This window comes from Ruminococcus flavefaciens (assembly GCF_900108555.1).
In the GTDB taxonomy this organism is placed as follows: domain Bacteria; phylum Bacillota; class Clostridia; order Oscillospirales; family Ruminococcaceae; genus Ruminococcus; species Ruminococcus flavefaciens_P.
This window is the reverse complement of the sequence record NZ_FNWV01000004.1, coordinates 1-57,671: the sequence shown is the minus strand read 5'-3', so window position 1 is coordinate 57,671 and position 57,671 is coordinate 1. Positions and strand designations below refer to the sequence as shown.

The 57,671-nt window shown below is 43.8% G+C and carries 56 protein-coding genes and 1 rRNA gene (1 of these 57 running past the window's edge); 21 read left to right on the top strand and 36 right to left on the bottom strand.

All coding sequences use genetic code 11. The features are described from left to right. From BLW60_RS06930 to BLW60_RS06910, 5 genes are all read right to left on the bottom strand, one after another. A protein-coding gene (locus BLW60_RS06930; protein ID WP_074715775.1) for a sensor histidine kinase crosses the window boundary here: on the bottom strand, positions 1 to 520 show its 5' end (the start). Its footprint begins 947 nt before the window's first position; the window shows 520 of its 1,467 coding nt (coding positions 1-520); it begins with the start codon at positions 518 to 520; its stop codon lies beyond the left edge, outside the window. A 136-nt stretch (positions 521 to 656) separates the two neighbouring features. Beyond that, positions 657 to 1,364: a response regulator transcription factor gene (locus BLW60_RS06925; protein WP_074715773.1), complete on the bottom strand. Its 708-nt coding sequence runs from the start codon at positions 1,362 to 1,364 to the stop codon at positions 657 to 659. Between the two features lie 142 nt (positions 1,365 to 1,506). Beyond that, entirely contained in the window at positions 1,507 to 2,190 is a 684-nt protein-coding gene (locus tag BLW60_RS06920; protein WP_081348158.1) for a sporulation initiation factor Spo0A C-terminal domain-containing protein, read from the bottom strand. A 19-nt stretch (positions 2,191 to 2,209) separates the two neighbouring features. Then, positions 2,210 to 2,506: a hypothetical protein gene (locus BLW60_RS06915; RefSeq protein WP_074715771.1), complete on the bottom strand. Its 297-nt coding sequence runs from the start codon at positions 2,504 to 2,506 to the stop codon at positions 2,210 to 2,212. 26 nt (positions 2,507 to 2,532) lie between these two features. Continuing rightward, a complete protein-coding gene (locus BLW60_RS06910) occupies positions 2,533 to 3,441 on the bottom strand; it encodes a zinc-ribbon domain-containing transport protein (protein ID WP_074715769.1) in 909 nt (302 codons plus the stop codon). A gap of 339 nt (positions 3,442 to 3,780) precedes the next feature. Between BLW60_RS06910 and BLW60_RS06905 the strand changes: the two genes are divergently transcribed. Beyond that, positions 3,781 to 6,243, top strand: a complete 2,463-nt coding sequence (locus BLW60_RS06905) for a glycoside hydrolase family 9 protein (protein ID WP_074715767.1) — start codon at positions 3,781 to 3,783, stop codon at positions 6,241 to 6,243. A gap of 111 nt (positions 6,244 to 6,354) precedes the next feature. On the opposite strand, the gene BLW60_RS16785 is transcribed toward BLW60_RS06905, so the two are convergent. The 5 genes from BLW60_RS16785 to BLW60_RS06885 form a co-directional block, all read right to left on the bottom strand. After that, complete coding sequence (locus BLW60_RS16785) at positions 6,355 to 6,528, bottom strand: hypothetical protein (protein ID WP_175460903.1); 174 nt, start codon at positions 6,526 to 6,528, stop codon at positions 6,355 to 6,357. A 30-nt stretch (positions 6,529 to 6,558) separates the two neighbouring features. Further along, a complete protein-coding gene (locus BLW60_RS06900; protein WP_074715765.1) occupies positions 6,559 to 7,266 on the bottom strand; it encodes a PspA/IM30 family protein in 708 nt (235 codons plus the stop codon). A 159-nt stretch (positions 7,267 to 7,425) separates the two neighbouring features. After that, on the bottom strand, positions 7,426 to 7,695 hold the full coding sequence (locus tag BLW60_RS06895; protein ID WP_074715763.1) for a hypothetical protein: 270 nt from the start codon (positions 7,693 to 7,695) through the stop codon (positions 7,426 to 7,428). 99 nt (positions 7,696 to 7,794) lie between these two features. Continuing rightward, on the bottom strand, positions 7,795 to 8,937 hold the full coding sequence (locus tag BLW60_RS06890) for a sporulation protein YqfD (protein ID WP_074715761.1): 1,143 nt from the start codon (positions 8,935 to 8,937) through the stop codon (positions 7,795 to 7,797). Beyond that, positions 8,903 to 9,220, bottom strand: a complete 318-nt coding sequence (locus BLW60_RS06885) for a YabP/YqfC family sporulation protein (RefSeq protein ID WP_074715759.1) — start codon at positions 9,218 to 9,220, stop codon at positions 8,903 to 8,905. Before BLW60_RS06885 ends, BLW60_RS06890 begins: the two co-directional genes overlap by 35 nt. Before the next feature lie 58 nt (positions 9,221 to 9,278). On the opposite strand from BLW60_RS06885, the gene BLW60_RS06880 reads away from it, so the two are divergent. From BLW60_RS06880 to groL, 3 genes are all read left to right on the top strand, one after another. Beyond that, positions 9,279 to 10,394 (top strand): hypothetical protein, encoded by a 1,116-nt coding sequence (locus tag BLW60_RS06880; protein WP_074715757.1) that lies wholly within the window; start codon positions 9,279 to 9,281, stop codon positions 10,392 to 10,394. A 161-nt stretch (positions 10,395 to 10,555) separates the two neighbouring features. Then, the gene (locus BLW60_RS06875; RefSeq protein ID WP_074715755.1) at positions 10,556 to 10,828 is read left to right on the top strand and encodes a co-chaperone GroES; all 273 of its coding nucleotides are present in this window, start codon (positions 10,556 to 10,558) and stop codon (positions 10,826 to 10,828) included. 160 nt (positions 10,829 to 10,988) lie between these two features. Next, a complete protein-coding gene (gene groL / locus BLW60_RS06870; RefSeq protein WP_074715753.1) occupies positions 10,989 to 12,611 on the top strand; it encodes a chaperonin GroEL in 1,623 nt (540 codons plus the stop codon). A gap of 388 nt (positions 12,612 to 12,999) precedes the next feature. Here the strand turns inward: groL and BLW60_RS06865 are convergent, their stop codons facing one another. The 25 genes from BLW60_RS06865 to BLW60_RS06745 form a co-directional block, all read right to left on the bottom strand. Continuing rightward, positions 13,000 to 13,620, bottom strand: a complete 621-nt coding sequence (locus BLW60_RS06865; RefSeq protein ID WP_074715751.1) for a hypothetical protein — start codon at positions 13,618 to 13,620, stop codon at positions 13,000 to 13,002. Between the two features lie 10 nt (positions 13,621 to 13,630). After that, complete coding sequence (gene purD, locus BLW60_RS06860; RefSeq protein ID WP_074715747.1) at positions 13,631 to 14,917, bottom strand: phosphoribosylamine--glycine ligase; 1,287 nt, start codon at positions 14,915 to 14,917, stop codon at positions 13,631 to 13,633. A gap of 24 nt (positions 14,918 to 14,941) precedes the next feature. Continuing rightward, the gene (locus BLW60_RS06855) at positions 14,942 to 16,069 is read right to left on the bottom strand and encodes a hypothetical protein (protein ID WP_074715746.1); all 1,128 of its coding nucleotides are present in this window, start codon (positions 16,067 to 16,069) and stop codon (positions 14,942 to 14,944) included. Positions 16,070 to 16,083: 14 nt separating this feature from the next. Beyond that, complete coding sequence (locus BLW60_RS06850) at positions 16,084 to 17,031, bottom strand: hypothetical protein (protein WP_074715744.1); 948 nt, start codon at positions 17,029 to 17,031, stop codon at positions 16,084 to 16,086. Then, positions 17,028 to 18,026: a hypothetical protein gene (locus BLW60_RS06845; RefSeq protein WP_074715743.1), complete on the bottom strand. Its 999-nt coding sequence runs from the start codon at positions 18,024 to 18,026 to the stop codon at positions 17,028 to 17,030. Before BLW60_RS06845 ends, BLW60_RS06850 begins: the two co-directional genes overlap by 4 nt. Before the next feature lie 121 nt (positions 18,027 to 18,147). Beyond that, positions 18,148 to 18,669, bottom strand: a complete 522-nt coding sequence (locus tag BLW60_RS06840; protein ID WP_074715741.1) for a hypothetical protein — start codon at positions 18,667 to 18,669, stop codon at positions 18,148 to 18,150. 11 nt (positions 18,670 to 18,680) lie between these two features. Then, complete coding sequence (locus BLW60_RS06835; protein WP_074715739.1) at positions 18,681 to 19,202, bottom strand: hypothetical protein; 522 nt, start codon at positions 19,200 to 19,202, stop codon at positions 18,681 to 18,683. Between the two features lie 197 nt (positions 19,203 to 19,399). Continuing rightward, positions 19,400 to 20,005 carry a DUF5057 domain-containing protein gene (locus tag BLW60_RS06830; protein WP_074715737.1) on the bottom strand — a complete coding sequence of 202 codons (606 nt, stop codon included), beginning with the start codon at positions 20,003 to 20,005 and terminating at the stop codon, positions 19,400 to 19,402. Positions 20,006 to 20,066: 61 nt separating this feature from the next. Continuing rightward, the gene (locus BLW60_RS06825) at positions 20,067 to 21,248 is read right to left on the bottom strand and encodes a phosphoribosylaminoimidazolecarboxamide formyltransferase (RefSeq protein WP_074715734.1); all 1,182 of its coding nucleotides are present in this window, start codon (positions 21,246 to 21,248) and stop codon (positions 20,067 to 20,069) included. Positions 21,249 to 21,338: 90 nt separating this feature from the next. Next, complete coding sequence (locus BLW60_RS06820; protein WP_074715732.1) at positions 21,339 to 21,851, bottom strand: hypothetical protein; 513 nt, start codon at positions 21,849 to 21,851, stop codon at positions 21,339 to 21,341. Positions 21,852 to 21,890: 39 nt separating this feature from the next. Then, entirely contained in the window at positions 21,891 to 22,361 is a 471-nt protein-coding gene (locus BLW60_RS06815; RefSeq protein ID WP_074715730.1) for a hypothetical protein, read from the bottom strand. Positions 22,362 to 22,406: 45 nt separating this feature from the next. Beyond that, positions 22,407 to 23,120: an IMP cyclohydrolase gene (locus BLW60_RS06810; RefSeq protein ID WP_074715728.1), complete on the bottom strand. Its 714-nt coding sequence runs from the start codon at positions 23,118 to 23,120 to the stop codon at positions 22,407 to 22,409. 32 nt (positions 23,121 to 23,152) lie between these two features. Continuing rightward, positions 23,153 to 23,719 (bottom strand): putative ABC transporter permease, encoded by a 567-nt coding sequence (locus BLW60_RS06805; RefSeq protein WP_074715726.1) that lies wholly within the window; start codon positions 23,717 to 23,719, stop codon positions 23,153 to 23,155. Between the two features lie 4 nt (positions 23,720 to 23,723). Beyond that, positions 23,724 to 24,347 (bottom strand): phosphoribosylglycinamide formyltransferase, encoded by a 624-nt coding sequence (purN, locus tag BLW60_RS06800; RefSeq protein ID WP_028517969.1) that lies wholly within the window; start codon positions 24,345 to 24,347, stop codon positions 23,724 to 23,726. Between the two features lie 38 nt (positions 24,348 to 24,385). Next, the gene (locus tag BLW60_RS06795) at positions 24,386 to 25,267 is read right to left on the bottom strand and encodes an expansin EXLX1 family cellulose-binding protein (protein WP_081348155.1); all 882 of its coding nucleotides are present in this window, start codon (positions 25,265 to 25,267) and stop codon (positions 24,386 to 24,388) included. Positions 25,268 to 25,407: 140 nt separating this feature from the next. Next, positions 25,408 to 26,445 (bottom strand): phosphoribosylformylglycinamidine cyclo-ligase, encoded by a 1,038-nt coding sequence (gene purM, locus BLW60_RS06790; protein WP_074715722.1) that lies wholly within the window; start codon positions 26,443 to 26,445, stop codon positions 25,408 to 25,410. A 59-nt stretch (positions 26,446 to 26,504) separates the two neighbouring features. Continuing rightward, on the bottom strand, positions 26,505 to 27,929 hold the full coding sequence (locus tag BLW60_RS06785) for an amidophosphoribosyltransferase (protein WP_074715720.1): 1,425 nt from the start codon (positions 27,927 to 27,929) through the stop codon (positions 26,505 to 26,507). 4 nt (positions 27,930 to 27,933) lie between these two features. After that, positions 27,934 to 28,653, bottom strand: coding sequence for a phosphoribosylaminoimidazolesuccinocarboxamide synthase (purC, locus tag BLW60_RS06780; RefSeq protein ID WP_074715717.1), 720 nt, complete (start codon positions 28,651 to 28,653; stop codon positions 27,934 to 27,936). Between the two features lie 75 nt (positions 28,654 to 28,728). Further along, entirely contained in the window at positions 28,729 to 28,935 is a 207-nt protein-coding gene (locus BLW60_RS06775; RefSeq protein ID WP_074715715.1) for a DUF6440 family protein, read from the bottom strand. Positions 28,936 to 28,940: 5 nt separating this feature from the next. After that, entirely contained in the window at positions 28,941 to 29,597 is a 657-nt protein-coding gene (locus BLW60_RS06770) for an HAD hydrolase-like protein (protein WP_074715713.1), read from the bottom strand. Next, positions 29,594 to 30,250 (bottom strand): DUF4272 domain-containing protein, encoded by a 657-nt coding sequence (locus BLW60_RS06765; protein ID WP_074715711.1) that lies wholly within the window; start codon positions 30,248 to 30,250, stop codon positions 29,594 to 29,596. The genes BLW60_RS06770 and BLW60_RS06765 overlap by 4 nt, the downstream gene beginning before the upstream one ends. A gap of 38 nt (positions 30,251 to 30,288) precedes the next feature. Then, complete coding sequence (gene purE, locus BLW60_RS06760) at positions 30,289 to 30,789, bottom strand: 5-(carboxyamino)imidazole ribonucleotide mutase (protein ID WP_074715709.1); 501 nt, start codon at positions 30,787 to 30,789, stop codon at positions 30,289 to 30,291. An 18-nt stretch (positions 30,790 to 30,807) separates the two neighbouring features. After that, positions 30,808 to 32,013, bottom strand: a complete 1,206-nt coding sequence (locus tag BLW60_RS06755; protein WP_074715707.1) for a hypothetical protein — start codon at positions 32,011 to 32,013, stop codon at positions 30,808 to 30,810. A gap of 14 nt (positions 32,014 to 32,027) precedes the next feature. Beyond that, complete coding sequence (locus BLW60_RS06750; protein WP_074715705.1) at positions 32,028 to 33,119, bottom strand: WG repeat-containing protein; 1,092 nt, start codon at positions 33,117 to 33,119, stop codon at positions 32,028 to 32,030. A 21-nt stretch (positions 33,120 to 33,140) separates the two neighbouring features. Further along, positions 33,141 to 34,160, bottom strand: a complete 1,020-nt coding sequence (locus tag BLW60_RS06745; protein ID WP_074715703.1) for a glycosyltransferase — start codon at positions 34,158 to 34,160, stop codon at positions 33,141 to 33,143. Between the two features lie 536 nt (positions 34,161 to 34,696). On the opposite strand from BLW60_RS06745, the gene BLW60_RS06740 reads away from it, so the two are divergent. The 12 genes from BLW60_RS06740 to BLW60_RS06685 all read left to right on the top strand — a co-directional run bounded on the left by BLW60_RS06740 (position 34,697) and on the right by BLW60_RS06685 (position 51,096). Continuing rightward, the gene (locus BLW60_RS06740) at positions 34,697 to 37,117 is read left to right on the top strand and encodes a hypothetical protein (RefSeq protein ID WP_074715701.1); all 2,421 of its coding nucleotides are present in this window, start codon (positions 34,697 to 34,699) and stop codon (positions 37,115 to 37,117) included. Positions 37,118 to 37,188: 71 nt separating this feature from the next. Continuing rightward, positions 37,189 to 38,280 carry a hypothetical protein gene (locus BLW60_RS06735; RefSeq protein WP_074715698.1) on the top strand — a complete coding sequence of 364 codons (1,092 nt, stop codon included), beginning with the start codon at positions 37,189 to 37,191 and terminating at the stop codon, positions 38,278 to 38,280. Positions 38,281 to 38,363: 83 nt separating this feature from the next. Next, positions 38,364 to 38,564 carry a hypothetical protein gene (locus tag BLW60_RS06730; RefSeq protein WP_074715696.1) on the top strand — a complete coding sequence of 67 codons (201 nt, stop codon included), beginning with the start codon at positions 38,364 to 38,366 and terminating at the stop codon, positions 38,562 to 38,564. Positions 38,565 to 38,758: 194 nt separating this feature from the next. Continuing rightward, complete coding sequence (locus BLW60_RS06725) at positions 38,759 to 39,799, top strand: LacI family DNA-binding transcriptional regulator (protein WP_074715693.1); 1,041 nt, start codon at positions 38,759 to 38,761, stop codon at positions 39,797 to 39,799. A 4-nt stretch (positions 39,800 to 39,803) separates the two neighbouring features. Continuing rightward, the gene (locus BLW60_RS06720; protein ID WP_074715691.1) at positions 39,804 to 40,343 is read left to right on the top strand and encodes a DUF5662 family protein; all 540 of its coding nucleotides are present in this window, start codon (positions 39,804 to 39,806) and stop codon (positions 40,341 to 40,343) included. A 58-nt stretch (positions 40,344 to 40,401) separates the two neighbouring features. After that, on the top strand, positions 40,402 to 42,225 hold the full coding sequence (gene uvrC / locus BLW60_RS06715) for an excinuclease ABC subunit UvrC (RefSeq protein ID WP_074715689.1): 1,824 nt from the start codon (positions 40,402 to 40,404) through the stop codon (positions 42,223 to 42,225). 534 nt (positions 42,226 to 42,759) lie between these two features. After that, on the top strand, positions 42,760 to 43,959 hold the full coding sequence (locus tag BLW60_RS06710) for a type II secretion system F family protein (protein WP_074715687.1): 1,200 nt from the start codon (positions 42,760 to 42,762) through the stop codon (positions 43,957 to 43,959). A gap of 21 nt (positions 43,960 to 43,980) precedes the next feature. Beyond that, complete coding sequence (gene pilM / locus BLW60_RS06705) at positions 43,981 to 45,567, top strand: pilus assembly protein PilM (RefSeq protein ID WP_074715685.1); 1,587 nt, start codon at positions 43,981 to 43,983, stop codon at positions 45,565 to 45,567. Between the two features lie 20 nt (positions 45,568 to 45,587). Continuing rightward, positions 45,588 to 46,397, top strand: coding sequence for a hypothetical protein (locus tag BLW60_RS06700; protein WP_074715683.1), 810 nt, complete (start codon positions 45,588 to 45,590; stop codon positions 46,395 to 46,397). 69 nt (positions 46,398 to 46,466) lie between these two features. After that, positions 46,467 to 49,526 (top strand): hypothetical protein, encoded by a 3,060-nt coding sequence (locus tag BLW60_RS06695; protein ID WP_074715681.1) that lies wholly within the window; start codon positions 46,467 to 46,469, stop codon positions 49,524 to 49,526. 15 nt (positions 49,527 to 49,541) lie between these two features. Then, positions 49,542 to 50,051 (top strand): type II secretion system protein, encoded by a 510-nt coding sequence (locus BLW60_RS06690; protein ID WP_074715679.1) that lies wholly within the window; start codon positions 49,542 to 49,544, stop codon positions 50,049 to 50,051. A 16-nt stretch (positions 50,052 to 50,067) separates the two neighbouring features. Beyond that, positions 50,068 to 51,096 (top strand): type II secretion system protein, encoded by a 1,029-nt coding sequence (locus BLW60_RS06685; RefSeq protein WP_074715677.1) that lies wholly within the window; start codon positions 50,068 to 50,070, stop codon positions 51,094 to 51,096. Between the two features lie 55 nt (positions 51,097 to 51,151). Here BLW60_RS06685 and BLW60_RS06680 read toward each other — a convergent pair whose 3' ends face one another. After that, complete coding sequence (locus BLW60_RS06680; RefSeq protein ID WP_074715675.1) at positions 51,152 to 52,024, bottom strand: prepilin peptidase; 873 nt, start codon at positions 52,022 to 52,024, stop codon at positions 51,152 to 51,154. 135 nt (positions 52,025 to 52,159) lie between these two features. Between BLW60_RS06680 and BLW60_RS06675 the strand changes: the two genes are divergently transcribed. The 5 genes from BLW60_RS06675 to BLW60_RS06645 all read left to right on the top strand — a co-directional run. After that, entirely contained in the window at positions 52,160 to 53,842 is a 1,683-nt protein-coding gene (locus BLW60_RS06675; protein WP_074715673.1) for a GspE/PulE family protein, read from the top strand. Positions 53,843 to 53,872: 30 nt separating this feature from the next. After that, positions 53,873 to 54,970: a type IV pilus twitching motility protein PilT gene (locus BLW60_RS06670; protein WP_081348153.1), complete on the top strand. Its 1,098-nt coding sequence runs from the start codon at positions 53,873 to 53,875 to the stop codon at positions 54,968 to 54,970. 831 nt (positions 54,971 to 55,801) lie between these two features. Then, positions 55,802 to 56,275 (top strand): type II secretion system protein, encoded by a 474-nt coding sequence (locus BLW60_RS06655; RefSeq protein ID WP_081348152.1) that lies wholly within the window; start codon positions 55,802 to 55,804, stop codon positions 56,273 to 56,275. Between the two features lie 209 nt (positions 56,276 to 56,484). Beyond that, the gene (locus tag BLW60_RS17260; RefSeq protein WP_074715667.1) at positions 56,485 to 57,102 is read left to right on the top strand and encodes a type II secretion system protein; all 618 of its coding nucleotides are present in this window, start codon (positions 56,485 to 56,487) and stop codon (positions 57,100 to 57,102) included. A 429-nt stretch (positions 57,103 to 57,531) separates the two neighbouring features. Next, a 16S ribosomal RNA gene (locus BLW60_RS06645) occupies positions 57,532 to 57,671 on the top strand; the annotation flags it as partial.

The following is a 57,671-nucleotide window of genomic DNA, read 5'->3' as shown; positions in this document are numbered from 1 at the left end:
CGTCTGATCTGCTGTATATCTTTGCATACATATGCATTGGAACGATATCATTTTTGCCTTTCAGGAAAAAGCTGCTTCCGTAAAGCATATACGGTTCATTTGCCGAGATATTCTTTGTTTCAAGATCAAGGAAATCGTTGGCATCGAGCTTTTCCATTTCCGAAGCGGAGATCTTATCGCTGTTTTTTACTACCTTTTTGGGCGTTTCTTTATAGTCAGCGTCTGAGAGGACGCAGTTGCCGTTATCATCATAGATGTATATCATCAGGTGGTATTTGCTTGAAAATTTCTTATGAAGAGTTTTCGTCACCTCTGAGCGTGTATCGTGCGTCTCGGAATAGTTATCCTGCATACAGCTTATAAACAGATCTCCGATAGACTGAAGCTCGTCAAGTTTTGATGATTTATATATCGAAGAGCTTATAGTTATAATGATAACGCTGATAACGATATTTACTGACAGAACAATAAAGATCAGAAATATAAAAAGCTTGTCATATGAGCTTTTTTTTGTTTTCAAGCAGGATCACCTCTATACAAAATAAGGGGACGGTCGGTCCCCTTGATGATTTGAAATTATCTTCATTCCTCGTAAATACGCTCACTCCATGCGTATCGAAAAATATCGGACATTTGCTGTCTGATATAATAAGAGCTTATTCCTCTTCGTCGGCTTCAAACTTATATCCTACACCCCATACAGTCTTGAGAGTCCACTTATCGGAAATGCCCTCAAGCTTTTCACGCAGACGCTTGATATGAACGTCAATGGTACGCGAGTCGCCGTAGTACTCAAAGCCCCATACTTCGTCAAGGAGCTGGTCACGGGTATAAACTCTGTTCGGGTTGGAAGCAAGGTAATAGAGAAGTTCGAGCTCCTTAGGAGGAGTATCTATATTCTTTCCGTTAACTTTCAGCTCATAGCTGTCCATATTTACAGAAAGCTTGTCGTAATGCACTTCCTTTGACTCAGGCTCAGCCATACCTGTTCCAACGCGGCGTGTTACAGCGTTGATACGGGCAATGACTTCCTTAGCATCGAATGGCTTTACGATGTAATCGTCAGCACCAAGTTCGAGACCGATGACCTTGTCGATAGTCTCACCCTTAGCAGTTATCATAATGATCGGGACGTTTGAGATCTTTCTGATCTCACGGCATACCTGCCAGCCGTCCTTTCCGGGAAGCATTATATCCAGCAGCACCATATCGGGGCTGAGAGCCTTGAATTTAACAACAGCATCATCGCCGTCGTGACAAAGAAGGACACTGTAGCCGTCTTTTTCAAGATAAAGTCTGAGAAGATCACAGATGTTCTTGTCATCGTCAACTATAAGGACTTTTGGATTTTTTTCGTTAGCCATTTGGTTAATACCTTCCTTCCGTATTAAACATTATATTAAGTTAATTATAACTCAGATCGGTGAAAATGTCAATCAAAAATTACCATTTTTTGAATATTTGAACTGAGTTTGATGTATATTTTGTTAAAATAGCATATTTCTCTCATATTCGGCTGAACATATCGCAAAGTGCGCATATAAGCTCGGTATTTGTGGGCTTTTCAACGAGTCTGTGTTCGGTCAGCCGTGCCGAAGCACCGCTTTTAAAGGCGTGATCGGCGAGATTTCGCATAGCTCTTTCCACAAGAGAAGCTTTTGTTGAATATGCCTGAGCTATCTCCTCGTATATTCCGTTCATATTGCCCCAGAGCCTTTCGGGAGCATTTATGGTTATTTCCGCAGCCTTTGCAAGATAGTAAAAACCGCTGAGTCTGCGCGGAAAGCCCAGTTCTTCGAGAAGAAGCTCAAGGTGTGAGATAAGACTTTTACCACACTCTGTATACCGTATGACCGTGCGGCAAAGGCTGCTTACGGGATACGGCATTGTAAAGCACCTTACAGCACCTGCCCTGCGAAATCTTTCATGCACAGAAGCAGAAGAGGCGTAAAGTCCTGCAAATACCGATATACCGCTTTCATATATATGCCTTATCAATTCCAGCAGATCATCGTCAGGTCGGAAAGCGAATAATATGATACCGCATATGTTTCCGTCAGACAGCCTGCTTTTTATGCTTGCTATCGAGCTTTTGCAGCATTCCGACGGCATACCCATGTTCATAAATCTGCGTGCCAGCAGCCTTCCGAGGCTCTGAGACTCATCGCAAATCAGTAAATATCCATTCATTTTTCACGAGCCGTATGGTCTACTTTTTCTGCTGTGAAAGGGCTGTTATGTTGCTTATAGCCCAATCGAAAGTATCTGTTGTTATTATGCAGCCGCCGCAGTCTCCGCACCGGCTGTCGCTGTCATCGTCGCTGCTGTCGGAAGCAGCTCCTGCATAATGTGCGGCGGTAGTTTCCTCCACCTGCCGGTTGCTGTCATAGCTGAAATCTTCATCGCCTGCAAAATTGCCGAAATTCAGAGCCTTTGATTCAACAGGCATAGTCAGCAGGCAGAATGATGAGAGTATCAGCAGTATAAATATTCTCAGCCTTTTCATATTATCCCCCGATAAATATAAAAGCTTTATCTCTTAGTATGCTGTGAGATACCCTTGATACTGCTTACTGCCCAGTCAAATGTATCTGTAGTAAGAACAGAGCCGCAGTATTCGCAGACTGTGTTCTGATTTATGTCGATATGAGCACCGCAGTACGGACAGGTCTGTGAGGTCGTGCCTGTAGACTTTGATGTTGTCACGCCTGTTGTGCGGACGAGAGTCCATTCGTATGTCATGAACTTCTCATGAGTATTGTCGCCGCGGACAATAGCACCTGTATTGTCATCGGTAACGTAATCCACGATACGTGTATCGAGTTGGATAACGATCACATCAAGACCGCTCTCCTGCCTCCAGCCGAGTATCTCAGTATTAAGCACAGCTATGCGTTCAACATGGTTGGTCTGATTGTTCTGACGGTACTTGTCAAGCTGTCTGTCCATCTGAGCGAACATAGCACTTGTCATGTAAGGTCTGAGAGGTTCTATGTTCTTATTCTGCCACTCATTCTGGAAGCGTACATAGAGATTTGATACCTTTTCGATGAAATCGGGATTTGAGAAATCAGGATCAATATCCAGATACTCATAAATGCTGCGCAGATCATTCTCAGGCTTGAGAGTATATGTATGATGTTCGTTTTTATTTTTCTTGCTGGCAGAGGACATTCCCATGACAGTAAATACAGCTATTGCTCCAACAGCCAATGCAAAACCATTTAAACCGCCGCCGCCCGAGCTGTGATAGTCATCATCATCGTCCCAGTCGTAGCTGTTTCCGCTGTCGTAATCGTTGTCCCAACCGCCGCTGTCCCAGCCGCTGTCGTAATCCGAATCGCCTGCGAAATCGCCAAAATCCGCACGAGTCCCCAGCGGTATGACTACAAGACATAAAAGCATCAGAGCAAACGCAAGAGACTTTAAGAATTTTTTCATTGATATTCCCCCATATATCATATAATAACAATATTATATCATATGATTTTCAATAAATCAACAGACGGGGCAAAAAAGTTGCTGCCGAAAGAGTTTTCAGAGCAGAAAAAAACTGGCGGTATCACGCGCCTTGTCAGCTTTCACAAATTAGCAGCTCTGAAATTGGCTATTGTGATAAAATATTGCGGCTTTTGTCGTTATACAGCCTTTTTCTGTAGTTTATACCCTTGACAATTCCGCGATAATATGGCATAATCTAAATTGTATAGCTATGTATACTCGTGAGGAAGCTGTGTATTGTTTATACACAGCAATAAAAAATGAGAGGAGAGTTTTACTATGCTTAAAAAGTTTACAAGCGGACTGCTTTCCGCTGTAATTCTCGGAGCGTCAGTGATGTCCTCAGCACCTATGGCTGTTATTGACACAGCAACAGCTGCTGACGGAAAGTTCAACTACGCTGACGCACTTGATAAGTCTCTGTACTTCTATGAGGTCCAGCAGGCAGGACCGCTCCCTGAATGGAACAGAGTTGAATGGAGAGCCGATTCTACTATGCAGGACCCTGTACTGGGCGGCTGGTACGATGCGGGCGACCACGTAAAATTCAATCTGCCTATGGCTTATTCGGCATCAATGCTTGCATGGGGACTTTATCAGTACCCCGAGGGAGTTGAAAAGGCAGGACTTAAAACTACATACGTCAACAACCTTGAATTCGTTCTTGATTATCTTGCTGACTGCGACAAGGGCACTGAGATAGTATATCAGGTAGGTATCGGTCAGGACGACCATACATGGTGGGGACCTGTTGAGCTTCTCGAATACGGTATGGAAGACAACTCACACAAGATCTCCGAATGCCGTGCAGCACTGAAAGCATCAAAGGGCTGTACAGCTGTATTCGGTGAAATGGCAGCTGCTCTCGCATCAGGTGCAGCAGCACTTGACGGCGATATCGACGCTTCAAAGAAGGCTGACTACATAAAACACGCCGAGAATATCTACAGCATTGCAAAGCAATCTCCAAGCGATGATGTATATAACGCCAGCGACGCTAAGAACTTCTACCGTTCAGAGCATTGCTACGATCAGCTTTTCTATGCTGCAAACTGGCTCTATATCGCAACAGGTGAGCAGAAGTATCTTGACGAAGCTAAGGGCTTTATTTCCAAGCTCCCTGAGATGCGCGGCGAAGGCGGTACTGCATACGGCTGGGCACACTGCTGGGACGATAATACACAGGGCGGTATGCTGCTCTATGCTATAAATACAAACGATTCAACTGCTATCGCACACGTTAAGAAGCACTGCGACCGCTGGGTAAACGGCGACGAAGCTACCAAGATCGAAGGCGGTCTCCGCTGGCTCAGCAACTGGGGCTGTATAAGATATGCGACCGCATCTGCTTTCATAGCAACTGTTGCAAGCGATACAGTTCTCAAGTCAGAGGCTGACAAGTACACTGACTTTGCCGAGACACAGGTAAACTACGCTCTCGGTGACAACCCTCTCAAGCAGAGCTATGTTGTAGGCTTCGGCGACAAGTATCCACAGAACCCACATCACCGTACATCACACGGTTCATGGAAAAACTCGGTATATGATCCTTCACACTCACGTCATATCCTCTACGGTGCTCTCGTAGGAGGTCCGAATAATGACGGATCATACAAGGACAGCCGTGACGACTTCATCAACAACGAGGTGGCTACAGACTATAATGCAGGCTTCACTGCAATGCTCTGCAAGCTGATCGACAAGTACGGCGGTACAAAGGATCCAAGCTTCCCTGCAAAGGAAGTTCACGACAGTCCCGAGTTCTACGTTGAGGTGCTTTCAAAGGGCGGCGATTCAAGCGGACAGACTATCAGCTTCAAGGTAACTAACCATTCTGCATGGCCTGCAAGAGTACAGGACAATATCTCATTCAGATACTACATGGATCTCAGTGAAATCATCGCACAGGGCAAGAAGCCTGAGGATCTCGTTATCCGATGCGACCGTGACCAGTCAGCTATGTACTCAGGCAAGGGCTATAAGACAGCTGAGATATCAAAGCCTATCCAGTACAGCGGTAATATTTACTACATCGAGGTTAATCTTCCTGACGGACGAGTAGTTCTTCCTATTTCCGAAGGACAGCAGCAGTGCGAGATACTCCTTGCACTTGTAATGCCTGATTACGGCAGCGGCTGGGATTCTTCCAACGACTTCTCAGCTCAGGGACTTGGCAAGACAGCAAAGGGTTCTGACGGTTCAACTATAGGTGTTATGACACCTTACGTACCTGTATACGTAAACGGCAAGCTTTACTACGGTGAAGAGCCTGACGGCACAAAGGCTGACGGTCTCGGCAGCACAGGCAGTGATACTCCAAAGGTAACTACATCAACTACTACAAAGCCAAAGGAGACAACTACAACTACCACAACAACTTCAAATACTGCACCAACAACGTCATCTACAACTACAACTGTTACTTCTGTCTATACAACAACCAGCATAATGGTATCAACTCCTACAACTACAGATGCTGCTACAAGCCTTCCTAAGGTAACTAAGTACGGCGATGCTAACTGCGACGGAGAAGTTGATATGTCTGATATAGTTCTTATCATGCAGAGCCTTGCAAATCCGAACAAGTACGGACTTAAAGGTACAGACGATCATCATCTTACAGAAACAGGTTCTGCAAATGCAGACGTTGATACTTCAAGCAAGGGTGTTACATCAAATGACGCACTCCGCATACAGGAGTTCCTGCTCAATAAGATAACAAGCCTTGATCCGACCAAGTAATGACAAATTTAAAAGCTCCCCGATTTATTCGGGGAGCTTTTTATCTGCCTGTAAAATATATAATACGCAATAAAAAGCTCCGAAGCATAGTGCTTCGGAGCTTTAACTTCTTTAGATACCGCAATCTTCATATTCTTTCCACTTCTCATAGTAGAGCTTGTTGCTCCAGCTGCGGAAGAGAATATATGCTACTGAAACCATTCCAATGAATAGTGCACAAAGTATGGGCATTGACTCCCTTAACATTTTTTTTGCGGAATATACATTTTCTTTTTTGCGGCTCATAAAATAAATTCCTTTGCTTTTAGTTTTTTATCAGTCAGCGTCGTTTGAAGCTGCGCCGCCGTTCATCTCAGCCATGAGTCTCTGGAGCTCAGCATCTACCTTAGCGTCTGAAGCAAGCTGATTGAAAGTATCCTTCAGCTCGTCACCTGATCCACCGCCGAGTGCATCGCCTGCGATCTCAGTGAAAGCAGCAGCCTCAGCTTCCTTGCGTACGACCTTGTCTTCCATTCTCTGGAACTTCTCAAAAGAGGAGTTAGGATCGAAAGTACCTGCTGCCTTAGCAAGGCTCTTCTGAGTATCAGCCATCTGTGAGCGAGCGATGAGCATTGCCTGACGGCTCTTAGCCTCTTCGAGCTTAGCCTTGAGCACCTCTACCTGATCGCCGATAGCGTCTGTCTGTGAAGAGATGGAATCGTACATTTCCTTATAGTTTGCAACGTCCTCGTCAGCCTTGACCTTTCTTGCGAGAGCCTGCTTAGCAAGATCCTGATCTCCCTTAGCGAGAGCAGCCTTAGCCTTAGCTTCCCAGTCAGCTGATATCTTCTGAGCATCAAGGTACTTCTTCTCAGCGAGGCGTTCGCTTGCCTTAGCCTTGCCGTAGTTCTGAGTAGCCTTTGTGAGCTCTGTCTGCATATCAATGATGATCTGCTTGACCATCTTCTCAGGATCTTCTGCTCTGTCGATAAGATCGTTTACGTTAGCCTTGAGAAGGTCGCTTAATCTTCTGAATACACCCATTTTTATAATCCTCCTGTTTCATGTAACAATGTGTTTCAGGTACACCCCTTGTACCACAAGATTATTATATTGTAAAAGTTTGTGGTTGTCAATAAAAAGTCAGACGATTTCATCTGATTTTCATTTATCAGGCTCATGTGTGAACGCATTATTACCAATTTATTCCCCGTTTTTTTCCAGTTCATTAATATATTGTCCCAGCTGTTGAAAGTCGGTATTTTCAGAACTCAGACATTTATCCGTGTCGGTGCCGAGGAATTTTTCACGGAGATCGAGCAATTTATTCCTGCGCTCGAAAGCTTCGGCAGTCATGACTATCATATCCTGACATTTATCGTTTACGAGTTTCATAGGTTCTGAAGTGATAGAACACAGTTTTACGAAAAGCTCATAATTCTCACTAAAGTCATCGCTTTTGATCGATATCATGGAAAGTCTCTCCTTTCAAGGAAAAAATTGATCCCCTGCTTACTATTTTACATTGAAAAGAGAGCTTTGTCAATATTTTTTTGTAAAAAATGACGGCTTTTATTTTATAAATATATCTTTTTGCTGAGCGATACTGCTTTCGAGGGTGTATTTTACGTTAAGTGTAAGGGTATCATTAGTTTTGACGGTATCAATGGTCCGTGAGATCATGCGTGTATCGCCGTCAAGGAAGTTATTTTCGTAAAGGTATACTCTTTCCATGAGCCGCTGTGACAGTTCTTCCTCGGTGAATGTATTTTCCACAGGTGAAAGCTCGGTGATATCCGTCCTGTCGATACCGATCGGCAGCTCTTTGCCGAAAAGTTCAAGGCGTTTTTGTGAGTTTACTGCATCACTGTGCGCGTAGTCGTTATGTCCGAACGAAAGCGGTATATCGAGACTGAAAAGCCTTAGCCTGCGAAGCTTCTTCCTTTTGCCTGTAGGAGCAAGCTCCTGCGAAATGAAAGGAGCTGAAAAGCTGACAGTTTCCTCATAAGTACCTCGGATATCTCCCATAGCGTGATAAATAAAGGTCTTGCCCTTCGGACCGTCGGAGACTCCGCTGATGAGCAGAGTACCTTTGGGAACGTAGTCCCCGACTATGTGTTTCAGCTCACCGCTCTGTACAAGCACCGAGGATATGACTGCATCACGGCTTGCGACTATATTGCAGGGGACACGTTCAAGAGACATATCGGGCTTGGGTTCGGCTTCGCGTATCTGCACTGCTATACGGCTTCCTGTGTGTCTTATGCCTGCCCAGGCGATACCCTCGACCATTGTTTTGAGTCTGTTCTGACATTCACGCAGGTCAAGGCGGTAGAGGGGAGTGCCTGCTTTTACGTCAAGCTCTGCAAGTGCGGAGAGGATAATATCATCACTTATTGAAGTATTGCCTTCTATCTCTATAGTGACGATAGTCTGAGAGAAATAAAGCACCGACAAAGCTGAAAATATAAGTCCCATAAACAGTCCTATCCTTTTCCGATAGCGGCGAAGTCTTGCGGAAAGGCTGTCGTATTCGGCAGCTTTCAGCTCTACGCCGCACTCCTTTGCAAGCTCACGTATCCTTTTCATATCCCTGTTAAAAACATCACCGCGGAATATTTCGCCGCGGCAGTACTGCCCTCTGCATTCTATGCGGTTTTCATGCATAAGATTTATGAATTTATAGAGTTTCTTCCCCTGTGCGTTTATCCTCATAGATCCTCTTAATTTCACGCTCATTATGCTTGTTCCTTTCTGTAAATTCTATCTTTTCGATATATCCGCGTATGACAAGTCCGCCTGTACGGAAGTCATAGGCTCTCAGACCGTTCCCGTGTATACTTATATAAAGTCCGCCTGAGACCAGCCGCATATAGACCTCGTTATATTCCTCTATCCTGCGGCAGTTATCTATTATAAGCTCCTTGTTGTCGGAAATGTGTATCCCTGAGTTTAAATAGAGAGTTTCACGGGTAAGCTCCGCAAGCCATTCAAACATAAGCTCCACTCCTGTATATTTTTTCACTTCCAATAATATGATTAAAGGGGTGATGATTATGAGGATATTTGCAGAAAAAGCTGCAAAAACGGTGAAGCTTGCGATACTTGCGGCAGCTGTCCTGTTCTGCACATTCGATACAGCTGCCGCAGCAGAAGCGGTCTATGGCAGCGTTCTGCGCTGCATAAACGTTGTGATACCGTCACTTTTCGCCATGATGATAGTATCTGCACTTATTGTAAGGAGCGGAGCTCTTACAGTTATACCGAAGTGTTGCGGACGTATAAGCAGGTTCATTTTCGGAATGGAAGGGAATATTTTCCCCATATTTACTTTCGGAATGTTCGCAGGTTATCCTGTGGGAGTAAAAATGCTCTGCGAGGAATACAGTGCAGGGAGACTGTCAAAAAAACGTGCGGAGCTGCTGTCCGGACTGTGCTTCGGAGCAGGTCCTGCCTTCACGTTCGGCTGTATATCACATCAGCTCTACAGCTCCGACAAAGCAGGCACAGCAATACTGATATCCAATATTTCCGCAAACTTTATCCTTGCCTTATTTATGTCCTTTTTTCTGAGGAAAGATGCCGAGGAGAGCTTTAAGAGGCAGAAATTCAGTCTGTCATCGGAAATGCTCACAAGCTCGGTAATTCAGAGCGGCAGAGCAATGGGTGATATATGCATTATGATAATGGCTTTTTCGGTGGTGAATGCGGTACTTATTCGCATCGGGGCGGCAGCAGCAGTTGGTGAGCTCCTTGCGAAGCTCACCAGCCTCGACCGCAGGAGCGGCGAGGCTTTAGTCGCCGCATTCCTTGATATTACAAATGTATCAGCATTGCCCTGCGGCGACTGGCTGCTGCTGCCTTACATAAGTGCGCTGGTTTCCTTTGGCGGAATATGTGTTATATTTCAGCTCTCGGCAGTTTCATCAGGCAGGATATCGCTGAGACCGCTGATAATTATGCGAATTGCCGCAGCTTTTATCAGCTTCTTGATATGCAGGCTCATACTGCCCTATTTCATGGAATACGAAACAGTGGAAGTATCAGTTGTAACAGTGAGCAGAAACAGCGGAGGTTCGCCCGTATCGTCAGTAATGTTAGTGCTGATGACTGTGATGCTTATGTGTGAAATGAGCGAAAAAAGCAATAAAAAACCAGCCGAAAGCACATAAAAATTCACTTTACAAGGCGTGATTTGTGTACAGTGACAAAAATTGTGAAAGCTTGCAGAAAAGGCTTGATTTATTGTAAAAAGGTGGTAAAATATAATTAGCACTCAAAGAGAAAGAGTGCTAAACATTGATTTGTAATTAATTATCAGGAGGTATATATCATGACTATCAAACCTTTACAGGACAGAGTTGTCGTAAAAATGGTCGAGGCTGAGGAGACTACAAAGAGCGGTATCATTCTTTCAGGTTCAGCCAAGGAAAAGCCTGAGGTAGCTGAGGTCGTTGAGGTAGGTCCCGGCACTTCTGACATTAAAATGGAAGTTAAGAAGGGCGATAAGGTCCTCATTTCTAAATATTCAGGAACAAACGTAAAGCTCGAGGGTAAAGAGTACATCATCGTAAAGATGGAAGATATCCTCGCAACAGTAAAATAATGCGTAATAAGTTGAGAGTGGAGAATTGAAAGTTGAGAGTTAATGTATCGGCTTACGCCGATTGATTGGAAAATTTTTCAATCTGTCCCCGTCAGGGGACACAACAACTCTCAACTCTAAACTCTCAACTGTAAACTATATTATAAAGGAGTTAATTATAATGGCTAAGGATATAAAGTACGGCGAAGACGCAAGAAAAGCACTTCAGGCAGGTATCGACAAGCTTGCTGATACAGTAAGGATAACAATGGGACCTAAGGGCAGAAACGTAGTTCTTGACAAAAAGTTCGGTGCTCCGCTCATCACAAACGACGGTGTTACTATCGCTAAGGATATCGAGCTTGAGGACGCTTTCGAGAACATGGGCGCACAGCTCGTTAAGGAAGTTGCTACAAAGACAAACGATGCAGCAGGTGACGGTACAACAACTGCTACACTTCTCGCACAGACTATCGTTCGTGAGGGTATGAAGAATATCGCAGCAGGTGCAAATCCAATGGTACTCAAAAAGGGTATCGCTAAAGCTGTAGACGTTGCTGTAAAGGCTATCGTTGACAACTCAAAGGCTGTACAGGGCAGCGAGGATATCGCAAGAGTAGGTACAGTTTCTTCTGCTGACGAGGCAGTAGGTAAGCTCATTGCCGAGGCTATGGAAAAGGTAACTGCTGACGGCGTTATCACTCTCGAAGAGAGCAAGACAGCCGAGACATACAGCGAAGTTGTTGAAGGTATGCAGTTCGACAGAGGCTACATCTCACCATATATGGTAACAGATGCAGACAAGATGGAAGCTGTTTACGATGACGCTTTCGTTCTTATCACAGACAAGAAGATATCTTCTATCCAGGAGATACTCCCACTTCTCGAGCAGATCGTAAAAATGGGCAAGAAGCTCGTTATCATTGCTGAGGACGTTGAGGGCGAAGCTCTTACAACAATTATCCTCAACAATCTCCGCGGCACATTCAAGGTCGCAGCTGTTAAGGCTCCGGGCTTTGGTGACAGACGTAAGGAAATGCTCAAGGATATAGCAGTTCTTACAGGCGGCGAGGTAATTTCTTCCGAGCTCGGTCTTGAACTCACAGAGACAACTATCGACCAGCTTGGTCAGGCTAAGCAGGTAGTTATCCAGAAGGAGAATACTATCATCGTTGACGGTGCAGGCGACAAGAAGGCTATCCAGTCAAGAGTTGCACAGATCAGAAAGGCTATCGAGACAACAACTTCTGATTTCGACCGTGAGAAGCTCCAGGAAAGACTTGCAAAGCTTGCAGGCGGTGTTGCTGTTATCAAGGTAGGTGCTGCTACAGAGATCGAGATGAAGGAAAAGAAGCTCCGTATCGAGGACGCTCTTGCAGCTACAAAGGCAGCTGTTGAAGAGGGTATCGTAGCAGGCGGCGGTACAGCATTCGTAAATGCTATGCCTGCTGTAAACAAGCTTATCCCAACACTTGACGGTGATGAAAAGACAGGTGCTAAGATAATCCTCAAGGCACTTGAAGCTCCTGTACGTCAGATCGCTGAGAACGCAGGTCTTGAAGGCAGCGTTATCATCGACAAGATAGTACGTTCACGTAAGGTAGGCTACGGCTTCGATGCTTACAACGAGGTATATACAGACATGATACCTGCCGGTATCGTTGATCCTACTAAGGTTACAAGAAGCGCACTCCAGAACGCTGCATCAGTAGCTTCAATGGTTCTTACAACTGAGAGCCTTGTAGCTGATATCAAGGAGGACACTCCTGCAGCTCCTGCAATGCCCGCAGGCGGAATGTATTGATAATTCGCTTGCGAATTATCAATTAGGAATTCGGAAAGCGGAATTCAGAATTATAAAATTTAAAGGCGAACCGAAAGGTTCGCCTTTTTTGTAGGGAACGCCATCTTCGGCGTTCCGTAAAAGTGGTATAAAATATCAAGGCGGCCTCGTATAAACGGTGAGTCTCTTTTGTAGGGGCGAGTTCCGCTCGCCCGTGTTTCTTTTGACTATGCTACCGCCCCTAAACTAACCACTAACAACTACACACTAAAAAACGCCTGCACTGTGAAAACTCACAAATGCAGGCATATATTATTGTGCGATATATAGAACTCAAAAAATATTTTTCTGAAATTCAACGCTTTTGCATTGAATTTCTTCCTTTTTCGGACTATATATGAAAGCGTTCTCAATCATCAACGATAGAACTTGTAAATTCCGCAACTCTGGCTTTATCGCCGTGGCAGTCCACTTCGATATCCTCACGGGCAATAAGTTTGCCTATGGAGAAGAACAGCAGAGCGAATGCAACAGAATTTATCATGATACTGAAATAAATACGCAGTCCGATGATATTGCCGAGCATTCCGCAGAACATGATAGAAATGCTGATTATAGTGAAAAGCTCCAGCTTCTTTTTATCGGGATCAAGCTGTAAGAATGTAAGGCAGGTGAGTCCCGAGAAAGCTGAATGTACCATAGCCAGCAGGAGCGAATACGGCTGATAGAAGTCGAGCCTGTAGGAATTGAGCTCCAGTACCATCATTAAAGCTTCAACGATGATATATATCGTAATGCATATTTTCATCATAGTCCTAAATCTCATAGCCGTTGATATGAGCCAGTCGCCCCACAGGAAAAGGCAAAATCCGCCTATTTCCACGCTGTATGCGATTATTTCGAGTATCTTTGAAAAAACTGATTCATAGTCGAAGGTCTTGTAATATATCAGGCATATGATGCTGAATGCAAAAAACAGCAGATTTGCGATAAAACAGTACTTTATACCGTTATTTAAACGTTTATGCATGATATGCTCCTTAGCTGAGAGCCTTCAGAGCTCTCTGACCGATATCTTTTCGGAAATGAGCCCCCTCAAAGCTTATCTTTGATACACCCTCATAAGCCTTATCAAGTGCAGCCTGAAGAGTATCGCCCTTTGCGGTAACGCCTATGACACGACCACCGTTTGTAAGAAATTCGCCGTTTTCACTGAGCTTAGTACCTGCATGATAAACGAAACAGCCCTCGACCTGACCTTTATCGTCAAAGCCGTTCATAACTATGCCCTTAGGATAGCTTTCGGGGTAGCCGCCGCTTGCCATGATAACGCAGGCACAGCTTCCCTTATGCCACTTTATGTCCACCTTGTCCAGTTCGTGGTTGTAAATAGCCTCGAATATCTCATAGAGGTCAGCGTCAAGCATAGGAAGTACTACCTGAGTTTCGGGATCACCGAAACGGCAGTTGTATTCAATTACCTTTGGTCCCTTGGGAGTTATCATAAGTCCGAAGTAGAGACAGCCTTCAAAAGTGCGTCCCTCAGCGTTCATAGCGTTCATAGTAGGAATGAATATCTTTTCCATACATTCCTTAGCAATATCCTCAGTGTAGCATGGGTTAGGTGAAACAGTACCCATACCGCCTGTGTTAAGTCCCTGATCTCCGTCAAGAGCGCGTTTGTGATCCATAGAGGATATCATAGGAACTAAAGTTTTTCCGTCAGTGAAGCTGAGGACAGATACCTCAGGACCTGTGAGGAATTCCTCGATAACTATACGTGCGGAGCTCTTGCCGAATTTGAGCTCGTCGATCATCTCGTGTACAGCAGCAACAGCTTCTTCCTCATTCTGAGCGATGATAACGCCCTTGCCGAGAGCAAGACCGTCAGCCTTGATAACAGCAGGGTAGCTATTCTGCTCCTTGAGGTAAGCGATAGCCTTATCGGACTCTGTGAATACCTCGTAGAAAGCTGTAGGGATATTGTACTTCTTCATAAGCTCTTTGGAGAATACCTTAGAGCCTTCTATAATAGCGGCATTAGCTTTAGGACCGAATGTCATGAAGCCCTCTTTCTGCAAAGCGTCTACCATACCAAGTACGAGGGGATCATCAGGAGCAACTACTACCATATCGGGCTTGAGCTGTTTTGCAAGAGCAACTACTCCGTCAACATCTGTTGCACCTACATTGAAACATTCAGCATACTTGGATATACCGCCGTTTCCGGGAGTGCAGTAGATCTTGCCTACCTTAGGGCTCTCAGCCAGTTTCATTATAATAGCGTGTTCGCGTCCGCCGCCGCCTACTACTAATACGTTCTTCATTGGGAAATTCCTCCTTGGGGATATTTATTCATTTAAAATTAACTGCTCAACAAGCTCATCAGACTCCGCTTTGAGCTGATCGTAGTTATCCTTTGACAGATTGGTGAAGATACAGGCAATACAGTCATCAAGTTCATAGAATACATATTCAAAGTATGTGGCAGGATTATTTACCTTTACATACCTTGCCTTATGACCTCTGAATTCGGTTTCTTCGTTTGCGAGAATATCTTCTTTTTCTATGTCTTCAAGTACTTCTTTGACTTCTTTTTTTATGGTAGTATCAGATATATTTGCATCAAATGCGGTATAAGATGTTCCGCTTGCAAGAGTATCTTTATTGTAGAAGCTTACCCAGTAAAGTCCTCTGTCATCAGGCGCAATTTCAGAACCGATATACCAGTTCCCACTTTCGGATATTCTGAAATATGGGCACGAAAAGGTCTTGGACTCATAAGCAGGTTCGTCAGCGGCAATGCTTCCGAGAATACTTTCCTTGACTATTTCCAGCCATTCTCTGCCTTTTTCGTTTGAAGCCTGTAACATTATACTTATGAAACAGCCATCAGGACTGCTTATTTTGTAATTTACAAACTCTACAGAGCTGTCATTTTTGCTGATGCCTGTTATCTCATAGGCATCAAGACCGTTAACGGTGATAATACCGCCGTTTGCGTCGGCTGCCGTGAACTTCATACTCTCGAGATCGCCTTCAAACAGGTCAGATGAATGAATATGCAGCTGTTTTCCTGAACATTCGACAGCTGCAAGAGCATTGCCGTCAGCTTCTGCGTATTCGCCGTCAGGAATGAAAATGGAACTGTATGTGTCACGTGGGTCCACATTGCTTTTTTCTTCCTCATCGAGCATACGCATTTTATCGACAGGGAGCTTCATACTGAAATAAGAGATGCGGAATTCATCTTCGTCGAGGCTGATGTTCAGGTCGGGTTCTGACATGGGAACATATTCAAAATCACTGTTTTCAGTTATATTTTCTTTCGTATCTTCATTATCCGCAGCAGATGCTTCTGTTGTATTTACGGTGGTATCCGTTTCTGTATCCTTCTCTTCGATAAGAGATGAAGGTCCGCAGCTGCAAAGCAAAAGAGCTGAGCAGAATAATGAAGTAATAAAAAGTTTTTTTCTCATGTCCCCTCCGAGTTTTATTTTATCGTTATGCCGTCAAGCATTTCGCTTATGGCTGATTCGTCCTTGTCTATCAAGCCCTCGGCAGTGATAAGGTAATTCTTATCGCCTTTGACAAAGCCATATTGCTCGTACTTTATTATATCTCCATCTTCACCAAAATTTTGTTTAAAGCAGAGATACTCACATTTAATTCCGAAAAGTTCTTTTTGACCACGTACAGGATCAAAAAAATATTCACTGTCGCTTTTAAATTTTTCATATCGTTTGTCAAGCATTTCGGACGGAGGATCTGTTTTGCCTGACTCAGACACAGACAAAAATACTGCTGGGTAGGAAGAGTTGAAATAATCATCTCCCTCGGTATATCTTATCTTGATATCAATCAGAGATTTATCATTGTTTATCTCATTATCTGCGGCGAAATATTTATGACCTGTCTTTATGCTGAAGTAGGGATAGTCGTATTCTTCGGGAAGATCAGCAATTCTGAAATCCGAGGTGTACTTTACCGTCTTCATGATATTCTTTATAGCCTTTTCTGAAAGGAATCCTTTTATGGCAGAACAGCTGGTCTTTACATCTAAAAAGCGGGTATCAGTTCCTGCAACATATTGTATCAGCGGTTCTGACTTAGTATTTGTGGTATGCTCTGAATAACATTCAAGCCCTGAACCAATATCAAAAGCCTTTGCCTTGTCTTCGGAACTTTCTGTGTAAGCTTTTACTGTACAGTTATAGGTACAGTCATCGAAATATATTCGGCTGTGAAAAGGACCGCTGAACATCATATCATATAGTCCGAGTTCATCATCATCCAAAAGCTTAAAGCCTTTCGGTACTTTAAAGCTGAAATTGTCGGTTTTGTACTCTACCGAAGGGTGAGTCATATAGTATGTATATCCTATAGAACCTGCTGCTGCAAGAACAAGGATAGATGAGAGCGTTATAATTATTTTTTTCATTTCTGCACCGTTTCCTTTATTGTTATGCCGTCAAGCATTTCTTTTACGTCAGCTTCGTCAATGTCTTTGCAGTATGATGCTTCAATACGGTAGGTATATTTACCATTGTTGAAAAAATAATAATCGAAGCAATTATATTTATCCATTACAGAGTGGACGAGCTCGCATTTTAAGCCGAACATATCCAGCTGATCTCTCGTCACCTCATCGTAGAATCCGTCGGGACGGGTATCTTTTACTGAATCCTCTGTTTCAAGGAAACCGTTATATACATCATCTGCAAGGTCAACAGGTGATTTGCCATTATCGTAGACCTTTATTTCAAGAAACGGATAATTTATTTTATGAAAATCGTCTGTATTAGCATATCTTTCATCTAAATAGAGTATGTAATCGGATTTTGCAGATGAATAAGTTTCATGTTCATAGCAATAGTATTTTGAGCCTGTGTATACGCTTAAATACTCACAGTCATACACATCTGGCTTGTCCGCGAGGCGGAAATCAGAGGTGTATTTTACAGTTTTTGCGATCTTTGCAAGTACAGGTTTTATGATCTTTGCCTTTAACGGAGTGCAATCGCAGTATATATTAAAATAGTTTGTATCTGTTCCGAGAATGTACCCGATCTGTAAGCTCTTTTCATCATTTTCGTCCCCAAAAACGGGCTTTGCTGTACAGTAATAGCCATCATACGGGTATCCTTCGAGCTTTTCAAACTTTACGTCTTCACTGATTCGGTAAACGTAATCTTTTACCGTTTCGAGATCGCAGTTTGTATCTATGTCTCTAATGAATATTGTCTCGCCCCAAAATTTGTAAGTTCCCGAATAATTGACTGTATAGTCGATGCACTCGAAGCCGTCAGGCAATTTAAAGCTGAAGTTTTTAAGTTCATGCTCCTCGGACGGGTGAGTGATGTATAAGTATGCACCGAACAACGATGCGACCAGAATGAGCACAATAGATGACAGAATGATAATAATTTTTTTCATAGTCAAATTTCCCCTTTTGATTTTTCCCTTATATCATTATATTATAACGAACGGCACAGAACCCCTTCTGCTCATTCGCTAAAAGCGTATTTTTATGTTAAAAACGCCGAAAAATGCACGTTTATGCACTTTTCTCCTCTAATTTCCTGCTTTCTGCAAGATTTCCTCCGTATATCTCTATTGAGGCACAGCAGCATACCATAACGAATGCAGCACAAACCAGGAAACCTGACAAGCCTCTTAATGAGTTTACCTGTGTTACGATGTCCATGATGTCTTTGCCGTATTTTTCCTTGATATTGTTGCGTATGATACGGTTTACCAGCATTGAGCAGCCGTAATCTGTAAGGAAAAGTAATACTGCAAGGACAATGGTGATTATGCCTCGTTTTTTCTTGAGATCCTTGTATGCACAGTTTATTGAAGCCAGTACGCATATAGGTGCGGAAACGATAAGGGCTTCCAGCATAAGTCCGAACTTGATATTGGCAGGAAGAGTCTCACTTTTTACGGTCTCTCCGAAAAGAGCCGTATACAGTGAGAGATGATTATACATTATGAAAAATATGTCGAGAGCGAGTTTGATAATACAAAATAAAGCTGAAGTAAGTAATGTGATCTTTAGTGTGTTTGATTTCTGCATTTTTATGCTCCTTATTTGTATTTTAAATGCTTAACGTGACGGTCCTCGTCTATACCGAGTGCAGCAGCTGTGCATATAAGCACCAGTGCGCCCACAAGGAGTATACTGAAGAAGAATGTCACGTATTCTGTTCGCTGTATCAGCCAGCGACCCGAAACATGGCTTTCAGCCATTGAAGTATGTGATATGAACAGAGCCATAACGTGCTCTATGATAAAACCTATAAGCCATAGGGCAGGGGCAACTTTAAGCGTTCGCTTGCATCGTTTTGCCGAGAAAGCCCAGCCCATGCAGCTGAATATATAGATCAGAAACGGCAGCCATACTATCTGAAGCGCACACAGCAGTGCTTTGCATTTGCCTGACATACCTATATCGGGGTGATTATCCTTGATGGAATCGCTTAGGAGAGCATTGAAAACAGGCCCCGAAGTCAGATAAGCGATAACAGAGATGATAATGTAAAATATGGTGAAAGCGGCTGCGGTTATGTATAGTTTCTTTAGTGAGATAGAATTATAATTGCTGCTCATATATATCCCCCTTTTTTCTGAAAATATCAGTATTGCTGCGCAATTATCGCATTATATAACATTATATCACATAATTCTGAAAATAGCAACAGACGAAAAGAAAAAAATATCGCATAAATATCTGTTTTTTTCATAGCTTCGAGAAAATTCGTCTGACGGTACGATATCAGGAGATATGGTGAAATAGCGGCACGATGTCAGTTTTCTCTTATGCTTGAGAGTATCTCGGTTATTTTGCCTTCTACGTAGCCGAAATTGGTGCTCTCTGCATAGACGCAAAGGTATTTGCCGCCGAAGTCCGCAAGATAAGACCTGCAATGCAGATCATCGTTTGCAGCCCATTCATAGTAATAGAAGGTACATTTTGCAGTAGCAGTTGTACCTGTGAAAATGATATTATCATTGTTTTCGGAGCTTATGGCTTCCTGAGCGGATTTGCCGTCCGTGTTCTCAGCAACATAGATCTTTAAGCCGCAGGTGGTGAAATCCCTGTCAGTGACCATTTTCAGGTCGCAGGGCATAGCTCCGCCCTCAGTAACAGTCTCAGAGCTGTCATACTTCCATATATTCGGTTCGGCATACATTGAGAAAGAGTGGCTTTTGTAGTTGCCGTTTTTATACTCTGTATTTTCGATCACAGGTGACATGGGAACAGGCGGAGCAGAAGTTGTTCCCTCAGTTGAGGCTTCGGAAGCTGCCGAAGCGTTAGTATCTGAGGTATCGTTCTTTTTATCAAGGCAGCTGCAAAGTGATACTGCCATTAAAGCAGCTGCGATAACAGCTGTGAAATGAAGTTTTTTCATATGTATATCTCCATAATACAAGGCTGCGGTCAGATGTTGACCGCAGCCTGAGCATTTTATATCAGTGGTGGAAAAGGCGGATACCTGTGAACGCCATAGCGATATTGTACTTGTTGCAGGTCTCGATAACGTTATCATCACGGATAGAACCACCCGGCTCTGCGATATACTCAACGCCTGACTTCTTAGCTCTTTCGATGTTGTCACCGAATGGGAAGAAAGCATCTGAACCGAGGCATACGCCTGTATTCTTAGCGAGCCAAGCTTTCTTTTCTTCTCTTGTGAATACAGCAGGCTTTACCTTGAAGATACGCTGCCACTCGCCCTCGCGGAGAACGTCCTCGTACTCATCGCCGATGTAAACGTCGATAGCGTTGTCGCGGTCTGCACGGCGGATATCATCAACGAACTGGAGTCCCATTACCTGTGGAGACTGTCTCAGCCACCAGTTGTCAGCCTTCTGACCTGCAAGTCTTGTGCAGTGGATACGTGACTGCTGACCTGCACCGATACCGATAGCCTGACCGTCCTTTACGTAGCAAACAGAGTTTGACTGTGTATATTTAAGTGTGATGAGAGAGATAAGGAGATCGTCCTTCTTGTCATCGGGGATATCCTTGTTCTCGGTAACTACATTAGCGAGGAGCTCACGGTTGATGTCAAGCTCATTGCGTCCCTGCTCGAAGGATACGCCGTATACCTGCTTTGTCTCGATCGGAGCAGGCTTGTAGTTCTCGTCCATTTTGAGTATGCAGTATGTACCCTTTCTCTTTGACTTGAGTATCTCAAGAGCCTCGGGATCATAGTCAGGAGCGATAACGCCGTCTGATACCTCGCGCTGTATCATCTTGGCTGTGCATACGTCTACCTTGTCGGAAAGAGCGATGAAATCGCCGTAAGAGGACATTCTGTCAGCACCTCTTGCTCTTGCATAAGCACTTGCAAGGGGAGTGAGCTCGCCGAGATCGTCTACCCAGTAGATCTTCTTCAGATCATCGCTGAGAGGTCTGCCGATAGCAGCACCTGCCGGAGATACGTGCTTGAAAGAAGTTGCTGCGCACATACCTGTAGCAGCCTTGAGCTCCTTAACGAGCTGCCAGCCGTTGAAAGCGTCAAGAAGATTGATATAGCCGGGCTTGCCGCAGAGCACTTCGATAGGGAGCTCGCTGCCGTCTGCCATATAAACTCTTGATGGCTTCTGATTTGGGTTACAGCCGTATTTTAACTGCATTTCATTTGACATGGTAAATGTCCTCCTTATATTAATTCATAATTAATAATGCTTTATGTATAATTATTCAGCACAAAGGCTTTATATAGAAAAATCAAAATATCAGGCAGTGAATATAGCGTATATGATCGCGGAAAGAAAAGCTGTTCCGCAAAGGATAATAAATCCTGTACCGAATACCTTTATGAAGCTGCCTTTTTTAGGTGTATTTGCGTCAATAGGCTTGGGGTAGTCCGCACATCTGAGAAGAGAAATGATAAGCAGACCGAAAAGAGCAGCCAGTATGAGCGTAACTCCTATAGCAATGTAAGCGTCTTCCGTGTCACTGCTAAGTACCGCACATAAGAAACCCACAAAGGACATTGCACCTGTGATAAGGTACAGCCTATTGCGTTTTTTCTCCCATGCTGCAAGCTGATGCTTATACTGCTTTTCAGCATTGAGATGCTTGTCCAGGTCGCTTACTTTATCCCGTAAGCCCACTACCTCAGCTTCGGCTTTTGCTTCATCAAAGCATACCTCGCAGCCGCAGTAAGGGCAGACTCCGAAGTATTCATCTTTTTTACGTTCAACTGCCGCACCGCAGTGAGGGCAGTCTATAGTAACTACATTCATTTTATCACTTTCCCCTAATATAGCCGCTATACGGCTCAGTTAACTGTCCTGATTTCTTTTTATTCTTTCAAGCTCTTTGCGGATATTGTCCGCCCAGTCAGTATCATCGTTGGTGATATGATACACTCTGAAACCGTATGCGATACCGTTTTCATAGACGGACTTTTCATCGTCCACATGAAGGTCGATACGGTAAACAGATGGATATTTTGAAGGGAAGTTTGCTCTTCCTCGTGCAACTTCCTTTTCGTGACGGACGGCGTTGACTATACTGTCTATCCTTATGCCGTAGTGCTTGAAAATACCGCGGATATACCTGTCTGTCCTGTTTGAGGTGGTGTATATCCAAAGCTCTGTATCAAAGTCGTTTATCCATTTTAGAAGCTCCGCAGCACCTTTTCTGAGCTTGTCCTTGTATATTTTGTTATACGGGAATTTCAGATCGGGCTCTGTGGGGACTTCCGCAGGATTTACGAAAAGAGTCTCGTCAAGATCAAATGATATCTTCATAATTATTCAAGATGTTTACGGCGTGAATAATCAACAGATAAAATATTACTTGTTCTTGTTGATTATACGAGTCTCCTCTGTATTATCTTCAAGATTTACGTAGCGAACAAAGAGAGATACCTTGTTGTCAGCGTTGAGGTTGTTCCAGAGCATATCTGTGAACTGGTCGATACTGCCGCTGATGCCTACAAGCTTAGGCTCGCCCTCAAAGCTCGGAAGCGGATTGCCGTCACCCATATATGTATGAATGAAGTGTCCCTCACCTGCGATAGGATTTGTGTAACTGAATGTGTATCTCTGACATGACTCAGGGTTGCCGTTTGCACTCTTGAGGATAGACATTGCGTAGTTGAAGCCCTTGTCCTCGAAGTGGAGTATTCCTGAGATACGAGGTGTATAGTTAGGAGCATCGTCCTCGAATTCGCGTGTGCGGAGGGACTGCTCGAAAGTCTGCTGCTTGTCCATGAGCTCGTAGATAGTATCGGTCTGATCGCCGTTTGTAACGATGAGCTTATTGCCGAGAACTCTTACGGGAGCGTAGATGATAAGGTGGGGATCAGTGAGCTTTGAAGGATCGAAAGCCTCTGTGCGGATACCCTTGCCTTCCTCGATGAAAACGCGGTTGCGGCTGTTTTCGCTTCTGCCCATGATGAAGTATGCAGTAACAGCGTACTTTCCGCAGTCGGACTTACCGATGACGATACCTCTTCCTGGGTAAGCGTTTGAACTGAGTTCCTGTGCTAAATCAAGCTTTTTCATAATATTAATAACTCCTTTCGGATAATGGTCTGTCAGTATCTTATTATCAGTGTGAGTATGAAGTCTGTGACAACTCCCACAAGTACGATAAGTGTGATGATATTGAGTGTTTTGCGTTTTGGTTTTGCGAGAAACCAATCATAGAATGGCTGTACGAAGTACATGAACAGCAATCCGCCCATACCAAATCTGAGTGAAGGGGAGAGAGCTATTCTTGCCTGAAAGTTTATGTCATAGTCTGCATAAGTGTCCCACGGCCACGAACCTGTGAAGAATTCAAGGACATAAGTGCCTGCAAGTTCTACGGTGGTGGCGACTAACATACAGCCGAAGAATATGATGAACGGACGGGCTATCTGCAAGCCGATGCCGCCTTCCTTCTTCATGAATTTTCCGAAGAAGAGCAGGAACAGCAAAGCTCCCACGGCGTATATCGGGCAGTATGGTCCGAACATTATTCCAAGATTTGTGAAACCCCATTTGTATACTACGACTTCGAGGAATACCTCGTATATCCAGCCGAGTACAGCGTACATCCAGAAGCAGAGAAACAGCTTCTGTACAGTTTGTTTTTCCAATAATTCCTTAATCTTTTTCATAGTTTTATTTTACATAAGCCTTTCCGTCAACTATCTCTATCCTGTCCTGACAGAAGAGAGATACCGCCTGAGGAAGAAGCTTCCATTCAACGTTTTCCATGATCCTGCGCTGGAGTATCTCGGGAGTATCGTCCTTTTCAACGTTTACTACTCCCTGTAGGATTATAGCACCTGCATCAGCTTCTTCGTTTACGAAATGTATTGTTGCGCCGCTGACCTTTACGCCGTAAGCGAGAGCAGCTTCGTGGACTTTGAGTCCGTAATAGCCCTCACCGCAGAATGACGGGATAAGTGCAGGGTGAACATTGATTATCTTGTATGCGTAAGCCTTTGTCACGCACTCATCAAGTATAGTCATAAATCCTGCAAGTACCACAAGGTCGGCTTTTTCTTCATTGAGTGCATTGAGTATAGCCTGACTGTAGGTCACACTGTCAGAGTATTCCTTTCTCGGGATAACTCTTGTAGATATATCGTTGTTTTTTGCGCGTTCAAGAGCGTATGCACCTTCCTTTGAGGAGATGACACAGGTTATCTTTCCGCCCTTGATGATGCCTGATTTTTCGGCATCTATGAGTGCCTGTAGATTAGTGCCGCCGCCTGAAACGAGAACAACTATATTTTTCATGGATTTTTTCTCCTATTATTTTATTGCAAGAGTAAAAATTATTCGGGGAACTGAACGTGTCCCTGTATTATTTCCGTATCGTCATATGAAAGGGGGATATCCTTGTCGATGACCACCTGACCGTAGATATCGGTTATGCGGAAAGTGAAAGGACCTTTTCCCATGTCACGGGACTCGAAATAATTGTACGGGCGGCGCGGTATCTCAACGAATTCGCCGTCTGCATTGAGGTATTCCAGCTTTGTTATGGGGTAGCGGTGATTGCGCACCTGAACGCCGCACCAGAATTCCGTACTGCCCTCTTTGTATTTGAATGAGATAGGAGCAGTCTCCGCGGTATCAAGGGGGATTATCTTCCAGCTTACGGGAACTCTTCCTTTCTCAACAGGAGCGATGAGCGGGAAAGCGTCCGTATAGAGGTCGAGGTCGCCCTTTTTGCCTTCGGGGAGCTCGTCTGTAACAAGCATTTTTATAGTGCCAAGCTCTCCTGTAACTTCAAGGTATGCGCCTGCAAGCTGAGCTTCGTTGTAATCATAGTGATTCATGGCAACTATCCAGTAATCGTGGGATACAGGGTCAAGCATAGCGTGACCGCCTGTATATCCGCCGCCGTAGAAAGTGCCCTCGCCTGTATGTACAGTGCCCTTTGGTTCGAGGATACAGTCCTCGTTTATAGGGTTGGTCTGTACTTCAAACTCTGTGGGAGTCTTACCGTTTACGCCCAGCAGGAATTTCTGGAGAGCATTGATCTCTGCTCTTGATATCTCGCTGTTTTGCCTTGCGGTTATCATATCAAAGACGTCAACGATACCGTCGGAGTTGAAGTCCATATCTATAGTTCCAACTGCATCGCTGTATAACGGTGTAGCTGTCAGTGCAGCTGAAAGCAGCACTGAAGCCAGAAGAATGTGTTTTTTCATAAACATCACGACCTTTTAAAATTTCCAAATCCCATACCCCATGTGTCGGTTTCAGTGTTTTTTGCTTTAAACAGTCAAAAATAATGAATTCGGATAATTTTGCGGCTAATGTTATGAATTATGATAGGATAAATACTCTATCAGCAGATGATAACGCCTTCCTCAGACTCAACGAGCTCGCCGAGTACGTAAGCGTCCTCGCCTGCTGCCTTTATAGCTGCGATAGCCTTGTCAGCGTCGTTTTTGTCAACTGATACTATCATGCCTACGCCCATATTGAATGTATTGAACATATCTCTCTCAGGGATATCGCCTGTTCTCTGGATAAGATCGAAGATAGGAAGTACCTGTACAGAGTTTCTTTCGATCTTTGCAGCAAGGTTCTTGGGGAGAGAACGCGGGATATTCTCATAGAAGCCGCCGCCTGTGATATGTGAGATAGACTTTACCTTAACAGCATCAAGAAGGCTCATAACAGCCTTTACATAGATACGTGTAGGAGTGAGGAGACACTCACCGAGAGTAGTACCGAGATCATTGAAGTGCATATTGAGGTTCTGCTCGTTTACGTCAAATACTCTTCTTACGAGAGAGAAGCCGTTTGAGTGAACACCGCTTGACTTGATAGCGATGAGAACATCGCCTGCCTTCTGAGTATCGGGCTGGAGGATCTTGTCCTTGTCAACAACACCAACTGAGAAGCCTGCGAGATCGTATTCGTCCTCGGGCATAAGACCGGGGTGCTCGGCTGTCTCGCCGCCGATAAGAGCACACTGCGCCTGAACGCAGCCCTCAGCAACACCTGAAACGATAGTTGCTATCTTTTCGGGGAAATTCTTGCCGCAAGCGATATAATCAAGGAAGAACTGTGGCTTTGCACCGCAGCAGATGATATCGTTTACGCACATTGCAACGCAGTCTATACCTACAGTATCATGCTTGTCCATGATAAATGCAAGCTTTATCTTTGTACCTACACCGTCTGTACCCGAAACGAGTACAGGCTTGCTGATACCTGTCATATCAAGCTCGAAAAGTCCGCCAAATCCGCCGATGCCTGACAGCGCACCCTTTATCATAGTACGTGCGATATGCTCCTTCATCAGCTCAACTGACTTGTAGCCTGCGGTAACGTCAACGCCTGCTTTTTTGTAGCTTTCTGAAAAACTGTTGTTCATTGGTTTACCTCCATAGTCGCCCGTCTCCCTGCCGACAGGCAGGGAGACGGATTATAAGTTTATTCTTTGCCGTTCCAGCAATATGTGCAGAGTCCGCATGAGTCAAGACCTACAGCCTTTTCTGTGCCCTCAAGTGTCTGGAATTCAAGTGAGGTAAGGCGGAGTCTCTTGCATATCTCATCTCTGAGTCTGCGGCCTCTTTCTGTAGCTGAGTTGCTGTATTCCTCAATGTGCTTTATTCCTACAGGACCTTCAAACTCGTCGATTATCTGACGTGCGATAAGCTCCATTTCGGAAGTGCTTCTTGAGAAGTTGAGGTATTTGCAGCCGTACATTATAGGCGGACAGGCAGAGCGCATATGAACTTCCTTAGCACCGTGCTCATAAAGGAACTCAACAGTCTCTCTCATCTGTGTGCCTCTTACGATACTGTCGTCAACAAAGAGGAGCTTCTTGCCGTTGATAAGATCGTGAACGGGGATAAGCTTCATCTTTGCTACCTGATTTCTCATGCTCTGGTTTGTAGGCATGAAGCTTCTTGGCCATGTAGGGGTATACTTGATGAAAGGTCTTGCGAAAGGTATACCGCTTCTGTTAGCATAGCCGATAGCGTGAGGCGTACCCGAATCAGGCACACCGCAGATATAGTCAACGTCAGGAAGTCTGCCGTTCTTGATATCGTTTTCAGCCATTATCTCGCCGTTTCTTGTACGCATAACTTCAACGTTAACGCCCTCGTAAACAGCGTTTGGATAGCCGTAGTAAGTCCAGAGGAAGGTGCATATCTTCATCTTTGAAGGATCGCCCTCTGCAAGTGTCTTACATTCGTCGGAAGTAAGCTCAACTATCTCGCCTGCGACCAGCTCCTTATATGTGGTATAGCCCAGCTTCTGGAAAGCGAAGGACTCTGTTGAAAGGCAGAAGCCGTCACTTCTCTTGCCGATGATGATAGGAAGTCTGCCGAACTTGTCTCTTGCAGCGATTATGCTGTTCTTTGTGAGGATAATGAGCGACATAGTGCCCTCGATCTTTTCCTGTGCATAGCGGATACCCTCAACGAAGCTGTTCTTCTGTGCGATAAGAGCACCGATAAGGTCACCTGAGTTGATATTTCCGCTGCTCATTGACTCAAAGTTAGCACAGCCCTGTTCAAGGAGCTCGTTAACGAGAGCATCTGCATTGCGGATTATACCTACTGAGCATACAGCATAGATGCCAAGCTTTGAGCGGACGAGGATAGGCTGAGGATCTGTATCGCTGATACAGCCGATACAGAGCTTGCCTCTCATATTCACAACATCATTCTCGAATTTGGTACGGAAAGGGGAGTTTTCGATACTATGGATATTTCTCTGAAAACCGTTTTCCTCCGACCATGATGTCATACCGCCTCTTCTTGTACCGAGGTGTGAATGATAGTCGGTTCCGAAAAATACGTCGGTAACGCAGTCGTTTTTAGAGGCTGCACCAAAAAAACCGCCCATATGATTATTCTCCCATAAGTCTCTTCATGATTTCCTGATAAGCCTCTTCAACGCCGCCCATATCTCTGCGGAAACGGTCCTTGTCGAGCTTTTCGTGAGTTGTAGAATCCCAGAAGCGGCAGGTATCAGGTGAGATCTCGTCGGCGAGGATAATTGTGCCGTCGGAAGTCTTACCGAACTCGATCTTGAAGTCGATGAGGTCGATGTTGAGTCCCTTGAAGAACTTTACCATGAACTCATTTACCTTGAAAGCGTACTTAGCGATAGTGTCGATATCTTCCTTTGTAGCGATACCGAGAGCGAGTGCATAGTAATCATTGATGAAAGGATCGCCGAGATCGTCGTTCTTGTAGCTGAATTCAAGGATAGGGCAGAGGAGCTTCTTGCCTTCTTCAACGCCCATTCTCTTTGAAAAGCTGCCTGCTGCAACGTTTCTGATGATTACCTCAAGGGGAACGATAGAAACCTTCTTAACGATAGTTTCGCGGTCACTGATCTCCTCAACAAGGTGAGTAGGTACGCCTTCTTTTTCGAGCATCTTGAACATATAGTTTGTCATCTTGTTGTTGATAACGCCCTTGCCAGAGATAGTGCCCTTCTTTTCGCCGTTGAAAGCTGTTGCATCGTCCTTGTAATCTACGATAACGAGATCAGGATCGTTTGTAGCGTAAACCTTTTTTGCCTTGCCCTCATAGAGCTGTTCCTTCTTTTCGATGTTTGACATTTTAAAATTCCTCCTTGAGAATTATATAAATGATTATATATGCAATTCCGCATCATTACGGAAATTGTAGGCTTATTAATCTTTAATAAGGTCTTTTGCGATAAGAGGTTTGTCGAACTTATCTCTCATCATTATGATGTCTGACTCTCTTGCTGTCGAAGTCATATAGCAGACGCCTGTTTCGTTGTCTGCAAATACAACGATCTGTTTTGATGAACCGATAGTCTGTGAGGCTATCTCAGTAAAACGCTGTTTTTCTTTTTCCTTATTATTGCTGAACATAGTATTCAATCCTTTCCTAAAAGTAGATCTGTGACTTGTTGTGGTGTATCTGCGATGTAGTCCGCGCCTGCTTCGGTAAGCTCCTCTATAGAGCCGAAGCCCCAGAGGATACCCATGCATTTCAGACCTGTTTTATGTGCGCCGTCTGCGTCCTGCTTACGGTCGCCTATCATAAGTACGCGGCTTCTGTCGGTGATATCCGCTTTTGCGAGAACGTACTCGATGACCTCGTGTTTGTAGTTGCGTGTGCCGTTTATATTTGCACCGCCAACTATCTCAAAGTACTGAGCAAGCCCGAATTTCTCGAATATGCGAACTGCGTACACCTCGGGCTTGCTTGTGGCGACCATAATCCTTTTGCCGCCCTTTTTGAGCCTGTCAAGCATTTCGGGGATACCGTCATAAACGCGGTTCTCGAAAAGTCCCACAGTGGAGTACCTTTCTCGGAATATCCTTACAGCCTCGTTTACCTGCTCCTCGTTCATGCCGCAGAACTCAGCAAAGGACTGATACAGCGGCGGTCCGAGAAATTTATTCGTATCCTCGGGCATCTCATAGCCCATTTTGGTGAGAGCATATTCTATACATTTAACTATGCCCTCGGTGGAGTCTGTGAGAGTGCCGTCAAGGTCGAATAGAAGAGTATCAAAATTTTCTATCATGTGTGTAGTTCTATATCGTGCCAGTCGTCTTTATCGGAGATGAGCCATTCAAGACCGCGTCTGCGCTCGAATACTACCTCGCCCATAAGGTCGCCGACAGGACAGCTTTTGTCGATATGTTCGTTCTGGACCACTGCCCAGTGATAGCGGTAATAGAGGTCGAGCATATCCAGTATATCATCTGTGCTCCTGAGAGAGCATCTGCTCTTGAAGTCGTCAAAGCTTTCACACTGAGAGACGGCGCGTATAGCCGCTGTGCAGTCGCAGATAGCGTTTGCTTCTGTGATATCCTCAACGATGCCCAGTGCCCACAACAGTGACCAGTAACATTCGTACTCCCATACAACGTCTACAGCGTCCTGCTGAGAGCCTTTTCCGCTTATGAGCCTCTGCTCCTTTGCGTTAAGGCAGCCGTCAACGCCGAAATGCTGCATAAGACCTGTAAAAAATCCCAACTGATCTGTGTTGTTTTCGCTGAGCTCTATGCCTGCCTGAGTAGACAGCAGAGCCGCGATTGCTCTTTTGCAGATATCATCAAGGCTTCTGAGCTTTACCTGCGAAGCGTCCTCAATAAGTGGAAGATTTGGGTTTATGCCGATCCCTTTTTCCTTTAATATCTTTTCCGAGCGTTCTTTTCTTTCTGAAGGTGTCATGTTTTACCTCCTTTGGTTGAAAGTGGTCTTGGTCAATATCAGAGAGCTGCGATCTGCTCCTGTAGAGCCTTGTCCTTGGCGATAACGCCGTCAGCCATAGCCTTCTTCTCGGCAGCAAGCTTTGCAGCGAGCTCATCATCAGCGATAGCAAGCATCTGTACAGCAAGGACAGCAGCATTCTTTGCGCCGTCAATGCCAACTGTAGCAACAGGTACTCCCGGAGGCATCATTACTGTAGCAAGGAGAGCGTCAACGCCCTCAAGTGCCTTTGACTTCATGGGTATGCCGATAACGGGAAGTGTTGTATGTCCTGCAACTACACCTGCAAGGTGAGCAGCCATACCTGCTGCGCATATGATAGCTCCGAAGCCGTTAGCCTTTGCGTTTGAAGCAAAGTCAGCAGCCTCAGCGGGAGTTCTGTGCGCACTCATTACGCGGCATTCAAATTCAACGCCGTACTTCTTGAGCTCTGTAAGAGCTGATTTTACAACAGGGAAGTCGCTGTCGCTTCCCATGATAACTGCAACTTTTTTTGACATGGTTATTTCTCCTTTATATTATCTGTCAATGGAGCGTGAAACGATTATTTCGTTTACGCCGCTTGATGCGCCCCACAGGTCTGTGCCCCATATAGCCCAGAGCTGATCTGTACCCATTGACCAAGAGTATTCGTCCTTGATACCTTCGCCTGAAAAAGCCGAAGGCTCATCAGTTTTACCGTATTCTTCTTCAAGGGTAGGCAGCAGTTTATTGAAAGCTTCTTCAAGTTCACTTTCCGAATATGGATAACTGCAATCCTCTACATGACCAACAGCTCCGATATGGTAGCCGAAGCAGGTGAGTTCGTTGGTCTTTTCATCAAATTCCACGAACATATATCCGCGGAGCCCTGTACCCCAAACTTCGTCGGCTGTAAAGCTGTAGTCGTATTCTACAGACGGCTTGTAGCCTGCGCTGTATTCATAGTCGTAATCTTTGCCGATAACAGCGAAAACATCTTCCTCAGACATTCCTGTTTTAAGCTGACTCAAGATGTCAACACTGTTGTTTCGGGACTGCTGGGCTGCGGCATTTTCTTTTGCGTGATCGAGTATCTTCTGAGCGAAGTCATCAGGTATCAGGTTTAAGGAAACATTTCCTGTTTTAGTGTCATCGTAATAAAAGCCCCAAAGGGCAAGATTGCCGTAGGTATTGCTCCACCTCATATTGCCGAGGCTGTTTTTATCATTATCGTCAGAGGTATAATAATCGCCGTAGTATTCATGCACCTGATCGAAGAGCTTGTCGTATACGGCTTTAATCTCTTCTTCGGAGTGATCTTTTGAGGTGTTGTTGTCCCTGTCTATAACTCCGAAATGATAGCTCATGCTGATAAGCTCGCCGTCGGGAATGAATGTTAAAAGCTCATAACCCTCCATATCAATGCCGAGGAACGGGCAGCTGTCGAATGGAATGGTATAATATGCCATATCAGGATCTGAATCAAGATATTTCTCAACGCTGCGCTCGTAATTATCCCCAATGACAGCCTGCACCTCGGCTTCTGTCATACCGAGCTTTATATCGGGGAACATATTGAATTCCTCACCGAATTTTTTCGATGTGGTGGTATTTTCGGTTTCTGAAGTTGTTTCCGTTTCAGTTGTTTCTTCTGTGGAGACAGCAGTGGTCTCTTCATCTGTCTCGCTGCCGCTGTCTATTTTGCCGCAGGCTGCTGTCATAAGCATTATGAGAGAGCACAGGAATGCTGTTTTTTTCTTCATTGATATGTCCTCCGTCAGTGAGCCTGCTGCTCGTTTTTCTTTTCATTTGTATCCGCAGGCTGCTTGCTTTCGGCTGATTTTGCAGGATAAGAAAGCTTATTCGGAACAAAGTCGCCCGAAAGAACGCGGAGTCCCTTTTCTGGATCGTAAACGAATTCCATTATGGCTTTGTAATCGCCTCTAAGATACTGTATTCTGCTGTCTGCCATTTTAGAATTGGTAGAGATATTTGCGGTTATGTATATCTTGTAATGATCGAGATCATCATCGGATATAGATGAATATACCGATACATCGTTAAGAGACATGAGTGTTTTTGAGGTAACGGAGTGATCCTCGGGGAAAAGAGTGAGGAAGACTGCGGACTGCTCGGCATCTATATCTTTAAGCAGACTGCTGTCACCTGTAAAGGCGTACTCTATATACCTGTCAACAGCCCTGCTCATTTTTTCAAGTGAAGAGATACTCAGCTTTGAGAGCAGGTTCTTGTTCGTAACCTCAAGCTCGTAGGAGTGGTTCATTGTTTCGCTTTTAATAACAGCGTTTCTGAAAATGATATCATTAGCTGTTACGGAATATCTGTACACTCCGTTTTCCGAGGTGAGCACCAGATCGTCTTCATCTTCCTTGTATGAAGTCCATACTCTTGAAAAGCATGGGTTGAAGTTCTGGTCGTAGATGACATACGTGCTGTCATCAGACGATGCAGCAGCGTAAAAATTACGTCCTGAAAGCTTTATGCTTTTAATGTCCGAATAGACGAACGGTATAGCGATGTTGCCCTCATAGTCGATGCAGCCGAACAGCTTTTTGCCGCGTATCTGCTTTGAAGCGATACAGAGGTCACTGTCGGTGAATTTTATCTCCTGCCATTCGGGATAAACGATCACACGCTCATTGCTGTCGATTATACCGTAAAGACCTGCACTGTCCGTGAAAATGTGGTTGCCCGAATTATCCGCGCTCAGCTTTTTCTCGACAGCAGGCTGAGTACCGCTTAATTCGGCACTCTGATCCGTGTTTGAATAGAAACGGGTGATAGCGACGGCAAGGACGATGATAACGATAAACAGTACGGAGATTATAAGTCTCATATGCTTAGTCAATGTCTCCGCACCTCCTTAGAGTCATTTGCTCTCATTGTCAGATGTTTCTGACTTCTGAGCACCGCTCTGCTGAGCTTCAGCCTTGCGCTGTCTGTAGATATCCTCAGTTTCTTTTGTTATGTATATCGGACGGTTCTTTGTTTCAAGATATGTCTTGGAAAGGTACTGTCCGAGGATACCGACGCAGAAGAGCTGTAATCCGCTGAAAAGGAATATAAGACAAAGCATTGTGGGATATCCGTCGGGAGCGTCCAGCCAGCCGAATATAGAGCGGATTATTGTTATAACGATGAGTATGAACGCGATAAAGCAGGTGATTATTCCCAGCAGCGAGGCTATTGCCAGAGGAGCTGTGGAGAATGCCATGATGCCTTCGAGGGAGTATTTGAAAAGCCCCCAGAACGACCATGAGGAAGTACCTGCGGGACGTTCAACATTTTCGTATTCTATGTATCGGGTATTAAAGCCTACCCAGCTGAATATACCTTTTGAGAAACGGTTGTATTCCGACATATCAAGGATAGCGTCCACCATCTGTCTTGTCATGAAGCGGAAGTCCTGAGCACCGTCAACGATCTCGGTCTGAGAGATCTTGTTCATTATCCTGTAGAAAAGCCTTGCGAACCATGAACGTACCTTTGACTCGCCCTTTCTGCTGACGCGGCGTGTAGTAGCGCAGTCGTACTCGCCGTTCTTGACGTAGCTGTACATCTGGGGCAGGAATGACGGTGGGTGCTGGAGATCTGCGTCCATAACGACAACATAGTCGCCCTTTGCATTTTTCAGACCTGCATACATACCCGATTCCTTGCCGAAATTACGGGAAAAAGAAATGTATCTTACACGCTTGTCCCTGTCTGCGAGGGAGCGTAATATATCAAGTGTTGTATCTTTTGATCCGTCATTGATGAACAGATATTCAAAGGTAAGTTCGGGATCGTCCTTGGACATCTGTCCTGTCACCTTTGTTATCTCCTCGTAGAACATGGGGAGAACCTCCTGCTCATTATAGCACGGAACTACTACTGAAACGAGCTTCACGTTTTTTCCTCCTTCAAAAGAAGCTTCATCGGCTCATAAAAAAGACTGTTTTTTTATCTGCCAATACACTATTAATAATACAACAAAATCACTGATAATGCAATAGCAAATTTCACGATTTCATAATTTTTTACGTCTATGTAAAATAATGACCGGTAAGCTTTATTATTTTGGTCTATCTGATTAGAAAACGCTTTAACGCCGTATATATAGGGGGATTATTTGATAAAATGTAAATTATTCCCATTACCTAATTTAACTTAAACAGTGTAGGAGAATTTTGACAAAAAAATCAATAACGATTTGTTATTTTCACCGAAAATTTTAATTCGGGTATAATTTTTAGCGTCATTTTTTTAGAAAGTGTTGATTTTTTTTGAAGTATCATGTATAATATACTTGTATAGTTGTTCGCATCATGCAGGTTTCGCAGCAGTTTAAACTGGTTCTGCGCGGAAATACTGCGGCGATCTGGGAAATCGGCGGTCCGCTGCCGTAAAGCGGAGGCTGCAGTTTTCTGCGGTGGGGAGAGGACTATGGATATAACACTGGTAACTTCTTCATATGATAAGGTCGTTCACGGTACCGATAATGATAAGAAAACCGGCTGCGGTATAAACCTGTTGAAGCCGGAAAATGTAACACGTTTCCACAGAACTTCAAGGATGACAGACCTTAAAGAGATCACTTGTGAGAAATGTAAGGCAAGTCTTGCAAAGAAGCTTATAAAGGCTGACAAGAAGGAAATGGCACTCCTTCTCAAGGAAGAAAAGAAGCGCGAAAAGCTCGGATATGGCGACGAGGGAATCGTACCGCTGGGAAATACTACTGCAAGGATAACCAAAGATCCTGATGCGAGAAGAAAAGAAGAGGAAGCAAGGAAAAAGGCTGCGGAAGAAGCAAGAGCAGCTGCCGAGGCAAAAAGAAAAGCCGATGAAGAGGCTGCAAACGAGGCTATCGAGTATTACAGCAGACCTGCCGAGAATGCTGCACCGGAGCCTGCTGCACCCGTAAACAATATCCCCGGTACAGGAATACCTATGGATGACAGCCTTGCACAGTTTGCAATAGATGTACCGCGTGAAGAAGAAAATGCCCCTGCTGCATCCGAGGAAGACGATTTCCTTGCTCAGTTCGCTATCCAGAAGCCCGATGCTCAGGCAGCTCCTGTTCAGAACAATGTGACTGTGACAGAGGACGATTTTCTTGCACAGTTTGCTATCCCTACACCTCAGCAGTCGGCGATACCCGGCGGCGAGCCTGCACCTGTAAATTACGGTACAGAGCCCGAGGAGATGGACGGTCTCGACTTTAATTATAACAGTCAGCCCGTACAGCCTGCACCTGTTTATGTTCAGCCCGAACAGGCTGCACAGGTACAGGGCGAAGAGGACGTAATGCAGATGTTCTCTATAGATAATAATGTTCAGGAGCCTGTATACGGTCAGAACCAGTATGGTCAGCCCGTTTATGAGCAGCCTGTCTACGGCGGAGATCAGCCCGTATATTACACGGAGGACGGACAGATCGTTCAGCCTTATATACCTCAGGATCAGCAGTATATCCAGCCTGACGGACAGTATATCCAGCCGGATATGATCTATCCTGCCGAGCCATTACAGGGCGCGGAAATGTACGATCCGAACCAGATGTACGGATATGATGAGACTATTCAGCAGGGTGTCCCTGTATCAGCTCCCGTTTATCCTCAGTATAACGAGAATATGCCGAAGGAAATGGATGAGCTTGATATCCCTGCTATAGGAGATATATCAGCACCTATTCCAGAAGCAATACCTTCCGTTCCCGATATCGGAGCACCTGTTCTTGACGACATCTCAGGCGTTGAGGATATACAGGCTCCTGTCATTGACGATATCTCAATGGCTCAGGAAGCAGCAGATGCCGTAAGCGACGGTATCCCCACTGTTGAAGATATTGCAGTCCCGGCATTTGATGAGATACCCAAAGCAGATCACACAGCCGCACCGATAATCGATGATATTTCGGCACCGGCTGATCTGACAGCACCGATATTTGAGGATATGCCTGTACTTGGCGATGCAGATGAAACGGTGATAGAGAATATTTCCGCACAAACATTTAATGAGCCAGTAATGGCAGAAGAGGAGTATGATAATATTATGAGTGATTATAATTATGTAGCACCGGGCGCAGGTGCAAATACAAATGAGGCAGAACAGCCAAAACAGCAGGCACAGCAGCCTCAGCAGATAATCAAAGTTCCGCAGCTTGCAGGATATGATGCAAATAATCAGCCTGTATACAAGTATGTTCAGATGAAGCTCGTGGGACGCGACCAGAACGGTCAGCCTGTATACGTTCCTGTTGGCGCACAGCCTCAGCAGAGACCTGCAGGTCAGCAGGCAGCTCCTGCTCAGCAGACAGCAGCTCAGGCACAGAGAGCAGCCGCAGCTCCTGTACAGCAGGCTCAGGCTCAGAGACCTGCAGCACCTGTTCAGCAGGCTCAGGTAAAGTCTCCTGTTCCGAGAAAGCCTGTACAGCAGAGCGGTATCCCTTCGGCAAATATCTCAAAGATAGCTGTAAATCCGCACAGCAAGTCAACTTCACAGGCATTTATCAATGCTATCGCAAGCTCAAAGGATTATGCTGACAAGAACCTCATCGAGACACAGGGACTCAAGGCTAACAGCCCTGTTCTTACATCAGTTGAGGACGTTCTTTCAACAATGGGCGATGAGTCCGCAAAGAGACAGATGCAGGCAAAGGCACAGGCACAGCAGAATGTTCCTGTATTTGATGAATATAAGGCACCTCAGAAGACAAGTTACAGAGGCGGAAACTCTGCTCCGAGACAGCAGTCTTCTTCAATGAACGATGCCCTTTACATGACAAAGGCTGAGCTCAAGGCTAAGAAGAAGCAGGATAAGATCGACGCTAAGTTCAGAAAGGAAATGTCCAAGAGAGGTTTCTGATCAGTTATGGTGACCGTCAGCTGATACTGACGGTTACTGTTTAATATCTCGCGATGAAATGAGGAAAATCAATGGCAGAAAACAAGATCCTTGAAGAGCTGAGAGCAAAGCTCACAGGCTCTACCGAGGAAAACACCAAATATCTCCGCGGCGTGGCTGAGACCTATGCCAAGGAGGGCAACGTAGAGGGCATGAACGCCGCTGCACTGCTTCTTGTGGAAATAATGCCGCAGGATCAGAAGGACGAGGTCGAGAGACTGACTCACCTCGACGGTATGCGCCTCGATGAAATGCAGAATAAGATAGTTAAGCTCATAAATGAGAAGAATACAACAGAGGCAAAGTCGCTTGCAGAGCGTCTTTACAAGAAGATAACCATTGACTACAGAGAGACCGAAACAGCAAGATTTGTTTCGCTGAGAAATCCATTTGAGGATAATCTGTATCAGCTCAAATACAAGAAGGATCAGAAGGTGCTCAACCGTGCTCCCTTTGATTTCCCTTCATATATCACTACATATGCATATCTTCTTACAGAAGCAGGTTCGCCTCTTGATGCTATTCCCGTACTTGAAAAGGCTATCGAGTACAATCCGCTTGACTGCAACCCGAGATTTGAGCTTGCAGAGGTGTATAAGCTCCTTAAAAACAAGAGAATGCTTATAGAGACCACAAAGGAAACTCTTGAAGTTGCAGCTTCACCTGTTGCAATAGCAAGATGTTATGCCAATGTGGGCTATGCACTTACGGATATGGGCGAGTACGATGATGCAGCTCTGTTCTTGTCGGCAAGTCTTATATTTGCTCCGCATCCTGCCATTCCGTATGAACTCAGAGATGTTGCCGAGCGCAAGGGAAGTCCTATAAAGCCTCCTACTCAGGAAGATATAAACGAGGTAATGAAGAAGTACGACATACCTTACGGACCGAATGAGGATGTTGTATCTGTAGCTGCAAAGCTTGCTGCGAATTATCTCATGGAGAAGGATATCCCTAATGCTCTTAAAGCATTGAAGCTTACATACAACCTTACACGAGATGAGGAGATCAAAAAGGTCATACTCAAATATGAGCCTGACGCTCCGCAGGTTAAAAACGGAGACGAGGCAACAGGCGAACAGCCAAATATAACACAGACGGTGAATAATTCACCCGAAGAGTAATATCAAGGCACTTCCGAATGGAAGTGCCTTTTTGATGTATAAAAGCTTCGCTTTCACAGATAATATCTGTGGGAGATGATAAAATGAGCAAGAAAAAAATACCCGTTCCCGAGCCCGAAGAAGAGGTATATATCTGCCCCTATGCTTCGTGGGGAGATGCGACGGGACTTATCCCTTTTGCCGCAGAGGACAGCGTTCAGCGCAGCTCTTACGATGAGGTTTGCCCTTATATGTCCGAATACGGCGGCAATAAAGATGAAAACATTAAAGGCTGCGGAGAATAACCTCCGCAGCCTTGTTATTATGTACAATAAAACTATATCAAATTTGACATATGTACCAAAATTTGCAAAACTACTTTATTTATTACTTAAAGCATGATATAATAGACAAGGTTAATTTAATTCGTTACTTCGGCAGCAACAAGTTATTATGCATAACATAGCTTTACAAGAACTTAATAGATCGGGGGAGTTTTATGAAAAACGGAGTAAAAATGCTGGATATCGCCACGAAGCTCGGCGTCAGCGTTGTTACGGTCTCAAATGCACTGGCAGGCCGTGACGGAGTAAGTGAACAGATGCGTAAGCGTATCTGCGAAACTGCTGAAAAAATGGGCTATAAGCCTTCAAATACCAAGAGCGAGAAAAGACGTATGTCCATACCCAAGGTGAGCAAAAATGTGGGTATTCTTACGTCTGAGCGTTTCGTCGGTGCGAGAGGTACATTTTATTGGGAGCTTACAGCGAGCATCTCTAACCAGCTTTCGCAGATAAATGTCTGCACAGTATACGAATGTATATCTGCTGACAACGAAAAGGACGGTATACTGCCGAATATGATCGTTGACGGCAAGGTTGACGGTGTTATAGTTATCGGACAGGTACACAGAAGCTACATAGAGATATTGAGCAAGCTGACTATACCGCTTATATTCGTGGATTTCTATGATAACCGATATCATGTTGATTCAGTCATATCCGACAGCTTCAACGGCGGATATATGATTACGGACTATCTTGTTTCCAAGGGACATCGCAAGATAGGCTTTTTCGGTACCCTTAACGCTACCAGCAGTATCAATGACAGATATCTCGGATATCTCAAGTGCGTTATGGAAAATGAGCTTGAATACCGCATAGAATGGTTAATCGGTGACAGAAACGAAAAGGGAATACTCAACGAAAAGATAGATTTTCCTGCTGATATGCCCACCGCTTTCGTATGCAACTGCGACGAGACAGCATTTCGCGTAATATCGGCTTTAAAGACAAAGGGCGTTCGCGTTCCCGATGATATAAGCGTAGTCGGCTACGACAACTACACAGTGTCGAGCATATGCATACCGACCATAACTACGGTAGAGGTTGACCTTGCGAAAATGGCAGAGGTGTCCGTTGGAATAATGGCGAAGAAGCTTTCTGATCCCACTTATTCCGAGGGCAGACGCATCATAAGCGGAAAACTCATTGAAAAAGAGAGCGTGCTTGATATAACAGGCAGCTATAACAGGGAGTGACTTAATGAAGATACAAAACTTTTTAGGTCATTTAAAAACTGTTCAGCAGCACAGACATCAGGTGTTCATACACTGCGTTAAAGCAGGTATACCATGGCGCGGATTTGTACATGACCTGTCAAAATTCTCGCCTACGGAGTTCATTCCGGGAGTTAAATACTTTCAGGGCGACCGCAGTCCAAACGAGAAGGAAAGGGAAGTGGACGGCAGCTCAAAAGCGTGGATGCACCATAAGGGGCGTAATCGCCACCACTTTGAGTACTGGACAGACTATAATCCCGAAACAAAGCTTATGGAACCAGTGAAAATGCCTGATATCTTCATTTTTGAGATGTTCTGCGACCGTGTGGCAGCTTCAAAGATATACAACAAGGAAAAGTACAATGAGTCAATGCCACTGGAGTATTTCCTCAGAGCCAAGCCGCGTCGAAAGATCGAAAAAACAACAGCGAAAAAGCTGGAATTTCTCCTTACCATGCTTCGTGATAAGGGCGAGGACGAGGTGTTCCGCTATATCCGTCGACAGGTCAGAAAGATGAAGTGAGATTTGAAAAGGACGCCTGATGGCGTCCTCTGCATTTTAAGAACAGAGGTGAGATAAATTGAATCAGAGATTACCGTATCTCCGCGAAAAGACGTCGAAACTTACCACATCGCCCGGCGTGTACATAATGCGCCGCAAGGATAGTTCCATAATCTATATCGGCAAGGCGAAGAACCTGCATAACCGCGTCAGCAGCTACTTCCGAGAAAATCCCGATCATACGCCGAAAGTAGCGGCTATGGTCTCAAATGTGTACGATTATGATTTCATCGTCACAGACAGTGAATTCGAGGCACTTCTGCTGGAATGCAGCCTTATCAAGCAGCATAAACCTAAGTACAATATCCTTCTGAAGGACGACAAGGGATATCATTATATTCGTATTTCAGATGAGGAGTACCCTCGCATAACCAACGAGAAAAACACAAAACAGAGCGGCAGATATCTCGGTCCGTATACCAGCGGAGCTATAACGAAAGAAGCCGTAAACGAGGCAAACCGAGTATTCATGCTGCCCACCTGCAAACGGAAATTTCCGCAGGATTTCGGAAAAAGCCGTCCCTGTCTGAATTATCATATAAAGCAGTGTATGGGAGTTTGCAGAGGCAGGATAAGTGCAAAAGATTACCAAAGTGCAGTTGAGCAGGCGATAGAGTTCATCAAAAACGGAAGTGCTGAGTCGGTAGAGCGCATGGAAGAGGAGATGAACAGGGCTGCCGAGGAGCTTGAATTTGAGAAAGCAGCAATGCTCCGCGACAGGATTGCGGCAGTGAAAAAAGCTTCCGAAAAGCAGAAGATAATCAACAGCGGCGTTGAGTCCGCAGATGTTATCGGTATAGCAAAATTTTACGATGGACTTTACATTTCTGTGCTCATGTACCGTGAGGACAGACTCTTCGATAAGGCTGTATTTGAGCTTCCGCTGCCAGATGAGGGTGAGGATATACTCAGCAGCTTTATGCTGCAATTTTACTATAAAAAGCCTGACATACCGCGCTCGGTCATAGTTGATCATATTCCCGAGGACAGTGAACTGCTCACGGAGATGCTGGAGGAACAGGCACAGCACAAGGTGAAGCTCCATGTGCCGCAAAAAGGCAGACAGCTGGAGCTTCTAAAGCTTGCAAAAAACAACAGTGCGGAGTACGCTGCTATCAAGAATGACCGCACGGGAAAAGAGGTCATTGCACTTGAACAGCTCGGGCGCAGTCTGGGACTTTCAAAGCCGCCCCGATATATCGAAGCATACGATATTTCCAACCTTTCGTCGGAGTCAATGGTCGCAGGAATGGTAGTTTTTGAGGACGGCAGACCGCTGAAAAAGGCGTACAAACGCTTCACCATAAAGGAGCAGCAGTTCCAGAACGACTACGGCAGTATGCACGAAGTGCTGAAAAGGCGGCTAATGCATATCGTAACGGGTGAGGGCGATGAGTACTTCACAAGAAAGCCTGACCTTATACTCCTTGACGGCGGTAAAGGTCATGTGAACGCGGTCGCGCCTGTATTGCGTGAATTAGGGCTGGACATACCTCTCTTTGGCATGGTCAAGGACGACAAGCACCGCACCCGTGCTATTGCAACGGGGGGAAGAGAGATACAGATAAACGAGCTGAGGTCGGTATTCGACCTTGTGACGCGGATACAGGACGAGGTACACCGCTATTCCGTAAGCTTCATGCACTCGCGCCACAAGAAAAAGACCTACAGCTCGGAGCTGCTGAATGTACGGGGAATAGGCGAAAAGAAGGCGGCGAAGCTGTTTATGGAGTACAAGACCATAACCAATCTCCGCAGCGCATCTCCCGAGGAGCTTGCGGCGGCAGCAGGTGTGAATATGGAGGTCGCAAAAGAGCTCTGGAAAACGATACAGGAGCTTTGAAAAAAAGCGGCGGGAATATTACATCAAAAATCATTATATTATAATAGTATACGTAAGAGGTCAGACCGATTTCGGTGTATGTATAGTTAAAACAGTGAACTTGTCCACAGAATGCGCTGGGGTTTTTCGACTGTGAATACAACGTTTTTATGTAATAACAGTCAAAATAACTAAATTAGCAATAATCAAATTGCCGCAGTTTACAATTCTGTAAAAATTAGCAGAAAATATGAGCTTTTATGTTGCAATTTAAAAGTGAGTGTGATATAATTATTGTGGAAGTTTAACAATGTTTGGTATACGTGTGCATATACCATATATTGGGCTGCCTTTGATGTTGTGTTTTTGTAAAAAGATAACCGTTTGCAGCAGTCAGTATTACAGATAGTATTTTTCTTGGTTAATATTGATAAAAAACGGTAGATTATTTATGTCAAAAAAGCGATTGAAAAGTAACTATTAAAATGTTATAATTGTTATTATTAAGGCAGTGTGAAACGTTCATCACAAGTAATTAATTATGGAGGTGGTTTCATGAAGAGTTTTTCCTATGTAGCTCAGGACGCAAGAAGCAGACAGGTCAAGGGAATCATTAATGCGGAAAATGAGCAGGAATTCTTACAGAAAGTCAAGGAAAAAGGACTGTATGTAAAGGATTATAAGGAAAGCGATTCAGGTGACGCAAAATCAATCTACAAGTTCAACACGAAGGAACTAAACTTCTGTTGCAGACAGCTCAGTGCTATGCTTACTTCGGGTTTGACGCTTGTAAAAGCCATCGATATCCTTACCAAGGAGCAGGAGAACGAAAAGGCGAGAGCAATATGGCAGGATATCTACGAGAACGTACAGAAAGGTGAATCTTTCTCGTCAACTCTCGAGATGCACGCAGGTTCATTCCCTGACTTTCTTATTTCAATGGTCGGCGCGGGCGAGAGCAGCGGTTCGCTGGATATCATAATGACTCGAATGTCCGATCATTACGCAAAGGAAAATAAACTCAAGAATACGATCAGAGGCGCTATGGTCTACCCGATTATACTGCTCGTACTTTGTATCGTAATAGTTATCTTCCTCTTTACTGTTATCATGCCTACGTTTATCGATATGTTTGAGGACAAGAGCAAGATGCCTCTCCTCACTAAGATACTTGCGGCGATCAGTGACTTCCTGAAGACTAAGTGGTATGTCCTCGTTATCATAGTTGCAGCCATTGTATTTGGTTTCAGATATGCAATGAAGGTGCCGAGCTTCAGAAAGAAGTTTGACAGAATGCTTATAAAAGGACCGGGATTTGGTCCTCTTGTAACAAAGATCTATACAGGAAGATTTTCCAGAACCCTTTCTTCACTCTATTCAAGTGGTATCCCGATGGTAGAGTGTCTTCAGAGAGCTTCAGCTATTCTCGGTAATTCATACGTAGATGAGAAATTCGAAACAGTTGTCGATGAAGTTAAACAGGGCGAACCGCTTTCATCAGCTATAACACGTACAGAGATATTTGAGCCTATGTTCTGCTCTGTAATATACGTTGGTGAAGAGTCAGGTGCTCTTGATACTATCCTCGAAAAGACTTCGGATTACTACGAAGAAGAATCAGATGCAGCTGTTCAGCGACTTGTTGGTATGCTTGAACCATGCCTTCTCATCTTTATGGGACTTATCATAGGAATGGTTGTATGCGGTATTTACCCAGCACTTTACGGCTCACTGGAAAGCCTCGAAAACGGTTAATAAGGAAAGGTGGAAAGATAAATGCTTTCATTTGATATTACAGATAGAAATATACGAGTAGTAAGAGGTGTTGAAGGTAACGGAAAGATCAAGATCAATTCCGCTGCTACAGTCAATGTTGAAGAGGGACTTATCGTTAACGGACACGTTAAGGACGTTCCCGCAGTTGCAACACTCATTAACAACGTAATCAAAATGCACAGAATGCCTGATAAGGAAGCGATCGTTTCGATCTCATCCAACCTTACGATCTTCAAGGAAATGACAGTTGCCAAGGGCAGAGGTCAGGACCTCCAGAAGACAGTTAAGCTTCAGATGCAGGCAGAACTCAATCTTGATGATTCATACAGCGTGTCATACATCATAGTTGGTGACGCAGACAGCAGTGAGGCAAGCGAGCCTTCGTACAAGATACTTGCTACAGCTTGTCCTTATGAGATCGTTAACAGCTACAAGGAAATATTCAAGCTTCTTGGTATTACCCTCAGATCAGTAATGATCGGCTGTAACTGTATCACAAAGGTACTTCTTGCTGATACAAAGATCAGATCAAAGATGCCTCTCCTTGCTGTACAGATCGACAACAACTTCATCTCTCTCAACCTTTATGAGCAGGGACAGCTTTCATTCTCACGTTTCGCTTCTATCGATGCTGCTGACTACGGTTATTCAGACGACTATGTATTTGAAGCCGTTAACGAGAACATCTTCCGTATGCTCCAGTTCCACAGAAGCCGTAACACAGGTGAGTCTATAGAGAACGTAATCTTCTACGGCGATACTCATGAGTATGTAAGACTTACTGACGAACTTGAAAAGCTTGATCTTAAAACAAGCCTTATCAACGTTCCGCCACAGATCCACGGTCATGAAAATCTTGAATTCTCACTGTATGCTAACGCTATCGGTGCTATGTTCAAGAGAAACAGAGAGATCGAAAAGATCAATCTTCTTGAGACTGACTTCAGTACTGCTGTAAAGAACAAGATGAGAAGCGAGAGCTCAGGCAATGTTGCTATGATAGCTGCTCTTATCGGTTCTGTTGTTATTGCAGGCGGTGTATATGCTTGGTACTACATCAAGGATAAGAATCTTAAGAACGATATCCAGAAGTGTGAGGCGTTCATTAATTCACCTCAAACAGCTCAGGATCTCGCACACCGTGATCGCCTCATAGATATGAAGAAGTCTGTAAATGCATACTACACAAAGGTAAACAATGCGTATGATGCATTCCAGTCAAAGCCTATCATTGAAGGCAAGTGTTACGAAGAGATCGAAAAGGTCCTTAAAGAAACTTGCGAAAAAGAGAAGATCGAGGAATTCAAAATCATTGGTCCTAAGTACACAGACGGTACGATCACATTTACAGTTGAGTGTAATGCTAATAAGGATCAGTATTCACAGAAGCTTCCTTCAAATTTTGTTGACAAAATTCTTTCAGATCCAATGTTCTGCGGTTCAAGCTACGGCGGATACAGTATAACTACGATCGAAGAAGAGGGCAAGGAACCTGTTGATAAGATTCAGTTCACCTCAAGTGCTAAGCTGACAGGTTTCAAGAGTGCTTACAGACCTGACAGCGAAAACGCTGAAAAGGCAGAATGAGATGAGGAGGCTAACTAATAATGAAACTTAATTACAGAGATAAGATCATAGCTGCTATTCTTATAGCTATTACAATTCTTCTGATCGGTTTCTTTGCACTTATAAAACCAAAGTATAAGGATGTAAAGGCTCACCAGAACACTCTTAAAGACGTTAAGAAAACACAGGCAGAGATCCAGGCTAAGATCGATGAGATCCCTGATCTCAAGAAAGCTATCTTAAAGATCTATGAAGATACATCAGTAATCACTGCAAACTTTGTACCTATCACAGAAATACAGGATCCTGTAGTTATTGATAAGTATATGCAGGAATTTGCTGATAAGTCAAAGGCAAAGCTCAGAAAGGTAGAGCTCAAGGAAGCTAAGCTCACACCTATTGAATACTATTATAATTCACAGACTGATAACTTTGCTGAAATGCGTAAGGCAGCTGATGCTGACGGAAGCCTTGCAAAGGCATATGAGGCTTTGACTGCTGAAAGTACAGCTGTATCACAGAGAGCTAAGGAATCAATCATGCAGACACAGTATGCTATCAGTATCCATGGCACAAAGAAGGCTGTATGGGCATATCTTGAGGAACTCAAGAAGTTCGACAAGACTGCTAACATAAACTCAGTTATCATGGACGATTACACCTTCGGTCAGGATGCAGCAAAGGCTGCAAATGCATCACTCCCGGATTCAAAGGATAGTGATGAGGAAGTAACCATAGAGGCTGACAATAAGAAGATATCAAATGCTACAGATGTTAAAATAATCGTTACACTTTACTCGGTATACGAAATGTCCAAGCCAAATGTTGACGAAGTTCCTTCTGCAAATTAAGATGCAGGCTTTCTATATCATACGCTAAGGTTATTCAATTGTTATAACTTGAAAGGCGGTTAGAGAAAAATGAAAACAGAGAACAGGAAAACATTGCGCGGCTCTGTACTGTTTACAGTTATATGTGTAATGGCACTGTTGATAATATTTTTGACAGGTACTCTTGCTCTTGCGTCAGCATCGAGTAACAGAGCACATAAGTCATATGCATCATCACAGGCAAGTTACACAGCGAGAGCTGCAATCGATGCGTTTGTACAGTCAATGGAGCGTAATGAAGAAGTCCCTGCTGCAATCGAGAATATGGGATCCGATCCGCTCGAAGTCGAGATGAAGATAAACGATCGAACACTGGGTGTCATAGGAAGCTATGACGGCAGTACTTGGAAAGAAGGCATAATCCGAATTGACCCGGTTGCTGATTCAACAGGATATATATACACTGATTTAGACGGTCAAGGCATGAAGTGGGTACCTGTAACAGCAGTTAAGGTCACAGCTACTTGTAGAGTTGGTAAGGAAGAAGAAACAGTTACTGCTTACATTCGTAAGACAGCTGCAACTCACAGCCAGCAGGCTCCCGGAGGTCTTGACGGTCTTCAGGAGGTTGGCGGTAACGCATTCCCTAACGGTGCTCTGATCACAGGTGGTCTTGGTCTTGGTATTTCCAAGGACGCATCAGGACTTTATCGTGCTCATAACAACACAGTTATCGAGACAAAATCAACATTCATCAATGGCGATTTTGCAGGCGGTACAGGTTCATTTGCAATAAATATACAGAACCCTGTCAGCGAGAACGGCGTAAAACTTATGCCTAACTCAAAGACAGTTATCATGGGCAGTGTATGCTTGTCGAATACAAATTTCATTAATCTGGATTACGAAATGACAGCCGATTATACTCAGAAGGATATTCCTTATCTTTATGTTGACAAGACAATTGCAGGTATGAACGATGGTGCTGCTATCGGCAGAGTCGTTAATCGTAATCCCGATACAGGTGCGATAACAAGCACTGCAAATGGTAAGGGCAAGGCTCCGTTCAATCTCTTTGTTGGTACATTAAGCAGCTACAGCTTCAAGAATAACCTTAATATAGGCGGTGCTGACGTATATCTGCTTGATGAGTATACACCTTCAAAGTCGTATACTGTATATAATTGCAAGAGAAGCTATAGTAAAGAAGAGTTAGCAAGGACAGATGTCGGAACAGATTCTGATATCTGGGTTGATTGCGATGGTATTACTGTTGGCGATAATTATATCGGCAAACCCGAGAAGAATACTGTTCTTTACAACTGGGAAAGTTCTTATGTTCATAAGACAGATTCACAGTTTAAGACAACAGGCGGTAACTTATACAGCATGGGCAGACTTACACTTGAAAACTGTGAAATAAATGGCAATGTAGGCGTTCACGATGATTGTATCATCAAGTCTAACGTAACTATTAAGGGCGACCTCGTTGTTGAAGGAACACTTTCTTTTGAGGACGGCGGAAAGCCTACAAGTGTAGGTGGAAAAATTTACTGTGATGTAATTAAAGGCGTTAGCAATGCTGCAAAGGAAAATGTAGTAAAAGAAGGATTTATTGAGCACGTAAATGAATTAGTTCCCGGATATGCTGAAATTCCTAATGCTATTTATGACAATACTCCACTTGAAGGCGTTGAAGAATGTGAAGTAGCTCAGGATCCAGCAAGTAATTACCAATTAGCATATGATTATGCAGGAAAGCACGTAGTTATAGATTGGAGCTCTAATGACGCGAATATAGCTAAGGATGCAATAAATAACAATGGCGGAATACTTTATGTTACAGATACAGGTATCTATAGTAAGAAACCATATAATCCAACAACATACGATGGAAATGTAGACAAGACCAAGGTCGTTACTACGGATAAGATAGCTTATAAGGTTGATCCTAATGATACTGATGTCATCAGAGATGAAGTAGCAGAAGGTGATTTCACATACTATAGGCTCAAGGACGATGGCACTGTAGATGCAGCCAATGAAGTACCTAAGGATGTAGCTGTTAAAACTTATTATACTAAGGAAGGCGATCCTAATACTGTATATGGTGCATCACAGGCTTGTGATGAAGTAGATACAACGATTTACCCTGCATACACAGGAAGCGGTAAGGAGCCTGCATATCCAACAAATATGACTCGTAAGGCTATTTATGGATATGAAGATCCGGATTCACACGAATTTATAGAAGCAGATTCTAAAACTAAACTCATAAAGAATGTTTATGAGGTAAGACAGGAACTTAATATGGATAAAAACGGTGACTATGATCCAAAAATTTACCATGATCATGTTCCTAAGAAATTCTGTCTGAATGCAGATGATGATACGTTTATAGATGAGCCTGACGATCCGTTATATAATTCTACTGAGAATGTAGCGCAGAGAAATAAACTTCCGTATGCATATGGTACAGATGGTAAGCCTGTCGATGATAATACTATATGGCAGGGCGGCGAGATAATCAGTTCATGCATAATCGGCGATCCTGATGGTAAAAATTTTACTCCTCCTAAGGGAGATGTTAAGATCAAGGGTTCAGGCGATGGAATATGGATCATACTGAGAAATGTTTCCACAGCAAGTGACAGCAATGTTAATTTCCTCTGCGATACATCAGAAGGTAAGGTTTGCTTCCTTATTGACGGAAAACTTGATATTAGTAAGACTGATATCAGACCTACTGTAACAAAGGTATCAGCAAACGGTGGTTATAGTGTTCAGGCATTTACAGAAGGCTGTACAGTTACTCCACAGTCAAGCTGGGGTATTGAATACTATGGTACTGAGGGATCAGAAATCAATATGTATCAGAATGAATGTACATTAGTTGGTACATTTATGTGCCCGAATACAACTTTCCAGAGCAAGGTTCAGGGTAAGACATCATGTAAATACATTGATGAATACGGTGTAGAACGTACAATAAGCTCACCTATCGTAGGAAGCGCGCTGTTTAATAAGATCATTGATGCTCAAAACGAATTTGCAGTTCTCAACTCAGGCGGTGCAGGTGCAAAAACAAACAATTCATCAGTTCATACAGCACTTGGTACATACGAGATCTCGTACTTCGCAGGTGCATAAAGGAGGAATGTTCTTATGAAAAAAAGCAAAAAGAAGCTGAAGGGCATGACTCTGATCGAAATGATCATTTCGATTTTCATTTTCGCTTTGATGGGCGGTCTGCTTATACTTGTAGGTACACATATCGACGCAACTTCAAAGGCAACTAACAATCTTAAAAATAAGGTTTTGGTTGAGTCGCCTTATGCGGCAAACCATATAAATGTATATGGTCAGAAAGCTGACGGAACCGATAAGGTACTTGATAAGGAAGATCTTGATATCACTGTTAAGATCCACGCAAGCGGAACATATTGGAAAAATGATCCCGATCCTGATAATCCCGGCAAATATAATAAGATTGAGAAGCACTACGGCGATGCTGACGGTAATGTAGTTGTTAATATGAAAGCTATCAAGTATACTACAGAGAAGCTTGTGACCGAAGGTATGACAGATGATGAGATCGCTGAAATGCAGAAGAAGGCAAACGGCCAGCTCAATCTCGATTTCTTCGATGTACAGCCTGAAACAGCAACACCATAATGAGGAGGGAAAGTCAATGAAACATCGTATTAAAAAGGGCTTTACTCTCATTGAACTCATAGTTGTTATGGCTATCTTCTCGATCCTTATGGTCGCAGTAATGGCAATTACAGGACCTGTACAGAGATTGTTCCATAAAACAGCTCTTTCAGAAAAAACATATTCTTATGCAAACAATATCCAGCTTAACCTTCAGGGGAAGCTGGAGTATGCAGAAAATATATCTGTATGTACATCTGATAAGATCGATTTTAATGGCGTAGACGGCGTTGATGATGAAGATCTTGCTAAATTAGCCGAGGAATACAGAAGTTCACACTTCAAGAATACAGTAGGCTATGACGGCACAAATGTTAAATATCTTAAAGGCAATATCCACATTATAAAGCTTTGCAACAATGCCTGCAAAGATTCAAAAGGCAATGATGTTGAACAGGGTCAGATACTTCACAGAGTATACTCCTTCGACACAAAAGCCGCTGACAAAATAACATCTTCAACGTCTTATACAGAAGAAAAAGATCTTAATGATGCTTTCTTCAATGCTCAGGATGCAGTATACAGTTTTAATTACTCTCTGGGTGCGTCAAACTTAAAGGTGGTTAATCTTCCAAATGATCCAAGCCTTAGCAGCGTTGACAAAGATATAGTTTACAGAGCTATTGAAGATGATATCAATGATAAGTCGTATTTATTCTCGGCTGCAAATATCGGTATCTCGATAGTTCTTAGTAAGAGTGACGGCGGATTTGTTGATGTTCCTGCCGGTGCAGGAAATAATGCTTACAGAGCTTTTTCAAGCCCTGTAGCAGTTCAGGTAGCAAATATTCCGCTTACTAATATCAACATCAGAGCAAAGACTGTGCCTGCACAGTTCATGTTCAAGGGTGTTCAGAGACCTAAGATGGAGACTGAGGGCGGAAGCGTAACGCTTCAGGCACACGGTGACACAGGCAGTGCATTTGACACTGCGTATGCAAACCCGAACTTCAGTTTCACAAACGACCTCTATTTTGTATACTCATACACAGACGAGATGTATTAATAAGTAAAAAAACAGGCAGCAGTTAATGCTGCTGCCTGTACTTATTTTTGACTGTTTACTCGACTGTGAGCATATTCAGATACCATTGAGCTATCTGATTTCCACACAAACTTCCGACCGCAATTCCTATTGCAAGGAAAGGTCCGAACGCAAACTTTGAGTCTTTTGTGACGATCTTCACTATCAGACCTCCGAAAGCGGCGGTCATGATACCAATAAATGTTGAAGCGATAACAGCCCGCGTTCCAAGAAATGCACCGGCTGCAAACATAAGGTATGTATCACCAAGTTCGATCGCTCTGAAATCTTCACCGAACTTCTTTTTGATGATCGGTCGGCTGATCTCACCGATAAGAAAGAATGGTACACTGATTATGAATGCACCGATTATGCGGCTCTTGAGAGTTACATCATGATACTCGCGAGAGTAGAAAAGATGTAACGGGACAGCAAGGATAAGAATAATGGCTACCATGCCAACGTAAATATCCTTTGTATCCCAGTCGATAAATCCTATACATATAAGGAGCGACATTATAACGCAGGTTATTATGGATTTAACATTAATATCCAAAACCATAAACGTCAGAACGTAGAGGAGACCATTGAGTGACTCTACGATGGGATAGCGCGGTGAGATCTTCTGACCGCAGCTGTGACATTTTCCTCTGAGCATGAGCCAGCTGAAAACCGGGATAAGGTCGATCGGTCTGATCTTGGCACCACAGGTCATGCAGTGTGAAGCCTTTTCCTTATCTTCTTTTGATTTTCCTATTCCGAGCACCGACTCGCCTGCGGGAAGTCTTAGAATGACAACGTTGAGGAAGCTTCCGATACAGATGCCAAACAGGAAAATGATGACGTAAAACATGATCTTGAAAGGTAGCTCGGTAAATTCATCGTGGAGCATATTTTCAAATTCAAACATGATTTTACCCCTCCTTCATATTATAAAGTACATAATCTTATTATAACATAAATTATGGAAAATTCAAGTACAATTTTAGAATATCAGGAGTATGACGGATACGCCTGATGTTCAGAAAATAAGCGGAGGTTTTTTATGAGAAACGAGAGAATTGGTGACTACTTAGTCAATCAAGGGCTTATCACAAGCGAACAGCTTCAGCAGGTACTTGAAGCTCAGAAAGCATCAAACGGTTCAAAGAAATTTGGTGACGTTGTTGTTGAGCTGGGATTCATGTCAGAAGTTAACTTCGCAAAGGCACTGGCCGGAAACCTGAGAGTTCAGTACGTTGACCTCGACAATATCGAGATCAATGGCGATGCTGTACAGATGGTTCCTGAGGCACTTGCAAGAAAGCACACCGTAATCGCTATCAATGTACAAGGTAAGCGTCTTACAGTTGCTACAAATGATCCTGTAAACTTCATCGTCCTCGAAGACATCAAGGTTTCTACAGGTATGGACACCGTTCCTGTTCTTGCAACAACATCAGCTATCAATAAGGCTATCGGTAAGTGCTACTCAATGCAGAACGTTGACAGCGTTCTCGAAGGTGTTTCGAGTATGGGCGGCGACCTCGGTGAGATGACTGAGGCTGATATCGAGTCTAAGGACAGAGTTGAAAGCGCACCTATCGTTAAGCTTGCAACTACTATCGTTGAAAACTCATACAGAGCTGACGCTACCGATATTCATATTGAGCCATTTGACAAGTATACAAGAATCCGTATCCGTGTAAACGGCGATCTCGTTGAACTCATGAATATTTCCAGTGCGGTTCACAGTGCGCTGACAACACGTTTCAAGCTCATAAGCGGTATGAACATCGCTGAAAAGAGAGTACCTCAGGACGGCCGTTTCACACAGGTCGTTGACGGAACAACTCTTGATGTCCGTGTATCCTCACTTCCAATGGTACACGGTGAAAAGATCGTTATCCGAATTCTTTCAACCGGACAGATCGCACTCCGTAAGATCACGGATCTTGGTATGTCTGATTATAACTATACACTGTTCGAGTCAATGCTGAGAGTTCCTCACGGCGTTATCCTCGTTACAGGACCTACCGGTTCAGGTAAAACAACTACACTTTACGCTGCTCTTGGTGAGATCGCTAAGCCAAACGTAAACGTCGTAACTGTTGAGGACCCTGTCGAAAAGGCTATCGACGGTATCAACCAGTGTCAGGTTAACATGAAGGCAGGTATGACATTCGCAGCTGCTCTTCGTTCTATCCTCCGTCAGGACCCTGACGTAGTAATGATCGGTGAGATGCGTGATACCGAGACAGCAGATATCGGTATCCGTGCCGCTATCACAGGACACTTGGTTCTTTCAACACTTCATACAAACGACGCTGCTTCCACAGTTGTTCGTCTTGTTGATATGGGCGTTGCTCCTTACATGGTTGCAACTTCACTTATCGGTGTTATCGCTCAGCGACTTGTTAAGGTTCTCTGCCCTGAGTGTAAGAAGCCAAGAATGTCAACTCCCGAAGAAAATGACCTCATGGGATTGGATCATTCAATACAGATCTTTGAAGCAGGCGGATGCCCTGTATGCAACAACACAGGCTACAGAGGAAGAACTGCTATCCACGAGATCATTCACTGTACAACAACCGTTTCTTCTATCATCGCAGCAGGCGGTACTAAGGAAGAGATCGAAAAGGCTGCAAAGGCAAACGGAACAAAGCTGCTCCGTGACAATGCTGCTGAGCTTGTAATGGCTGGAGAAACATCTATAGATGAGCTTGTAAGAGCTACATACACAGTATAATAGCTTTATCTATATAGGGAGGAAAATAACATGGCAATTGAAATTCATAGAATACTTGACGAGGTAAGACTCCTCGGTTGTTCTGACCTTCACTTCACTGACAGGATCGCTCCTGTTGTTCGTCTCAACGGTACTCTCAGAACTATGCGTTCACAGTATCCCGAAATGGACGAAGAGGAAATACTCAACATCGTTCACCAGATGACAAACGATGCACAGCAGACAAGCGTTAATAACCACCACGATACCGACTTCTCGTTCACAACAAGAAGTGGTTACCGTCACCGTGTAAACGTATACTTCCAGAAGGGTAAGCCTGCTATCGCTATCCGTCTTCTGAGAAACGATATCCCAACTCTCGAGGATCTTGGACTTCCTCCGATCCTTGCAGATTTCGCAATGCGTCCTCGTGGACTCGTTCTTGTAACAGGTCCTACCGGTTCAGGTAAATCTACTACCCTCGCAGCTATGATCGACTTCGTTAACCTTAACAGAAGTGCTCACGTTATAACTGTTGAGGACCCTATCGAGTACGTTCACGAGCATAAGAGATGTATGGTAAACCAGAGAGAGATCGGCGACGACGTTCCGTCATTCGCTCTTGCTCTGAGAGCTGCTCTCCGTGAGGACCCTGATGTAATCCTCGTAGGAGAAATGCGTGACTTCGAGACTATCCAGGCTGCCGTAACCGCTGCTGAAACAGGACATCTCGTTATGTCAACACTTCATACAACATCTGCCGCTGATACTATCAACCGTATCATCGACGTATACCCTGAGCACCAGCAGCAGCAGATCAGAACTCAGCTGGCTAACAACCTTGTTGCTGTTATCTCTCAGACTCTTATTCCTAAGAAGGACGGTTCAGGCCGTATCGCTTGTATGGAAATCCTTAACGTTACAGACGCTATCTCAGCTATGATCCGTGATAACAAGATCCACCTTGTTCAGTCTGCTATCCAGACAGGTAAGCAGCAGGGCATGATGTCTCTGGATATGGAGCTCGCAAGACTCGTATCCAAGAACGTTATCGGCGAAGTCGATGCTCTCGAGAAGTGCCTCGACAAGCAGGAGTTCTACCGCTTCCTCTCACAGATGGGCGGAGTACCCAGAGGCGGAATGCAGTAAGACCGCATAAAGAATACAGACCGTCGGACTTTTGTTCGGCGGTCTTTTATATTATAATAAGTAGAGGTTAGTTTTTAGTGATTAGTGCATAGCAGTGAGTAGTAAGTAGTGAGTAGTGAGTAGTGAGTAGTGAGTAGTGAGTAGTGAGTAGTGAGTAGTGAGTAGTGAGTAGTGAGTAGTGAAGTGAGCAGCGGAGTAGAGATATATAATATGTAGGCACTGGCGTCCTCGACAGCGCGTGCAGCTAATTGATATAAAATGTACTTGGAAAATCTCCTTTCGATAGAATATAAATACACGGAAATAGGGTTTGGCGTGCCGCCGGTTACTTAAATTAGCTTAAAAGATCATCACTTAAATTATATACCATTTTATTACGATACGTAATATATTAACTGGATATTACAGAAATAATTGTTTTTTTCTAAAATGAATACAATGGAATATTCAGAAAAGACATAAAAAAAGGAAATGAAAAGTTCATATTGAGGTCAAAAAATCGGTTTACAAAGTGTATAAACGACTGTGAATATAACAAAAACAAGTATTATATTTTTACTTATTCACAAAAACTTGTGCATTTCGACGGAAACGCTAAAAAAAATATGCCGATTTACCGTTCCGATGTAAAAAGTGCCTTTATATATGGAATTTTTTTTCAAAAACTGTTGACATTATGTGAATAAGGTGGTATACTATAATCACAGGGAAGGGAAAGGGAGTTAAAAAAACCCCGAACCCAAAAATGAAGTGAAAGCAAAGACTTTCACAAAACTATATTATTTAAGGAGGGTTTTCTTATGAAAAACTACAAAGAAAGGTTTTACACTTATTGAGCTCATCGTTGTTATCGCTATCATCGGTGTTCTCGCAGCAATCCTCGTTCCTTCAATGCTCGGTTATGTAAAGAAGTCAAAGGTTTCTTCAGCTAACTCAGCAGCTAACTCACTCCTGAAGGCTATCAATACTTCACTCGTTGAAGTTGATGAAGAGACTCAGGATGCTGGTTCAATCACAAAGATTGAGTGCGCTGGCGGTAACGCAACAACTGTAACAATCACAGGTAATTCATACAGCGGAACAACATTCAAGACAAAGGTTGATCAGTACATGGAGAAGGCTAAGAACAAGGCTTGGAAGGCACAGTGCAAGGGCGGCGTATGTATCGCAGCTGCTATCTGTGTTGACAGCACATACACAGGTACATCACCTGCTGGTGTAGTTACAGTTGACAACTACTCAACATACAGCGGATCTGGCAAGCTTGACAACGCTCTCGCTGCAGCAGTTCTTAAGGCTTCATAATCTAATTGAATTAGATACTTGAAATGAATAATAAAATGCTCCTTCCTATCGGGAGGAGCATTTTTTTACAAAAAGAGAACGACGTATTCTCGGCGAAATTGCACAATAATGTTGTCAAAAAATTGTCGCAGAATGTCTGATTCTTTATTGACAAAATGTGAACTTTTTGATATAATATATGTAAAGATTGTATTGGGAGGTGCATATCTATGAAGGCTAAAAGGACCAGAAAAGGTTTTACCCTTATGGAACTTATTATAGTAATAGCTATAATGGGCATATTAATGGCGATTATTATTCCTTCGTGGGGATATTTTATTAGAAGAGCACGCGAAAGAGATGCGAATTCAAAAGCTAAGATCGTATTCAATGCGGCTCAGACAGCAGTTACTCGCGTATGTGACAATGAGAGAAGCATTCTCAACAAATATAATGATCCTAACACCGATAGTGATTTGAAGGATAAACTCGAGAAGCAGATCTATATGGGCAACGGAGAGTTTTATTTCTATTGGAACGGAAAAAAGGGCGTAAAAATCGATGCGAGTACCGGAGCTGCAAAAGATGAATCAGCAAACAGCAAAAACAACGGCTTGCTGAGCAAATCTATAAATAATATTGCAGGCGGCGAGGGATTTTATAAGATCTATGTCAAGAATTATAATGTTCAGTCAGTTGTATATACTTCTTATGAAAACGGAAATTATAAGGGTACATATCCAAAGGGCATGACTGAGCTTAGCAGTACACTTCTTGACAAGATCAGATCAACTTCTATAAAGTCGATCGACGGTACAGTCATGAAGCAATTAGTTGCTACAAAATAACGATTTAAACAGCTGCGTTTAGCAGCTGTTTTTTTATACACTTTTTCTACTGATTATAGGTTATCAACATTTAAAAGTTGATATAGTTGAAAACTTTGTCCTTGACAAAACATGGAATAGGTGTTATAATATATTTACTGTCCGGCAAGGAGCTGTTGAGAAACAGCAGTCGAGAGAAATTTTTTAGAAGAAATTTTGAAAAAGTACTTGACAAGCCAGACGGAAAGTGATATAATATTAAAGCTGTCTCGCAAGAGATGGTGGACAGCATCTTGAAAATTGAACAATGCGAATAAGAAAAAGTAACGACCCTTGAGATTTCTTTGAAAAAAGAAAAGTCAAGAAAAGACTAAAAAACACTTTGAAGTAATAACGCAAGCGTTATGAACTGGATCAGATATCTAAATCGAAAGATTTAAATATACAACTTTAATAAAGAGTTTGATCCTGGCTCAGGACGAACGCTGGCGGCACGCTTAACACATGCAAGTCGAACGGAGAATATTTGAGTTTACTTAGATATTCTTAGTGGCGGACGGGTGAGTAACACGTGAGCAACCTACCTTAGA

Excerpts from the sequence above, each read along its gene's own strand:
- BLW60_RS06925 (WP_074715773.1), bottom strand. The coding sequence starts at position 1,364 with ATGGCTAACGAAAAAAATCCAAAAGTCCTTATAGTTGACGATGACAAG.
- BLW60_RS06920 (WP_081348158.1), bottom strand. The coding sequence starts at position 2,190 with ATGAATGGATATTTACTGATTTGCGATGAGTCTCAGAGCCTCGGAAGG.
- BLW60_RS06915 (WP_074715771.1), bottom strand. The coding sequence starts at position 2,506 with ATGAAAAGGCTGAGAATATTTATACTGCTGATACTCTCATCATTCTGC.
- BLW60_RS06910 (WP_074715769.1), bottom strand. The coding sequence starts at position 3,441 with ATGAAAAAATTCTTAAAGTCTCTTGCGTTTGCTCTGATGCTTTTATGT.
- BLW60_RS06905 (WP_074715767.1), top strand. The coding sequence starts at position 3,781 with ATGCTTAAAAAGTTTACAAGCGGACTGCTTTCCGCTGTAATTCTCGGA.
- BLW60_RS16785 (WP_175460903.1), bottom strand. The coding sequence starts at position 6,528 with ATGAGCCGCAAAAAAGAAAATGTATATTCCGCAAAAAAAATGTTAAGG.
- BLW60_RS06900 (WP_074715765.1), bottom strand. The coding sequence starts at position 7,266 with ATGGGTGTATTCAGAAGATTAAGCGACCTTCTCAAGGCTAACGTAAAC.
- BLW60_RS06895 (WP_074715763.1), bottom strand. The coding sequence starts at position 7,695 with ATGATATCGATCAAAAGCGATGACTTTAGTGAGAATTATGAGCTTTTC.
- BLW60_RS06890 (WP_074715761.1), bottom strand. The coding sequence starts at position 8,937 with ATGAGGATAAACGCACAGGGGAAGAAACTCTATAAATTCATAAATCTT.
- BLW60_RS06885 (WP_074715759.1), bottom strand. The coding sequence starts at position 9,220 with ATGTTTGAATGGCTTGCGGAGCTTACCCGTGAAACTCTCTATTTAAAC.
- BLW60_RS06880 (WP_074715757.1), top strand. The coding sequence starts at position 9,279 with ATGAGGATATTTGCAGAAAAAGCTGCAAAAACGGTGAAGCTTGCGATA.
- BLW60_RS06875 (WP_074715755.1), top strand. The coding sequence starts at position 10,556 with ATGACTATCAAACCTTTACAGGACAGAGTTGTCGTAAAAATGGTCGAG.
- groL (WP_074715753.1), top strand. The coding sequence starts at position 10,989 with ATGGCTAAGGATATAAAGTACGGCGAAGACGCAAGAAAAGCACTTCAG.
- BLW60_RS06865 (WP_074715751.1), bottom strand. The coding sequence starts at position 13,620 with ATGCATAAACGTTTAAATAACGGTATAAAGTACTGTTTTATCGCAAAT.
- purD (WP_074715747.1), bottom strand. The coding sequence starts at position 14,917 with ATGAAGAACGTATTAGTAGTAGGCGGCGGCGGACGCGAACACGCTATT.
- BLW60_RS06855 (WP_074715746.1), bottom strand. The coding sequence starts at position 16,069 with ATGAGAAAAAAACTTTTTATTACTTCATTATTCTGCTCAGCTCTTTTG.
- BLW60_RS06850 (WP_074715744.1), bottom strand. The coding sequence starts at position 17,031 with ATGAAAAAAATAATTATAACGCTCTCATCTATCCTTGTTCTTGCAGCA.
- BLW60_RS06845 (WP_074715743.1), bottom strand. The coding sequence starts at position 18,026 with ATGAAAAAAATTATTATCATTCTGTCATCTATTGTGCTCATTCTGGTC.
- BLW60_RS06840 (WP_074715741.1), bottom strand. The coding sequence starts at position 18,669 with ATGCAGAAATCAAACACACTAAAGATCACATTACTTACTTCAGCTTTA.
- BLW60_RS06835 (WP_074715739.1), bottom strand. The coding sequence starts at position 19,202 with ATGAGCAGCAATTATAATTCTATCTCACTAAAGAAACTATACATAACC.
- BLW60_RS06830 (WP_074715737.1), bottom strand. The coding sequence starts at position 20,005 with ATGAAAAAACTTCATTTCACAGCTGTTATCGCAGCTGCTTTAATGGCA.
- BLW60_RS06825 (WP_074715734.1), bottom strand. The coding sequence starts at position 21,248 with ATGTCAAATGAAATGCAGTTAAAATACGGCTGTAACCCAAATCAGAAG.
- BLW60_RS06820 (WP_074715732.1), bottom strand. The coding sequence starts at position 21,851 with ATGAATGTAGTTACTATAGACTGCCCTCACTGCGGTGCGGCAGTTGAA.
- BLW60_RS06815 (WP_074715730.1), bottom strand. The coding sequence starts at position 22,361 with ATGAAGATATCATTTGATCTTGACGAGACTCTTTTCGTAAATCCTGCG.
- BLW60_RS06810 (WP_074715728.1), bottom strand. The coding sequence starts at position 23,120 with ATGAAAAAGCTTGATTTAGCACAGGAACTCAGTTCAAACGCTTACCCA.
- BLW60_RS06805 (WP_074715726.1), bottom strand. The coding sequence starts at position 23,719 with ATGAAAAAGATTAAGGAATTATTGGAAAAACAAACTGTACAGAAGCTG.
- purN (WP_028517969.1), bottom strand. The coding sequence starts at position 24,347 with ATGAAAAATATAGTTGTTCTCGTTTCAGGCGGCGGCACTAATCTACAG.
- BLW60_RS06795 (WP_081348155.1), bottom strand. The coding sequence starts at position 25,267 with ATGAAAAAACACATTCTTCTGGCTTCAGTGCTGCTTTCAGCTGCACTG.
- purM (WP_074715722.1), bottom strand. The coding sequence starts at position 26,445 with ATGAACAACAGTTTTTCAGAAAGCTACAAAAAAGCAGGCGTTGACGTT.
- BLW60_RS06785 (WP_074715720.1), bottom strand. The coding sequence starts at position 27,929 with ATGGGCGGTTTTTTTGGTGCAGCCTCTAAAAACGACTGCGTTACCGAC.
- purC (WP_074715717.1), bottom strand. The coding sequence starts at position 28,653 with ATGTCAAACATCGAAAAGAAGGAACAGCTCTATGAGGGCAAGGCAAAA.
- BLW60_RS06775 (WP_074715715.1), bottom strand. The coding sequence starts at position 28,935 with ATGTTCAGCAATAATAAGGAAAAAGAAAAACAGCGTTTTACTGAGATA.
- BLW60_RS06770 (WP_074715713.1), bottom strand. The coding sequence starts at position 29,597 with ATGATAGAAAATTTTGATACTCTTCTATTCGACCTTGACGGCACTCTC.
- BLW60_RS06765 (WP_074715711.1), bottom strand. The coding sequence starts at position 30,250 with ATGACACCTTCAGAAAGAAAAGAACGCTCGGAAAAGATATTAAAGGAA.
- purE (WP_074715709.1), bottom strand. The coding sequence starts at position 30,789 with ATGTCAAAAAAAGTTGCAGTTATCATGGGAAGCGACAGCGACTTCCCT.
- BLW60_RS06755 (WP_074715707.1), bottom strand. The coding sequence starts at position 32,013 with ATGAAGAAAAAAACAGCATTCCTGTGCTCTCTCATAATGCTTATGACA.
- BLW60_RS06740 (WP_074715701.1), top strand. The coding sequence starts at position 34,697 with ATGGATATAACACTGGTAACTTCTTCATATGATAAGGTCGTTCACGGT.
- BLW60_RS06735 (WP_074715698.1), top strand. The coding sequence starts at position 37,189 with ATGGCAGAAAACAAGATCCTTGAAGAGCTGAGAGCAAAGCTCACAGGC.
- BLW60_RS06730 (WP_074715696.1), top strand. The coding sequence starts at position 38,364 with ATGAGCAAGAAAAAAATACCCGTTCCCGAGCCCGAAGAAGAGGTATAT.
- BLW60_RS06725 (WP_074715693.1), top strand. The coding sequence starts at position 38,759 with ATGAAAAACGGAGTAAAAATGCTGGATATCGCCACGAAGCTCGGCGTC.
- BLW60_RS06720 (WP_074715691.1), top strand. The coding sequence starts at position 39,804 with ATGAAGATACAAAACTTTTTAGGTCATTTAAAAACTGTTCAGCAGCAC.
- BLW60_RS06710 (WP_074715687.1), top strand. The coding sequence starts at position 42,760 with ATGAAGAGTTTTTCCTATGTAGCTCAGGACGCAAGAAGCAGACAGGTC.
- pilM (WP_074715685.1), top strand. The coding sequence starts at position 43,981 with ATGCTTTCATTTGATATTACAGATAGAAATATACGAGTAGTAAGAGGT.
- BLW60_RS06700 (WP_074715683.1), top strand. The coding sequence starts at position 45,588 with ATGAAACTTAATTACAGAGATAAGATCATAGCTGCTATTCTTATAGCT.
- BLW60_RS06695 (WP_074715681.1), top strand. The coding sequence starts at position 46,467 with ATGAAAACAGAGAACAGGAAAACATTGCGCGGCTCTGTACTGTTTACA.
- BLW60_RS06690 (WP_074715679.1), top strand. The coding sequence starts at position 49,542 with ATGAAAAAAAGCAAAAAGAAGCTGAAGGGCATGACTCTGATCGAAATG.
- BLW60_RS06685 (WP_074715677.1), top strand. The coding sequence starts at position 50,068 with ATGAAACATCGTATTAAAAAGGGCTTTACTCTCATTGAACTCATAGTT.
- BLW60_RS06680 (WP_074715675.1), bottom strand. The coding sequence starts at position 52,024 with ATGTTTGAATTTGAAAATATGCTCCACGATGAATTTACCGAGCTACCT.
- BLW60_RS06675 (WP_074715673.1), top strand. The coding sequence starts at position 52,160 with ATGAGAAACGAGAGAATTGGTGACTACTTAGTCAATCAAGGGCTTATC.
- BLW60_RS06670 (WP_081348153.1), top strand. The coding sequence starts at position 53,873 with ATGGCAATTGAAATTCATAGAATACTTGACGAGGTAAGACTCCTCGGT.
- BLW60_RS17260 (WP_074715667.1), top strand. The coding sequence starts at position 56,485 with ATGAAGGCTAAAAGGACCAGAAAAGGTTTTACCCTTATGGAACTTATT.